Origin of the sequence: Streptomyces bicolor, from assembly GCF_000719285.1 — a bacterium.
Lineage (GTDB): Bacteria > Actinomycetota > Actinomycetes > Streptomycetales > Streptomycetaceae > Streptomyces > Streptomyces bicolor.
Map to the genome: position 1 here is coordinate 285,357 of NZ_JOFS01000002.1, position 57,060 is coordinate 342,416.

Genomic DNA, 57,060 nt, shown 5'->3' on the forward strand with positions numbered 1-57,060 from the left:
GGGTGGGGGGAACGGCGGGTTCCGGCATGGGATGTTTCCTCCACTGGTGCAACCACGGATGGATGAAACGTACACTTCGCAGTCGCTTTCCGGCCACCTACTGTCGTTCCAGACCGGCAGCCGCGGGTACGGGCGGATGTCCCCGCGAGCCGCTGCCGACCGTCCCCACCCCCCATCTGCACGACACGCCACCGGGATGTTCGCGAAGGAGGCCCCTCCATGGCCGTCGACTACACAGTCATCGTCGTCTATCTGGCCGGCATGCTGGCCATGGGCTGGTGGGGCATGCGCCGCGCCAAGTCCAAGAGCGAGTTCCTGGTCGCCGGCCGCCGGCTCGGGCCGACCATGTACTCCGGCACCATGGCGGCGATCGTCCTCGGCGGCGCGTCCACCATCGGCGGCGTCGGGCTCGGCTATCAGTACGGGCTCTCCGGCGCCTGGATGGTGTTCACCATCGGCCTCGGGCTCCTCGCCCTCTCGGTCTTCTTCTCCGCCCGCATCGCCCGCCTCAAGGTCTACACCGTCTCCGAGATGCTCGACCTGCGCTACGGCGGCCGGGCCGGCGTCATCTCCGGTGTCGTCATGTGGGCGTACACCCTCATGCTCGCGGTCACCTCGACCATCGCGTACGCCACGATCTTCGACGTCCTCTTCGACATGAACCGCACCGTCGCGATCGTCCTCGGCGGCTCGATCGTCGTCGCCTACTCGACGCTGGGCGGCATGTGGTCGATCACCCTCACCGACATGGTGCAGTTCGTGGTGAAGACCGTCGGCGTGCTCCTGCTGCTCCTGCCCATCGCAGTCGTCAAGGCGGGCGGGTTCAGCGAGATGAAGGCGCAGCTGCCGACCGAGTACTTCGACCCGCTGGGCATCGGCGGCGAGACGATCTTCACCTACGTCCTGATCTACACCTTCGGCATGCTCATCGGGCAGGACATCTGGCAGCGCGTCTTCACCGCGCGCAGCGACCGGACCGCCAAGTGGGGCGGCACCGTCGCCGGCACCTACTGCCTCGCCTACGCCCTCGCCGGTGCCGTCATCGGCACGGCCGCCAAGGTGCTCTACCCCAAGCTCGGCAGCGCGGACGACGCCTTCGCGACGATCGTGAAGGACGAACTCCCGGTCGGCGTGCGGGGACTGGTGCTCGCCGCCGCCCTCGCGGCCGTGATGTCCACCTCCTCCGGCGCGCTGATCGCCTGCGCGACCGTCGCCAACAACGACATCTGGTCGCGGCTGCGGGGTGCGGTCCGCCGCACCGAGGACCCCAAGAGCGCGCACGACCCGCGAGACTCGTACGACTCACACGACCCGCACGACGAGGTGAAGGGCAACCGCGCCTTCATCCTCCTCATGGGCATCGCCGTCATCGTCACGGCCATCGCGCTCAACAACGTCGTCGAAGCGCTGACCGTCGCCTACAACCTGCTGGTCGGCGGACTGCTCGTGCCGATCCTCGGCGGGCTGCTGTGGCGGCGCGGGACCGTGCAGGGCGCGCTCGCCTCGGTCGTCGTCGGCGGCGTCGCGGTGATCACCCTGATGGCGACCCACGGCATCCTCGCCAACGAGCCCGTCTACTACGGCCTGCTGTCCTCCCTCGCCGCGTACATCGCGGTCTCGCTGATGACGAGGCCGACCGACGCGGCCGTACTCGCCGCCTGGCGTGAGCGCCTCGCCGGGCGGAGTCCCGAACTCGTGTCCGAACCGGTGCCGGCTCGCCAGTAGAGTCGTAGGCAGATAACCCCGCATACGCGATGAAGCGTATGAGACGTAGGAAAGAAGGCATTTCCACATGAGCAGCAACGAGACGCCCCGCGGCCCCGTCGACTCCTCCCGCATCCCGCGGTACGCCGGACCCGCGACGTTCGCCCGGCTCCCGCGCCTCGACGAGGTCGGCCGTGCCGATGTCGCCGTGGTCGGCGTGCCGTTCGACTCGGGTGTCTCGTACCGGCCGGGCGCCCGGTTCGGCGGCAACGCGATCCGCGAGGCGTCCCGGCTGCTGCGCCCGTACAACCCGGCGCAGGACGCGTCCCCGTTCGCCCTCGCGCAGGTCGCGGACGGCGGCGACATCGCGGTGAACCCCTTCAACATCAACGAGGCCGTGGAGACGGTCGAGGCCGCCGCCGACGAGCTGCTCGGCACCGGCGCCCGCCTGATGACCCTGGGCGGCGACCACACCATCGCGCTGCCGCTGCTGCGCTCGGTCGCCAAGAAGCACGGCCCGGTCGCCCTCCTCCACTTCGACGCCCACCTCGACACCTGGGACACGTACTTCGGCGCCGAGTACACCCACGGCACCCCGTTCCGCCGGGCCGTGGAGGAGGGCATCCTCGACACGGAGGCGCTCTCCCACGTCGGCACCCGTGGCCCGCTGTACGGCAAGCAGGACCTCACCGACGACGAGAAGATGGGCTTCGGCATCGTCACGTCCGCCGACATCTACCGGCGCGGCGCCGACGAGGTCGCCGACCAGCTGCGACAGCGCATCGGCGACCGCCCGCTGTACATCTCCATCGACATCGACTGCCTCGACCCGGCGCACGCGCCCGGCACCGGCACCCCCGAGGCGGGCGGCATGACCTCCCGCGAGCTGCTGGAGATCCTGCGCGGCCTGGCGTCCTGCAACCTGGTATCGGCCGACGTCGTCGAGGTGGCGCCCGCGTACGATCACGCCGAGATCACGTCGGTGGCCGCGTCCCACACGGCGTACGAACTGACCACGATCATGTCCCGCCAGATCGCGGCGGCCCGGAAGGACTCGGAAGCGCAGTGACTCACGACCACGACCTGGTACTCCGCCCGACCGAAGCACAGATTGCCGCCGCACTGAACCCTCCCGCCGGCCGCAACGGCGGGGACCTGGTCGTGGAGACGCTGGCCGCGCTCGGCACGACGACGGTGTTCGGCCTGCCCGGCCAGCACGCCCTCGGCATGTTCGACGCCCTGCGCCGCTCGGACCTGCGGTACATCGGCCTGCGCGTGGAGAACAACGCGGGGTTCGCGGCGGACGCGTACGGCCGGATGACGGGTGAGGCGGCGCCGCTGCTGCTGTCGACGGGCCCGGGCGCGCTGACCTCGCTGGCCGCGCTCCAGGAGGCGGCCGCGGCGAGCGCCCCCGTGCTGGCGATCAGCAGCCAGGTCCCGACGGCGGGCCTGGGCGGCGGCAGGCACGGCTACCTGCACGAACTGCCCGACCAGGCGGCCTCGTTCCGGGGCGTGGTGAAGTCGGTCCACACGGTCCGCACCCAGTCGCAGATCCCGTCCGCGATCGAGGCGGCCTGGAAGTCGGCGCTGACGGCCCCGCACGGCCCGGTGTGGGTGGAGATCCCGCAGGACGTGCTGCTCGCCGAGACGTCGATCCCGGTGGTGACGGGCGGCGACGCCTTCCCCGAGGAACTGCCGCCGCGCCCCGAACTGACCGCGGTGGCGGCCGACCTGCTCTCGAAGGCGGCCCGCCCGGCGATCATCGCGGGCGGGGGAGTGGTACGGGCGGACGCGTCGGGCAAGCTGAAGCAGCTCGCGGAGCGGCTGCAGGCACCGGTGGTCACGACTCCGGGCGGCAAGGGGGCGTTCCCGTGGAAGCACCCGCTGTCGCTCCAGTCGTGGATCGAGGACCGGTACACGACCGACTTCCTGGAGGACGCCGACGTACTCCTCGTCGTCGGCTCGGGCCTCGGTGAACTCTCCTCGAACTACCACACGTTCAAGCCCCGGGGCCGGGTCGTCCAGATCGAGGCGGACCTCGGCAAGCTGGAGTCCAACCACCCGGCACTCGGCATCCACGCGGACGCGCGGCTCGCGTTGCAGGCGCTGCTGGAGACGGTGGAGGAGCGGACGGATCCGTCCGCCCCGGAGCGCGTCCGCGAGGTCCTCGCCAAGGTCACCGAGCGGATCGCCGCCCAGGAACTCACCCTGGAGCAGCAGGTGCTGGAGTCCGTGCGCCGTGCCCTGCCCGCCGACTCCCCGTCCTTCTGGGACATGACCATCCTGGCGTACTGGGCCTGGTCGGCCTTCGACGCCAAGGGCCCCAACCACCTGCACTCCGCCCAGGGCGCCGGCGGGCTCGGCTACGGCTTCCCGGCGGCGCTGGGCGCGGCGGTCGCGGATCCGACGCGTCCGGTGCTGGCGGTGTCCGGCGACGGAGGCGCGCTGTACTCGATCGCCGAGCTCGCGACGGCCCGCCAGTACGACCTGAACGTCACCTGGCTCATCGTCGACGACGGCGGCTACGGCATCCTGCGCGAGTACATGACGGACGCGTTCGGCCAGGCCACGGCGACCGAGCTGACGCGGCCGGACTATGTGGCGCTGGCCGAGTCGTTCGGCGTCCCCGGGGTCCGTACGACCCCGGAGACGCTGGAGGCGGACCTGGCGAAGGCGCTGTCCGAGCCCGGGCCTTCGGTGGTCGTCCTCCCGGCGGTGCTGCGGATGTTCGCGCCGACGCATCTCGACCGGGCGTGAGGCAGCGGCGAATCTCAGCAGGTCAGCAGGACTTGGACAAGGTCAGGCTGGACGAGTTCCCGCTCAGAAAGCCGCTGTCGAAGGACTTGGAGCTGCCTGTGGTGTAGGTCTTCTTGTGCTTCTCCACGTCATCCAGGAAGACCTTGAACGTCGCGGTGACGTTGCAGCCGTCGGTCTTCGTGTCGCGCACGGTGCCGTAGACCCTCTTGTAGTGGGTGGCCGCCGAAGTCGACTTCGTGCACGGGGTGTACGTCACCTGCCCCCAGCCCGTCGAGATCGTCTTGGCCCTGCTGCACGAGATGACGGTGTCGGCAGCGGCGGGCGTGGCGCCCAGGGCGGTCAGGCCCGTCGCCGCCAGAGCAGCGCTCGCGGTGAGTGCTGCCAGGTGCTGTGCGGTCTTCATCCGTGGTTCCCCGTTTCGTGTGTCCGACATCGTGGCCGCGCCCGTCATAGGCGCGGCCACCATGGTGTACGACCATCGGCGCGGAGCGAACCTGGAACCTTGTAGGGCGGCGCCTACCAGATCGCCTCGACCCACTCCGGGTGGTCGATGAACGGGTTGCGGTTGCCCTGGTAGGTGACGTAGATGATCTCGTTTGATCTCGCTGCGGCACTCCTCGACGCAACCCAGCTGACGCACCTCACGACGTGAAGCCTCAGCGTGCTGCCCCGGCGGCCTGGTCGCGCGAGTCGTGGACGTGTTCGCGGTTGTTGCAGGCGTCGTCCACCGCGGTGCCGGTACCCGGTGTGACCACGGGGATGAGCGCGAGTGCCTCCCTGCAGAGGTTGGCGGTGGTCAAGGGGTAGCCGGCGACGGTGATCCGGCCCCGGTCGCCGTCATCGGCGTGGGTGTAGGCGTCGGCGTGGGCCGGGGTGGCCAGTGCGAGGGCTGCCATGGTGAACGCGGCGAGCGCGCTGATCTTCTTCATAGCCGGGTCAACGGCATCGGATCAGCGCAGGTTATTCCGCTGCACAGGTGGTGACCGGGCGCGCCAGGGCCGGCGAGGGCCCTGGCGCGTCTGCGGCTCTACCTGTCCACGGTTCTACGGCGGCTGAAAGGGCCCCGTCGCCTACCAGATCGACTCGACCCACTCCGGGTGGTCGATGAACGGGTTGCGGTTGCCCTGGTAGGAGTCGTAGATGACCTCGTTGCGGCGCTCCTCGAAGGCGTCCGGCGGGTCCTCGTCGTTCCAGGCCTTCAGGACCGAGAGGCGGCCGTGGTAGGGGACGCTGCCGTTGATGGAGTCGTTGGCCTCCAGGTCGGGCCAGCTGTCGTCGCCCTCGTAGCGGACGGCCATGTAGAGGATCATGCGGGCCACGTCGCCCTTGACGGCGTCGCGCGGCTCGAAGGAGTTCGAGTCGGTCAGGCTGCCACCGGAGTTGGTGAAGCTGCTGCCGCCGTTGTCGAAGTCCTTGTTGCCGCGAATGCTGTTGACCTGGACGTCCTCGGGGCGCAGGTGGTGCAGGTCGGTGCCCGGGCCGGCGGAGGTGCCGAAGTCGCCGTGCGACTGGGCCCACACGTGCTCGCGGTTCCAGTTGCCGGTGCTGCCGCCGTTGAGGGACTTGCTGCGGGAGATGCCCGAGTACAGCAGCTTCACGTTGTTGCTGTTGTTCGGGTCCTGGTCGGTGACCTTCAGGGCGTTCCAGACCGCCGAGTACGAGATCGCCGTCTGGTCGCTGATGATCGTGTGCAGCGAGTCCTTCAGCGCCGTGCCGGTCTTGCCGATCGCGTCGGCGTAGTACGTGTCGTCGTACGCCGTCGTCGTCGCGGCGGCCGGGGAAGCGGTGAGCGCCGGGGCGGTGAGGCCGACCAGGACGGCGGCCGTCGTCAGCGCCACTGACTTCCAGCGGCGGTGGCGTATGCGTGTCGCCAGCATGTGGGGTGTCCCATCTACGCGGGTTGAATGGAGGCGGCAAACGGGAGAGTGACATGGACATGGAGTCGTGTCGAGGGCTTGCACGTGTCCATTGGGTGACGCGAAGCGGCAAATCGGGGCAGGAGGGGGCCAGTTGGCGCCGGCTGGTCTGGGAGGAGCTGGTGCTTGAGCTCGAGTTGGCGCCCGACGCGGAGCCGTGGGTGGGGGCTGTGCCGAAGCTTGCGGTTCGCTGTGGATTCTCAAAGGAGACCGCAAAGGACAACGGCGACCATGGCGACGCGGTGCACAACCTTCAGCACGAGGTAGCGGTCACACGGGCGCCACATGTCACATGCACAGCCCGGTGATTCCGCCCTATTCCGCCACCGTAGAGGCCACACATGAAATTCCGCGTGAACTTCAGCCGTACCGCAGCGGTCGCCGCCCTGATCCCGGTGGTGCTGCTGTCCGGCGCGACGGCGCACGCCGCCGAGTCCCCGACCGCCAAGCCGAGCGCTCGCCGTTGCGTGGCCCCCTTCTTCGAAGACAAGTGCGTGCTGTTCGAGATCACCGGGTTGCCCCGACGGGTGGCCGCGGGCGACGGATGGCACGAGTTCACGATCACGGCCTACAACGCACGACTGCCGACGACGATGGACGACGTCGACGTTGTACTCATCAAACAGGTGAACGACCTCACGCCCGTAATGCCCGGTGGGGACCAGAACTCCGTCGATCTGCAGGCCAGGGACCGCAGTTCCGGGGCATGGCGGGACGTGGTTTTCCCGGAACCCAACAGCAAAGCCAGCGACTACGTCACAACTGACCTGGTGCCCAGCAAACCCCTGACGATCCGGCTCCGCGTCCGCGTCGCCGAGGACTTCCCGTTCACCGTGACGGCCGGCAATCAAATCGGCGACGTCATTATCGGCATCGAGACGCTCAGAGTGGAACCCGGCCGGCCGGACATACGCTGGAAGGGCCAGCTCTGGTCGGGCTTCACGGTCTTCAAACCCGGTACGCACACCGGTGAGCCGACGAGTTCCCCGACACCGACAGCGGACGCCCTCTCCGAGAACGGTTCTTCCTCGGACCTCGTCCTGCTGGCCGGTGCCGGCGGCGCAGTTCTCGCTGTCGCTGCCGGCGCGGTGTACGCCTCACGGCGTCACCGCGATTCGCCGCGTGAGCGAACGTAACGCCACCCGAAGTAGAGCACCCCGAGTGCTCCGACAACCGAACCGGCGCCGCACAATGCAGTCGCCCACTGAGCCATGTCCTGTGTGATCCACAGCAGGCTCACGACGACCAGCGCTATGGAGAGCAGGAATCGCTCTCCATAGGCCGGGCCGCGGTGACCTGTCAGTCCCCGGTGGCTGTGCACGAGTACGTCACACCCTTCATTTTGAGGTCCCGCCAGCCTGCCCTCACATTCACGGGATTCACATTCGTGCTCACGTCAGTGGGGGCCGCGTCGGTGCCGCCGCCACCGCCGGTGTCCTTTTTCCGGCAGTAGTAACCGAGCGCATCAAGCTTCTTGAGGTCGCTCATTGCCTGGTACTTCTGGTACGACTTGATCATGGCAGCGCGCTTTTCCGCGGGCGTGGCGTTCTTCGCCTGTGAGTACAGATAGCACCCGATGCTGGCGCCGATACCCACCCACGACGCGCCCTTGGCCAGTGCCTTGGACAGGCCTGCCGCGCCACTGCCGATTCCCAGGACTGTGCAAATCTCATCGGCGCCGACGCGTACTTGCCCGGTTTCAGGGGTGGCCGCGGACGCCGTCTGTGTGTTGATGCCGTACATCGTGCCGGTCATGGCGAGGGCGATTACGGCAGAAATTCCCTTGCTTCGCATGCTCACGAAGTTGATCCCCCATATTCCCAGTTGCTGGTCAGACAACTGCTTGATCATTTCTATTGGGACGCTACCGGCGCGGGCATGCGCGTGCAATGGTGCAGTTACTCGGGGGAGGGTTTCCTTAACGAATCCTTACCGCTCACCCGGCCGCATACCTGGCGGCGAAGCTGACAGCGGTGGTCGGTCAAGTGTCAGAAGTGCGTGGCGATCCCGAACTCCCGCCGCAGCTGAGCCATATCGTGCCGATCGTGGTCGGTCGGCTCGTAACCCTGGTGGAAGTAGACCTGCTGCTGGGCGGACAGGCACGGGACCGACGTGCCGCCGATGGTGCCCGTCACGAAGCAGGAGGTGGGGTAGATGAAAGGGCGCGACGGTTCGAGCGACGCCTGCTGCGCCGAGCCGTCCTCGGCGAAGACCAAGGGGTGGAGGTCGATTTGCTGTCCGTCCGGGGCCGTGAGCACGAAGCGGACGGGACGCCAGTCCAGGGTCTCCACGAAACCCGCGGCTGCGAGGGCCGCTACCACCGCGGGCTCCTGGTCCCGGCGGTGCATCAGGTCCAGGTCGCGGTGGTCGCGGGTCTGTTCGCCGAGGAGGGCGTCGATGCCCCAGCCGCCGCCGATCCAGACGTCGGCGCGCGCCTCGTGCAGCAGGGACAGAACGGACAGTACGTCGCCGGCGGTCATCGTGCGTACGGCCTTTGACACGCGTACAACCTTTCATCCGGCCTCGTGAGTCATCAGGGCATGAGTCACGGGACATCCAGCGAGAAGTCAAGAGGCGTATCCAGACGTGCCAGAGCGCTCGTCGCGGTCGGCGTGGGCGCGGGCGTCCTCATACCGTCCGTCGCCGCCGCGTCTCCCGCCGCCGCGGCCGGCACTCCCACCGTCAGTTGTACGTCCGCCAAGGCCGGTCTCGCCGACAAACTGAAGAAGGACATCACCGCGGCCCTCGCCAACCGCAGGGGCACCATCGCGGTCGGTCTCCACGACCGGTCCACGAACACCACCTGCAGCCTGCGCGCCTCCACCGCCTACGACTCCGCCAGCGTCGTCAAGGTCACCGTGCTGGCCGCGCTGCTGTGGGACGCGAAGAAGCACAACCGGTATCTGACCGACCGTGAGACGTCCCTCGCCAAAGCCATGATCACCAAGTCGGACAACGCCGCGACCAGCACGCTGTGGAAGCAGCTCGGCATGACGAAGATCAAGGGCTTCCTGGCCGCCGCCGGCATGACCCAGACCAAGCCGGGCGCGAACGGCTACTGGGGGCTGACCCAGATCACCGTCACCGACGAGCAGAAGCTGCTCAAGCTCATCACCGCCAGGAACCCGGTGCTCAGCGACAACGCCCGCGCCTACATCCTGAAGCTGATGAGTCAGGTGATCTCGTCGCAGCGCTGGGGCACGCCGTACGGAGCGCCGTCCGGTGTCTCCGTGGCCGTCAAGAACGGCTGGCTGCAGCGGGCCACGAACGGCTGGCGGGTGCACAGTGTCGGTGCGTTCAAGGGCGGCGGCCACGACTATGTGGTCACGGTGCTCACCCATGGCAACGGCACCATGAACTACGGCATCACGACCATTCAGGGCGTCGCCAAGGTCATCCACCGGGACCTGGCGGCAAGCTGACGTTTCATGTCGCAGCCTCCCGTCCGTCACCGTGCCGTCCTACGGTGACGCCCATGCGCCTGAGAACCGTACTCGCGACCGTCACCGCGTCCCTGGCGGCGGCCACCTGTCTGTCCGCCGCAGGGCCCGCCAACGCCGGGCAGAGCAACGCCTGTTCGCCCTCCGTCTCCATCGACCGCTTCTCCGACGCGCTCGACAAGACGACGTACGACGGCACCTTCGTCGGCAACTTCTCCGCCCTCGCCGTGGACCGCGACGGTTCGCTCGCGGCCGTCTCCGACCGTTCCGCCCTGTTCCGCCTCGACCGGCAGACGCTCGCGCCGCGGGCCGTCGTCCCGCTCGCCGACGAGAGCGGCGCCGCCCTCGACTCCGAGGGCCTCGTCGTCGACCGGGACGGGACTCGGTTGATCTCGTCCGAGACCGAGCCGTCCGTGCGCCGCTACTCACGCGACGGCAAGATCCTCGACCGGCTCCCCGTCCCGGACGCCCTCCGCGTCGCCCCGGCCGGCCGCGCCGTCTCCAATGGGACCTTCGAGGGGCTGACCCTGCTCCCCGGCGGCCGCACCCTGCTCGCGTCCATGGAGTACGCGCTGAACGGCGACAGCGCCGGCATCGTCCGCTTCCAGACCTGGCAGCGGAGCAAGGGCGGCCCCTTCGAGCCGGCCCGCCAGTACGCCTACCGCGCCGACACCGGCCTCGGCGTCCCGGAGGTCCAGGCGACCCCCGACGGCCGCCTCCTCGTCCTGGAACGCGGCTTCACCGCCGGGGTCGGCAACACGGTCCGGCTCTACCTGGCCGACCCGCGCCGCGCCACGGACACGAGCGGCATCGAGAAGCTGACGGGTCAGGACGACGTACGTCTGATCAAGAAGACCCTCCTCGCGGACATCGCCGCGTGCCCGTCCCTGGGCGCCACGGCCAAGCAGCCCCAGCCGAACCCGCTCCTCGACAACATCGAGGGCATGGCGATCACGGGGTACTCGCCGGGGCGCCTGAAGGTGCTGCTGGTCAGCGACGACAACCAGAACGCCGTACAGACGACCCGGTTCTATTACCTGCGAGTACGCATCTGAGTCCACGGCGCCCGTTTGTTGCGGCGGGATGAAATCCGAGCCGATCCGCGTTGGTGCCTTCCGGTAGATCAGGACGAACGGAGGGCACCGGCGTGGAACCGCAACGGGGATGGGCACGGCGACTGTGGGGCTACGCCTGGCGCTACCCCAAGGACGTGATCCTCGCCCTCGGCTCCTCACTCGCCGGCATGGCCGTCATGGCGATCGTCCCGCTGATCACCAAGGTGATCATCGACGACGTGATCGGTGACCACACACGGGGCATGGCCCTGTGGGCGGGCCTGCTCATAGCCGCCGCCCTCGCCGTCTACGTCCTCACCTACATACGCCGCTACTACGGCGGCCGCCTCGCGCTCGACGTCCAGCACGATCTGCGGACCGACATGTTCGGGACGATCACCCGGCTCGACGGGCGGCGCCAGGACGAGCTGTCCACCGGGCAGGTCGTCGGGCGGGCCACCAGCGACCTCCAGCTGATCCAGGGCCTGCTCTTCATGCTGCCGATGACCATCGGCAACTTCGCGCTCTTCCTGATCTCCCTGGTCGTGATGGCCTGGCTGTCCATCCCGCTCACCCTGGTCGCCCTCGCCGTGGCGCCCGCCCTGTGGTGGATCGCCAAGCGCAGCCGGACCAAGCTGCACCCCGCCACCTGGTACGCCCAGGCCCAGGCCGCGGCCGTCGCGGGCGTGGTCGACGGGGCCGTCAGCGGCGTACGCGTGGTGAAGGGGTTCGGGCAGGAGGAGCAGGAGACCGGGAAGCTGAGGGACGTCAGCCGGCGGCTCTTCGCGGGGCGGCTGCGCACCATCCGGTTCAATTCCCGGTACACCCCGGCCCTGCAGGCCGTCCCGGCCCTCGGCCAGGTCGCCATGCTCGCGCTCGGCGGCTGGCTGGCCGTGCGCGGGCACATCACCCTCGGTACGTTCGTCGCCTTCTCCACCTACCTCGCCCAGCTCGTCGGCCCGGTCCGGATGCTCGCCATGGTCCTCACGGTCGGCCAGCAGGCCCGCGCGGGCACCGAGCGCGTCCTGGAGCTGATCGACACCGAGCCGTCGATCAAGGACGGCACCAAGACGCTGCCCGCCGACGCACCCGCGACCGTCGAGTTCGACGATGTGTCCTTCGGCTACGACGACTCCACCGGCCCCGTGCTCAACGGGCTCAGCTTCGAGATCCGCCCCGGCGAGACCCTCGCCGTCGTCGGCTCCTCCGGCTCCGGCAAGTCCACGGTCTCCCTCCTCCTCCCGCGCTTCTACGACGTCACGGGCGGCGCCGTCCTCATCGGCGGCCACGACGTCCGCGAGCTGACCTTCGACTCGCTGCGGGCCGCGATCGGGCTGGTCCCCGAGGACTCCTTCCTCTTCTCGGACACGGTCCGCAACAACATCGCGTACGGCCGCCCCGACGCGACCGAGGAGGAGATCCGCAAAGCCGCCCGCGCCGCCCAGGCGGACCGTTTCATCGCCGAGCTGCCCGACGGCTACGACACCAAGGTCGGCGAGCACGGGCTCACCCTCTCCGGCGGCCAGCGCCAGCGCGTCGCGCTCGCCCGCGCGATCCTCACCGACCCCCGCCTCCTCGTCCTCGACGACGCGACCTCGGCGGTGGACGCCCGCGTCGAGCACGAGATCCACGAGGCGCTCAAGCACGTCATGCAGGGCCGGACCACTCTGCTGATCGCCCACCGGCGGTCCACCCTCAACCTCGCCGACCGTATCGCCGTCCTGGACGCCGGCCGCCTCGCCGACATCGGCACCCACGAGGAGCTCCAGGAACGCTCCGCCCTCTACCGCCGCCTCCTCACCGACCCCGACGAACTCGGCGGTGTCTCACCCGGCCACGCCCAGCCGGCCTGCCCCCGCGAGGACACCTCCGTGCGGGACGAGCTGGACGCCGAGTTCGACGCCGAGCGCGGGGTGACTCCGCGGCTGTGGACCGGTGACCGCGAGCCCAGGGACCCGGCGCTCGAGGAGTCCCCGGCCACGCCCGAGCTGCTCGCCCAGGTCGAGGCGCTGCCTCCGGCGACCGACACCCCCGAGGTCGACGAGGCACGTGCGGTGCGCCCCGAGGAGTCGTACGGCCTGAAACGGCTGCTGCGCGGCTTCGGGCTTCCCCTCCTCATCAGCCTCGGCCTGGTCGCGGTCGACGCCGGCATGGGGCTGCTGCTGCCCGTCCTGATCCGGCACGGCATCGACTCGGGCGTCACGCAGGCCGCCCTCGGCGCGGTCTGGGCGGCCTCCCTGCTGGGCCTGGTCGTCGTGACCGTCCAGTGGGCGGCACAGGTCGGCGAGACGCGGATGACCGGACGCACCGGCGAACGCGTCCTCTACTCCCTCCGGCTGAAGATCTTCGCCCAGCTCCAGCGGCTCGGACTCGACTACTACGAGCGGGAGTTGACCGGCCGGATCATGACGCGGATGACGACGGACGTCGACGCGCTGTCGACCTTCCTGCAGACGGGCCTGGTCACCGCGTTCGTCTCGGTCGTCACGTTCTTCGGCATCATGGTCGCCCTGGTGGTGATCGACCTCCAGCTCGCGCTCGTCGTCTTCGCGACGCTGCCGCCGCTGATCGTCGCGACCTACTTCTTCCGCCGGGCGAGTGTGAAGGCGTACGAACTCGCCCGCGAGCGCGTGTCGTTCGTGAACGCCGACCTCCAGGAGTCGGTGTCCGGGCTGCGGATCGTGCAGGCCTTCCGGCGCGAGCGGGACGGCGGCGCGCGGTTCGCCGAGCGCAGCGACAGCTACCGCAAGGCCCGCGTCCACGGGCAGTGGCTGATATCGGTCTACTTCCCCTTCGTGCAGTTCCTGTCGTCGGCGGCCGCGGTTGCGGTGCTGATCGTGGGCGGGGCCCGGATCGACGACGCGACGCTGACGACCGGCGCGCTGGTGGCGTATCTGCTCTACATCGACCTGTTCTTCGCCCCGGTCCAGCAGCTCTCCCAGGTCTTCGACGGCTACCAGCAGGCCACGGTCTCCCTCGGCCGCATCCAGGAGCTCCTGCGGGAGCCGACGTCGACGAAGGCGGCCGAAGAGCCGCTGGAGGTGCTGTCGCTGCGGGGCGAGGTCGCCTTCGAGGACGTGCACTTCAAGTACGGCGGTGCCGACGGGGAGGAAGCGGCGTTGAGCGGGATCGATCTCCGCATTCCCGCCGGGCAGACGGTCGCCTTCGTCGGCGAGACCGGCGCGGGCAAGTCGACGCTCGTGAAGCTGGTGGCGCGGTTCTACGACCCAACCGGCGGCCGGGTCACGGTCGACGGCACGGACCTGCGCTCGCTGGACCTCACGTCGTACCGCCACCGGCTCGGCGTCGTCCCGCAGGAGGCGTACCTGTTCCAGGGCACCGTCCGCGACGCCATCGCCTACGGCCGCCCGGACGCGACGGACGCCGAAGTGGAGGCGGCCGCCCGCGCGGTCGGCGCCCACGAGATGATCGCCACCCTCGACGGCGGCTACCTCCACGAGGTCGCCGAGCGCGGCCGCAACCTCTCCGCCGGGCAACGCCAGCTGATCGCACTGGCCCGCGCCGAGCTGGTCGACCCCGACGTCCTGCTCCTCGACGAGGCGACGGCCGCCCTGGATCTGGCCACGGAGGCCCAGGTCAACCAGGCGACCGACCGCCTCGCCGGGCGCCGTACGACGCTCGTCGTGGCCCACCGCCTGACCACGGCGGCGCGGGCGGACCGGGTCGTGGTCATGGCCGACGGGCGGGTCGCGGAGGACGGCACCCACGAGGAACTGCTGGCGCGCGGCGGGCGGTACGCCGAGCTGTGGCGGACGTTCATAGGGGAGGCCGAGGCCGCCGCCGCGTGACTCCGGAGGCGCCGGACGTGTCGTGGTGACGGTCGTGCAACCACCCGGCATACGTCGTGCGTCCGTACATCAGTACGCTCAATGCCGGTGTACGGGGAGGACAAGACTGTGGACAGTGGTGCGATACGCCGACGACTGGCGATCGGCCTGGCGTTGCTGACCGCGTCCGGACTGCTCGCGGTCGCGGCTCCGGCTCAGGCACAGGCGGCGCCCACGCGCTGCGAGGGGCGCAAGGTCAGGACGTACCCCTTCTCCACCGGCACCCTGTACGTCTACAAGAAGCGCGGCTACGTCTGCGCCATCACCGTGCCCAAGGACCCCGGGCGCCGGCAGAAGATGATGGTCAGCGTCCAGGCGTACCGGGCCAATCCGGTCAAGGACGAGGGTGTGTACAGCTACCGCGCCGGCCCGGTCACCGTCCATGCCGGGCACCGCTGTGTGTGGGTGAAGGGCAAGGTGGGGCGGGGGTCGGTGAGCAAGGGGTGGATTCTGTGCTGACTTCATCTCCCCTGTTGCGCCGGTGAGTTGACCGATAGCTTGCGCGCACATCCGCTTCTCAGGGAGGGTGCATGGCGCGCAAGACCCTCAGATGGCTGCTGGCGCTCGCGCTGTTCATGGGCGCGCTCGGCACGGCCACCACGGCAGGTGCGGCCACCGCCGCCGAGCCGGACATCAAGGAACGTCTGCTGTCCATACCGGGCATGAACCTCATCGAGGAGAAGCCGTACCCCGGCTACCGCTTCTTCGTCCTCGACTACACCCAGCCGGTCGACCACCGCAGCCCGTCCGCGGGCACCTTCCGGCAACGCCTCACCGTGCTGCACAAGGACGTCTCCCGCCCGACGGTCTTCTACACCAGCGGCTACGAGGTCTCCACGTCACCGAGCCGGCGCGAGCCGACGCAGATCGTGGACGGCAACCAGATCTCCATGGAGTACCGCTTCTTCACACCGTCCCGGCCCGAACCGGCCGACTGGACCAAACTGGACATCTGGCAGGCGGCGACCGACCAGCACCGCATCTTCACGGCCCTGGAGTCCGTCTACGACCAGAAGTGGATCTCCACGGGCATCTCGAAGGGCGGCATGACCGCCACGTACTACGAGCGTTTCTACCCCCGTGACATGGACGGCGTCGTCGCCTACGTCGCCCCCAACGACGTCGTCGACGCGGAGGACTCGGCGTACGACCGCTTCTTCGCGCGGGTCGGCACCAAGGAGTGCCGGGACCGGCTGAACGCGGTGCAGCGGGAGGCGCTGGTGCGCCGGGAGCCGCTGAAGAAGCGGTACGCGGCGTACGCGGCGCAGAACGGCCACACCTTCGACACGGTCGGCAGCCTGGACAAGGCGTACGAGGCGGTCGTCCTGGACTACGTCTGGGGCTTCTGGCAGTACGGCCTGCTCTCCGACTGCGCCTCGATCCCGGCGGACCCGGCGCACGCCACCGACGAGGCGATCTGGGCGTCCGTCGACAAGGTCGTGGGCTTCTCCTACGCCACGGACCAGGGCCTTGAGCACTACACGCCGTACTACTACCAGGCGGGCACACAATTGGGCGCGGCGACCATCCGGTTCCCGCACATCGAACGGGAGTTGATCCGGTACGGCTACCTCACGCCGAGGGACTTCGTCCCGCGTGACATCCCGATGCGCTTCCAGCCGTGGGCCATGCGCGACGTGGACACCTGGGTCCGCCACAACGCCCGGCACATGATGTTCGTCTACGGCCAGAACGACCCCTGGGGGGCGGAGCGCTTCCGGGTGGGCAAGGGGGCGCGTGACTCCTACGTCTTCACGGCGCCGGGGGCCAACCACGGGGCCCGGGTCGCGGGCCTGGTGGACGCGGAGAGGACCCTGGCGACGGCCCGGATCCTGGACTGGGCGGGCGTCGCCTCCCCGGCCGTGCGGGCCGACGCGTCGGTGGCCGAGCCGCTCGCCGGGTTCGACGCGAAGCTGGACGTGCGGGGTGTGGAGCGGGAGCAGGCCTTGCGTCCGTGACGTCCGCCGTCACACCGGTCGCGCGCATCCCACCGGCTTCTCGCCGCCCAGCTGGACATACAGGGCCGTCGACAACGGGCACTTGGCTCGCTTGTCGACGGCCTTGGCCACCTTGTACTGCGGCTGCTGCTTCCCCTTGCCGTCGCACGACGTCTCGCGGACCTGGCCGTCGCCCGAGCTGTAGACGCAGTCGCCGACGATGGTGCGGGGGCCGCCCCCGCCGCCGGGGTCGCCGGGGTGGGGCGGGGCGAGGTTGCGCATGCAGGCGTAGCCCTGCGGGATCGCGCCGTCGCCGTCCTCGTCGGAGCTGTGGCTCTGTTCGCTGATGTGGAGGACGAAGTCCGTGGTCCCGGGGCACAGCGGCCCGTCGCCCACCTTGCCGTCGTGCCGCGCCACGACCCGCGCCGCCGCCCGCTCACTGGTGCACGACACCTCGGTGAAGTTCGTCGTACCGAAGGAACTGCACTCGTCGACGCCGAGGAACAGCTCGCCGTAGCCGACGGGCCGGGTCGGCGCCGCCGACTGTTCGTTCGCGGTCTCGTCGAGCCGCCCGTCCTCCTCCGCCCCCGCCGAGCTCTGGCATCCCGTCAACAACGCGGCGAGCAGCGCCAGCAACGCACAGGCCACCCCCGCAGCACATCTCCCACCCATCGCACTCCCCCCCCGGATACCCCCGTCCAGCGTGACCCGCCCCAGCGGGTACACGCCAGACGAGTGGGGTCCTTTGCGTCGGTTGGTGGTGAGTACGCCCGTTGTGTGGCGTACGGGCGCTACGCCCAAAGGGTCATGGGGCGCTACCTGCTCCCGTACGACAGCCCGTGCCCCACCGGGTAGAGCACCCGCGCCGGATCGTCCGCCCGCTGCACCGGCACCGGCAGCCTCCCGCGCGGGGCCACCCGTCCGGCGATCACCCGTGCGGCCGCCCGCAGTTCGACGTCGGTCCAGGAGTAGGACGCCAGGTAGGCCGGGACGGCGGGCAGCTGGGCCACGTCGTACGGGTTGCGGACGGCGACCGCCACGACCGGCCTGCCGGTGGTCAGGAGCTGCTCGACCAGCGTCCTTTGCGCACTGCTCGCCGTGACGTTGTACGTCCCGACCACCACCGCGTCCACCTCCCGCGCCGCCGCGACGGCCCGGGCGATGGTGGCGGCGGAGGGCGCCGTACCGGTCGACAGGGCGGTCGCCGTGAAGCCCAGCTCGGTGAGGGCGGCGGCGAGCACGCCGGTCGGGGGTCCCGTCGTGCCGGACGGGGAGGCGGGGTCGGCGCCGACGACGAGGACCCTGGGGTGGGTACGGCGGGAGAGGGGGAGCAGCGGCCCCTCGTTGACCAGCAGGGTCGTCGTGCGCTCGGCGATGCGGTCGGCGGCCCTGAGGTGGGACGGGGTGCCGACGTTGCGGTCGACGCCGTCCTGGCTGACGTACGGCTCGTCGAACAGCCCCAGCTTCGCCTTCAGTCGCAGGATGCGGAGGATCGACTCGTCGAGCCGCGCCTCGGTGAGTTCCCCGTCCTGTACGGCCTTCAGCACGGCGTTCCACGCGATGGCCAGGGACGGTGGGTTGAGGAGCTGGTCCACACCCGCCTTGAGCGCGAGGACGGGGACGCGGTCGTCGCCGTACTTCGTCCGTACGCCCTCCATGCCGAGGGAGTCGGTCACCACCACCCCGTCGTAGCCCAGTTCCTCGCGCAGGATGCCGGTGAGGATCGGGCGGGAGAGGGTGGCCGGGTCGCCGGAGTTGTCGAGGGCCGGGACCATGATGTGCGCGGTCATGATCGAGTCGATGCCGGCGCGGACGGCGGCCCGGAAGGGCGGGGCGTCCAGCCGGTCCCACTGCTCGCGGGTGTGCGTGATGACCGGGAAGCCGTAGTGGCTGTCGACGGCCGTGTCGCCGTGGCCCGGGAAGTGCTTGGCGGTGGCCGCGACCTGCCGCGCATGCTGGTATCCGGCCACCTCGGCGGCGACCATGCCGGCCACGGCGGCCGGTTCGGAGCCGAAGGAGCGCACGCCGATGACCGGGTTGGCCGGGTTGACGTTCACGTCGGCGACGGGGGAGTAGTTCTGCCGGATGCCGAGCGCCCTGAGTTCCCGCCCGGCGATCCGGCCGAGCGTGCGGGCGTCGGTACGGGAGCCGCCGGCGCCGATGGCCATGGCGCCCGGGAAGAGGGTGGCGGGCTCGCCGACGCGGCAGACGATGCCGTGCTCCTGGTCGGTGGAGATGAGCACGGGAAGGCCGCGGGGCTGGGTGAGGGACGCCCGCTGGATGCCGTTCGAGAGGTCGGCGATCTGGTGCGGGTCGCGGGTGTTGTGCGCCCAGGTGAAGTAGATGATGCCGCCCACGCGGTACCCGGCGACCAGCTCGGCCGCCGTGCGCACGCCGAGTTCCTTGAGGTTGGCGTCGATGTCGGCCTGGTCGGGGGCGGTCGCGGAGTGGCCGTAGACCCGCGTGACGAAGAGCTGGCCGACCTTCTCCGGCAGGGTCATCCGGGCGATGAGGGCGCGCAGTTTCCGGTCGTCCGGGGCGGCGGCGTGGGCCTGTCCGCCGAGGGCCAGAGTGGTGGTGACGCCGGCGGTGGCCGCGAGGACCGCACGTCTGGAATGTGTCGCGGTGTGTCTGGAATGTGTCGCGGTGCTTCCCGTGCTTCCCGTGCTGGTGTCGGGCACGTGCGCTCCTTCCGGAGGTGGTGCGCTGAAGGAAACTTCCGAGAAGTCACCAATAACCGGGAAGTTTCTGCCAGTCAAGGGAACGAACCGTAACCAACAAGGGGCCGCCATCGGCGCTGTTGGAGGGGGGCGCGCCGATGACGGCGTGCTGCCGGCCGTGGTGCGGCGGAGAGGGTGGTCAGCGATCGCAGCCAGCAGCGAGGGCCGACACCGCACCACGGTGACTCTCCGGCAGCTCGCGGATTGGACGGGCGGAGGTGGGGCCGGGTTCCCGGGGATGGCCGCAATCCGCGAAGTTGGTAAGCCCGGGTTCGGCGTGTTCCACGTGACGTGTGGGCAACGGACGAGGGTCCGGAGCGGGGCCGGTACGGGTCCATCCCGTGGACGTCCCGGCGCCGGCTCCGGGGCCGGGCGATCATGAGGGCATGCCCGTAGTCGACATCCCCGGTTCCAAGTCCATCACCGCCCGCGCCCTCTTCCTGGCGGCGGCGGCCGACGGTGTCACGACCCTCGTACGGCCGCTGCGCTCCGACGACACGGAGGGCTTCGCCGAGGGGCTGGCCCGGCTCGGCTACCGGGTCGGCCGGACCCCGGACAGCTGGCAGATCGACGGCCGCCCGCAGGGCCCGGCGGTTGTGGAGGCCGACGTCTACTGCCGCGACGGCGCGACCACGGCCCGCTTCCTGCCGACGCTGGCCGCGGCCGGCCACGGCACCTACCGCTTCGACGCCTCGCCCCAGATGCGCCGACGTCCCCTGGCGCCGTTGAGTTCGGCCCTGCGTGACCTGGGCGTGGACCTGCGGCACGAGGAGCGGGAGGGCCACCATCCCCTGACGGTCGCCGCGGCCGGCGTCGAGGGCGGCGAGGTGACGCTGGACGCGGGCCAGTCGTCGCAGTACCTGACCGCGCTGCTGCTGCTCGGGCCGTTGACCCGCAAGGGCCTGCGGATCACGGTGACCGACCTGGTCTCGGTGCCGTACGTCGAGATCACGATCGCGATGATGCGGGCGTTCGGCGTGGAGGTGGCGAGGGAGGGCGACGCCTTCGTCGTCCCGCCGGGCGGCTACCGGGCGACCACGTACGCCGTGGAGCCGGACGCCTCGACCGCGAGCTACTTCTTCGCGGCCGCCGCCGTCACCGGTGGCGAGGTGACCGTCCCGGGCCTCGGTCAGGGGGCGCTCCAGGGCGACCTGGGCTTCGTCGACGTACTGCGGCGGATGGGCGCGGAGGTGTCGGTGGGCGCGGAGGCGACGACCGTGCGCGGCACGGGCGAACTGCGCGGCGTCACCGTCAACATGCGGGACATCTCCGACACCATGCCGACCCTCGCCGCCATCGCGCCGTTCGCCTCCGGGCCGGTGCGCATCGAGGACGTGGCGAACACACGCGTGAAGGAGTGCGACCGGCTGGAGGCGTGCGCGGAGAATCTGCGGCGGCTGGGGGTGGAGGTGGCGACGGGCCCGGACTGGATCGAGATCCGGCCGGGTGCGCCGCTCGCGGGCGGTGCGGAGATCACGTCGTACGGCGACCACCGCATCGTGATGTCGTTCGCGGTGACCGGGCTGCGGGTGCCGGGTATTTCGTTCGACGACCCCGGGTGCGTACGGAAGACTTTCCCGGGCTTCCACGAGGAGTTCGGGGCGTTGCGGGCCCGGTTGTGACGGTAGTGGCGGTTGTTGCGGTGACGGGAGTCGACGGGTGAGCTTCAAGCTGGAGGGGCCGGTTCTCGAGGGCGCGCTGGTGCGGCTGGAGCCGCTGGAGCACCGGCACGCGGCGGATCTGGCGGTGGCCGCGGAGGAGGACCGCGGGACCTACGCGTTCACCTGGGTGCCGAGGGCCCATGAGGTCGGCGACTACATCGACGCACAGCTCGACCGAGCGGCGACGGGGCGGCTGGCGCCGTACGCGCAGATCTCCGTCGCCTCGGGCCGGGCGGTCGGCGCCACCTCGTACTGGGAGCCGCGCTGTTGGCGCTCCGACGACCGACTCGACGCCGTCGAGGTCGGCTTCACCTGGCTCGCCCCCTCGGCCCAGGGCACGGGCATGAACGCCGAGGCCAAGCTGCTGCTCTTCCGGCATGCCTTCGAGGAGTGGGGCGTGTCCCGGGTGGACCTGAAGACGGACGCCCGCAACGAGCGCTCGCGTGCGGCCATCGTCAGTGTGGGCGCTCGTTTCGAGGGCGTGCTGCGGAACTGGTCCCGTTCCTGGGCGCCGGGGGAGGACGGGCGGCTGCGCGACTCCGCGATCTTCTCCGTCACGGCGGAGGAGTGGCCGCAGTGCCGGGGGAGGTTGGAGAGCCGGGTGGCCGGGTTCCTGGCGCGGACCTCTCCGGCTCCCACTGGACCGGTACTGCAGTGATCGGAAACCATCACCCCATGACCGCGTACCTCATCCTCCACGGCTGGCAGAACCACCGCCCCGAGGACCACTGGCAGCACTGGCTCGCCGACCGTCTCACCGAGCTCGGCCACCAGGTCACCTATCCGCAGCTGCCCGACCCGGACGACCCCGAACTGGAGGTATGGCTGAGCGAGTTGGCCCGGCATCTGGACGCCCTCGACGCCGACTCGGAGCGGGTCGTGGTCGCGCACAGCCTGTCCGCCGTGCTGTGGCTGCACGCCGCGGCGCGTGGGCTGCCGGGGCTTGCCGCCGTGGACCGGGTGCTGCTCGTCGCCCCGCCGTCCGGCGCCGTGCTCGCCCGGTACCCGGAGGTCGCCGAATTCGCCCTGCCCGCCCTGGAGTTCACGCTCCCGGGGCCGACCCGCCTGGTCGCCGGCGACGACGACCCGTACTGCGAGGAAGGCGCCGGCACCGCCTACGGCGACCCCCTCGCCCTCCCGACCGACATCCTCCCCGGCGCCGCCCACCTCGACCTGGACGCCGGATACGGATCCTGGCCGGCCGTACTGCACTGGTGCCTGGACCCCACCGCGACGATCATTGCGCGTCCGGCGTAGCCTCGCCGTTCCGCAGCTCCGGCGTGCTCGACCCGACGTAGGCCACCGCCAGTACGCACAGCAGCCCGCCCGTGACCAGGGCGGTCGCGCCGGACGACCAGCCGGCGACCACGCCGCCGCGCAGATTGCCGAGGTGCGGGCCACCCTGGCCGACGATCTGCTCGGCGGCCGTGACCCGGCCCAGCAGGGCGTCGGGGGTACGGGTCTGGACGATCGTGCTGCGCGAGACGACCGCCAGGGCGTCGGCGGCACCCGCCACCACCAGCAGCCCGAGCCCCACCCACGGGTCGGTCATCAGGCCGAACAGCGCCAGCGCCACGCCCCAGGTCGCCGACCCGCACAGCATCACCAGGCCTGGGCGGCCCAGCCGGGTGACCGCACCCGACAGGGCCGTCGCCGTGACGCCGCCCACCGCGAGGGCGGAGAGGAACAGGCCCAGGGTGCGCGGGTTGCCGCCGAAGCGTTCGGCGTTGACCAGCGGGAAGAGACTGACCGGCATGGAGAGGATCGTGGCGGCGAGGTCGGTGATGAGCGCGCCCCGCACCACGCGGTGACCGGCCAGGAAGCGCAGACCGTCCAGGACGCCGCGCAGCCCGGCCCGCGACGGCTCGCCCTCGGGCGGCAGCGCGGGCAGGCCGAAGGCGCCGTAGAAGGCGAGACCGAAGCTCAGGGCGTCCAGCAGATAGCAGACGCCGATGCCGAACCAGCCGAGGAACAGCCCGCCCAGCGCCGGGCCGAGCAGCATCATCGCCTGACCGGTGACCTGGTTGAGGGCCAGCCCCGCCGCCACCTGCTCCTTCGGCAGCAGCCGCGGCACGAACACACCCGCCGCCGGGCCGCCGACCGCACCGAAGCAGGCCCCGGCCGCCACGAGCGCGAGGATCCCGGCCACCGGCACGCCGCCGGTGAAGCCCTGCACCGCGAGCAGCAGCACGAACACCGCCTGCCCGACGGTGGCGACGAGGAAGATCCGCCGCCGGTCGCCCCGGTCCACCCACGACCCGGCGAGCAGACCCACGGCCACCATGGGCACCACCTGCGCCAGCCCGACCGCACCGCTCCAGACCGCGCTGTGCGTCATGTCCCAGACCTGGTACATGACCGTCACCATGGTCATGAAGCTGCCGAGCACGGACACGGTCCGCCCGATCAGCAGCCGCCGGAAGACGGGGGAGGTGCGCAGCGGCCGTACGTCGATCAGCGTACGGGCGAGGCTCATGAGGGCATGGCGGGGCGCGGAGTGGTTTTCGGCACGAGGGGGGACGCTATACGGCGGTCCGGCACCGGACCACCGAATTTCGCCTGGGCCGACTCGTTTCTCGTCTAGGCCGACTCGTTCAGCAGCCGCGCCAGGTGCTCCCGGCCCGCGCCGAGCAGCCCGTCGAGCGGGGCGGCGTCCTCGTACCACCGCTTCTCGTACTCCCAGCACAGCCAGCCGTCCCAGCCGTGCCGGGAGAGGACCTCCACGCACTCGGCGAGCGGCAGCACCCCGGCGCCCAGCGCGAGCGGGGTCGTGTCGTCGGCGGAGGCGATGTCCTTGACCTGGACGTAGCCGAGATACGGGGCGAGGGCGGCGTAGCTCTCCGAGGGCTGCTCGCCGCCCAGCCAGGTGTGCATGACGTCCCAGAGCGAGCCGACGTGGCGGTGGCCGACGAGGCCGAGCACGCGGATCGCGTCGGCGGCGGTGCGGTGCGAGTCGTGGGTCTCCAGCAGGATCCGTACGCCAAAGTCGGCGGCGTACTCCGCGGCCGTACCCAGCCGCCGCGCCGCGATCGCGTCCGCCGACCGCCGGCTCTGCTCGGGATCGGCGCCGGGGAAGACGCGGACGAAGGGCGCGCCGAGGTCGTGGGCGAGGTCGACGAGCCTGCGGGCCTCCTCGATCACGGGCCCGTCGTCACCGGGCGCCGCGACCCGGACGTACCCGGCCAGGCCCAGCAGCTCCACGCCGGCGGCCTTGAACTCGGCCGCGACGTCGGCCCGTTCGGCCGGGCCGAGGCCCAGGTGCACCGGCTCCTCGGGGTGGGTGCGCAGCTCCACGCCGTGATAGCCGTGCGCCGTCGCGAGGCGCAGCACGTCGGGGAGGGGGAGACCGGGGACGCCGAGGGTGGAGAACGCCAGTTTCATGCTTCTGGACCCTACTCGTCCTGGTCCAGGTCGGGCATGACCCGCGCGGGCACTTCCCGCACGACGTTCTGCGAACTCCTCCGTGGCTGATCGTTTGTGCCCGGCTCGCGTCATGTCCGTGCGCGGTATCTGCTCCACCGCGGACGGCTGCGATCGGATCGGGAACGGCTTCTCCAGAGTCGACGCCGGGTGCTCGCGGCGTCGCTATGCTGCCGGAAATCAGGGGTATGAGGCCGAAATACGGGGCCGAAATCGGCGGCGTGCGAGCGTGCGAGGGGGAAGCATGCGGCTCGGTATCACCGTGCTCGACGACGACGGGGGACATCTTCGCGCACTGCAGCGCTGGCTGCTGCGGGACCCCGACTCGGCAGGCGCGACCCTCACCCTGCGCGGCAGGAACGCGACACCGGGCGCCATGGGTCCCGGCCTGGATCTGATCGACGTCGTGCTCAGCAACGTGGTGGCCCTGGGCGGACTGCTGGTGGCCGTGGCGACCTGGCGCCAGTCGCGGGCGAACGCACCGCGCGTCCTGGTGGAACGCGAGGGCGTCACCGTGACCGTGAGCGGCACCGACGCCGAGCAGATCGAACGGCTGGTGCGCCAGCTGACCGCGCCGCAGACCACCGAACCGGGTGACGGCACCCCGGCGGCGACCGCCGCCACGCTCGACCAGCCGCGGTCATGAGCGAACTCTCCCAACCGGCACTCAGCAGAGCCCTGTTGATCGGCGCCCACTCCTACGCCGACCCCGGCCTCGAACCGCTGCCCGCCGTGTCCCAGAACCTCACCCGGCTCGCGGAGCTCCTGCACGACGAGAGCGTGTGGGGCCTGGCGTCCGACCACATCCGCGTGCTCCCCGAACCCGACCGCGACCAGGCGCTGGAAGAGGTCGCCCGGCTCGCCGACGAGGCCGAGGACACCCTCCTCGTCTACTACGCGGGGCACGGTTTCGTGCACGAGCTGTCCAACGAGCTCTATCTGGCCCTGCCCCGCACCAACCCCCGACGTCTCTACAGCGCCCTGCGCTACCAGGACATCCGCGAGCTCCTGCTGAGCCCGCAGACCCGGGCACGGCGCAAGGTGGTGATCCTGGACTGCTGCTGGAGCGGTCTCGCCCTGCACGGCGCGATGTCGTCCTCGGGGCTCGGCGGGATGTCCGACATCAGCGGTACGTTCGTGCTGACCGCGACGTCGGAGACCAGGACGGCACTGGCCCCGCCGGGGGAGACGTACACCGCGTTCACCGGGGAGCTGATCGGGGCTCTGGAACGCGGGATCCCGCAGGCGCCGCCACTTCTCACCATGATGACGCTGTACAACCATCTGTACGGCTCCCTGGTGGCCAAGGGCCGGCCGGTGCCCCAGCAGCGGAACGGCAACACAGCGGGCGCGATCGCCCTGGCCCGCAACCGCTACCTGGCGGCGGAGCCGTCTGAGTCGTCCGAGCCGAAGGGCCTACCGGCGGGAGGCGAACCGGCTGAGGGCGAACTGGCCGAGGGCGCCCTGGGCGAGGCCCAACCGGTCCAGAGCGAACCAGCCGCCGACGAACCCGGCGCAGATGAACCAGCCGCCGATGAACCCGCCGCCGACGCACCGGCTGAGAAAGCCGCCGCCACGGCCGGCTCACCGGCGGCGAGAGGGCGTCGGTGGCGGCTCAGCCGCCGGACGGTCGTCGTGGTGTCCACCCTGCTGGTCGCCGCGCTCGGGACACTTCCCATGACGCTGGACTCACTCTTCCAGGACGGGAGGGGCGGCGGATCGTCGGACGGCGGCCCGTCCGAGAGCTCCGGGAACTCCGGGAACTCCGGGGACTCCGGGGACTCCAAGAACACCACGAGCAAGCTCACCGTCGCGATCGGCGTGAGCGTCCCCCTGAGCGGTGACCTCGAAGAGCTGGGCGAGGGAATCAAGAACTCGGCGGAGCTGGCCGTGAAGAAGGCGAACGAGGACGCCTTCGTCCCCGGTGTCACCTTCAAGATCCGCGCCCTGGACGACAAGGCCCAGCCCGCCACGGGGCAGGCGAACGCCACCACTTTCGTCGCCGACTCCGACGTGGTGGGAGTCGTCGGGCCGCTCAACGCGTCCGTCGCCGAGCCCATGCAGAAGGTGTTCGCCCAGGACGACCTGTCCCAGATCTCTCCTTCGAACTCCGACCCCCGGCTCACTCTCGGCCCTGACTGGCTGGGCGGCTCGCGCTCCAGGCCGTACGACACCTACTTCCGCACGGTGGCCAACGACATCGCACAGCCGCCCGCCGCGGCCGCGTACCTGTACGGAGAGGACGGTCGGCGCAAGGCTTTCGTCATCGACAACAAGCTCGGCTACGGCCGTTCGCTGGCGGAGATGTTCAAGAAGGCGTTCCGCGAGGAGGGCGGAACCATCGTGGGGCAGAGCCAAGTCGAGTACGAACAGCGTGACTTCACCGATGAGGTGCAGCGGGCTCGTGCTCTCGGTGCCGACGTCGTGTACTTCGGTGGCGAATATCCTGCCGCGGCTCCGCTGAGCAAGCAGTTGCACGCCGTCGATCCCGACATCCGGGTCGCGGGCGGTGACGGCCTCTTCGCCGGGGAGTACGCCACCTTGGCGGGCAGCGGCGCGGCGGGTGACATCTGTACCGCCGGCGGGGCTGCCACGGAGTCGCTCAACTCCGCCAAGTCGTTCACCGCGGACTATGCGAAGGCCGGTTATCCGACTCCCTACGGGCCGTACGGCGGGTACGCCTACGACGCCACCTGGGCGCTGATCCGTGCTTTCAAGGAGGGCGTGCGCATCACCGGCGACGAGCTGCCGTCGACGGCGCGCGAAGACGTCCGCGAAGCGGTGCAGGGGATCCGCTTCGAAGGAGCGATGGGACGGGTCGGCTTCGACCGCTACGGCGATGCCGTCACCCAGCGGGTACAGGTGTACCAACTGCGCGACGGCACTTGGGAAGCAGTGTGACCGAGCAGGTCACTCGAGTAGGTCACTCCGGTGTGGAGTGCAGCTCCAGCCGCCAGTCCTGCCCGAGCAGGTCCTTGCCGAAGGAGCGGTGCGGTTTCTCGGCCACCAGGGCGAAGCCGTGCCGCTGGTAGATGCGGCGGGCGTCGGCCAGGACGTCGTTGGTCCACAGGACGAGGTCGCGGTAGCCGACGCCGCGCGCGAAGTCGATGACCGAGGTGACCAGGCGGCCGCCGATGCCGAGGCCGCGGGCGTCGGGCTCGACCAGCAGCAGCCGCAGCCGGGCGGTCGCGGGGGCCTCGTCCCGTACGCACATCACGCAGCCCACCGGCCGCCCGTGGAGCTCGGCGATCCACACCCGCTCCAGATGCGGATCATGATCCTCCGCGAAGTCCGCGACGATCCTCGCGACCAGCCCCTCGTAGTCCGCGTTCCAGCCGTACTCGGCGGCGTACAGCGCGGCGTTGCGCTGCACGATCCAGCCGAGGTCGCCGGGGCCGGGCTCGCGCAGCACGACGTCCTCGCGGCGGGGCGGGCGGCCGTGGGACAGGATGGTGCGTACGGTCGTCATCGCCTCGGCGAGGCGCGGCCGTTCCGCCGCCGGCACGGTGGCCAGCAGCGAGCCCACCGCCTCGTTCGACCGCTCCTCCAGCAGCTTGCCGGTCTCCCGGCCGCGCGCGGTGAGCGTGACGCGCCGGCGGCGCGGGTCGTTTCGGGAGGTCGTGCGCTCGATGAGCCCGTCCTGCTCGAACTTGTTCAGGATCCGGCTCAGATAGCCCGCGTCCAGCGAGAGCTCGGCCCGCAGGTCCGCCGCGTCCGTACGCGGCGAGTGCGCGAGCTCGTACAGGACGCGGGACTCGGTGAGGGTGTACGGGGCATAGAGGTGGCGGCTGTAGTCGAGGGCGCCGATGACGTTCGTGTAGAAGCGGTTGAAGGCGCGGATGTCCTGGACGGTCATGATCGTCGACCCCCGATGTCCGACTGGGATATTTGACTGAGTCAGAGATACCGTCGAGTCGAGCCTAGAACGTCCGCGCCCGCGCGGCTACCCTTCGGCGGACGCCGGCCGGTAGACGCACACCTGCACGCCCGTCTTCCCGGCGACCGTGGACACGAGCTCGAACGGCCGCTTTCCGCCATCCGCCGGGAAGATCGACTTGCCGCCGCCCAGCAGCACCGGCATCACGACGAGCTGCAGCTCGTCGACCAGACCCTCCTGGATGAGGGTGCGGACGAGGGTGGGGCTGCCCATCATCGCCAGGTCGCCGCCCTCGCTCTCGCGCAGCTCACGGATCCGGGCGACGGCCTCGCCGCCGGGTATGCGGGTGGTGTTGTTCCAAGTCAGCTCGGAGTCGGTGAGCGTGTCGGTGACGACGTACTTCTTCAGCGAGTTCAGCCGGTCGGCGAACGGGTCACCGGCGCGCTCGGGCCAGGCGGCGGCCATCGTCAGATACGTACGACGCCCGTAGAGCAGCGCCTCGGCCTTCTCCAGCCCCTCGGTGAACGCCGGGCCGAGCACCTCCTCGTCGAAGTACGGGTGCGACCAGCCACCGTGCGCGAAGCCGCCGTCGGTGTCCTCTTCGGGGCCGCCGGGGGCCTGGACGACGCCGTCGAGGCTGATGAATTCCGTGATGACGAGGCGCATGGGAGGAGCTCCTGTTTCTCGCTTGTTCTCGCTCGGGTGAGGACGCAGGGAAGACCGGGGCCAGGTCCAAAACTCATCGCTTGGAAGGGGATACTTCAAACGGAGCGTGCCTGGTCATCAGCTGAGCCTGCGCGCCTGCGCCGCCGCAGTGGCGCCGTCAACCACATCGTCAGCCCGACAAGGGAGAGGATTGCCGCTCCTCCAACGACGACCGGGACAGCACCCATGAGAGCAAAGGTCAGTAGAAGCTCTGCCCATGTCGGCTCCTCGCCCATCGTGCTCCCACCCTGTGCCACAAACGACATGACGGCTGCGCCAACCGTTTAGTTCCGCAAGCCCGGGGTTCGGCGACGCGGGCGATCAACGGTCGTATGGGCGTTCAATGGCCCGCGAGCGGTTGGCCGTACGCCCGGGAGTTCCGATGGGCGCCCGAAGAATTCCGATGGTCGCCCGAACTGCCCTTGCGGCAGCCTTGAGCTCATGGACCCGACAGCCCCGCAGTCCGAGTTCCCGCCCGGTCGGCACCCCTGGCTCGGCCCCCCGATCGACGCCCGCCCTCTCTTCGCCGCCGAGCACAAGGCCCTGATCGCCACCCTGCGCGCACTCGCTCCGGCGGACTGGGCGCGGGAGGCGGTGCCCGGCTGGACCGTACGAGATGTCGTCGCGCACCTGCTGGGCGACTGCTACGGACGCCTCGCCCGGCACCGTGACGGGCACCGGGAGGGCCCCGCTTTCGCGCCCGGCGAGGACCTGGCGACGTACATCCATCGCATCAACCAGCAGTGGGTCGACGCCCACGCCAGGGTCAGCCCCGCCGCGCTCACCGACACCCTGGAGCTGGTCGGCGGCCAGGTCGCCCGCGTCTTCGAAGGGACCGACCCGGCGGCGCCCTCGCTCGGCGTCTCCTGGGCCGGTGTCGATCCGGCGCCGATGTGGCTGGACACCGCACGGGAGTTCACCGAGTACTGGACCCACCGACAGCAGATCCGCCACGCCACCGGGCAGGGCACCGACCCGGACCCGGGCCCCCTCGCCGTGGTCCTGGACACCTTCCTGCGCGCCCTGCCGCACACCCTGCGCGAGACGTCCGCCCCCGTCGGCACGCAGGTCCAGGTTCGGGTTGCCGGCCCGGCGGGCGGCACTTGGGCTGCGACCGCCACCGCCGAGGGCCGTTGGTCCCTGGCGGAAGGGCCGGTGCGGTGTCCCACCGCCCTCGTCCAGCTGGACCCCGAAACCGCCTGGCGCCTGTGCACGCGAGGGCTGCAACCGGCCGTCGCACTCACGCTGGCCGACATCGAGGGAGATCGCCGACTGGCCGGGGCCGCTTGCCGGATCGTGTCCATCGTGTACTGAGCGGCACTGCCCCCAGGCCCCCAGCCGGTCTGTCGGGGGCCCGACCGAGCCCGGTTCGAGGAGCACTTCGACTCGCCGTTAGCCTGCGTCAGCATGACGCGCCCCTGGACCCTGCCGATGCTGCTTGTGCTCTGCGGCTCAGTCGTCGCGGCCGGTCTGATCTTCACGGGAAGCCCCGGCGCGGCCTCGGCACTTCTGCTGGTGTTCGCGGTACTGGCAGGAGTGAACTCACCTCTGCTCTTCCCGAGGTCGGTCGGTGCACTGGAGGCGCAACGCCGCAGCGCGGTCGACGGCCGACCGGTCGTCTTCTGGCGGCCGGGCTGCAAGTACTGCATACGCCTGCGCATTCGGCTGGGCCGTGACGCCCGCCAGATGCACTGGGTCGACATCTGGCGTGACCCGGCTGGAGCGGCAGCGGTGAGGGCGGCCAACGACGGCGATGAGACCGTGCCGACCGTGTTCGTGGCGGGCCGGCCGCACGTCAACCCGGATCCTGAATGGGTGCGCGAGCGGCTCTCCCCTTCCGGCTGATCGGGAGCGCTGCCCTGTCGGAGAGGCTGTCCCGCGCCATCGAAGGTTGGTTTCACCGTGGTGCAGCGCCGAGGAGCGGCAGCAGGCGAACACCGGACCGCGCCCCAAGCTTCAGGAAACCCGAGGCCCCCCGGATGACCCCCGAACCATCAACTCCCCCCGAATCGTCGCGATCCCCCCAGGCGGCGCATCCTCCCGCCCCATCGCGATCCGCCCGGCCCGCGCCCCCGCCTCCGCCAGCGGCAGCCTCACCGTCGTAAGGGAAGGCACCGCGTCGATGCTGAACGGAAGGTCGTCGAAGCCGGCCACGGACACGTCGTCCGGAATCCGCAGCCCGGAGTCCCGCAGCGCCGCGCACGCCCCCAACGCGACGGAGTCGTTCGCGGCCACCACGGCTGTCAGAGACGGATCCCGGCGCAGCAGCTCCAGCGTCGCCTCGTAGCCGGACTGCCGGTCGTAGCGGCCGTACACGGTCCACCCCGGGTCCTCCGCGATGCCGTGCGCCTCCAGCGCCGCCCGGTGGCCCTCCAGCCGGTGCCGGGTCGTGGTCCGCTCCTCCGGGCCCGCGATGTAGCCGAGCCGCCGATGCCCGAGGCCGATGAGGTGCTCGGTCAGCTCACGTCCGCCGCCGCGGTTGTCGAAGGTCAGCGCGATCGCACCGGTGTCAGGCGCCGGCGGCCGCCCGCACAGCACCACGCGCGTCCCGGCGTCCGCCAGCTTCCGCAGCTTCGCCGCGACTGCCGCCGCGTGGGGCGCGTCCTCCACGGCGCCGCCGGTCAGTACGACCGCCGCGGCCCGCTGCCGCTGCAGCAGGGTCAGGTAGGTCAGCTCCCGCTCCGGCGAGCCGCCCGTGTTGCAGACCACCGCCAGCCGTTCGCCGCCCGCGCGGCCGCCCGGACCGCCGATCTCCGACTGGATCGCGCTCGCCATGATCCCGAAGAAGGGGTCGGCGATGTCGTTGACGAGAATCCCGACCAGATCGGAAGTCGCCGCGGCCAGCGCGCTCGCCGGACCGTTCAGCACGTAGTCCAGCTCGTCCACCGCCCGCAGCACCCGCTCGCGGGTGGTGGCGGCCACGGGGTAGTTCCCGTTCAGCACGCGCGACACCGTCGCGGGGGAGACCTGGGCGCGGGCCGCCACGTCCGCCAGGGTCACCGTCATCTCGTCGTCCTCCGGTCGTGCATCTCGTCGTACACCTCGTACGTGCTCACAGGCAGGCTTACGCCCACGTAGACAGGCCGCCCACGTTCACGGTTCCGTGTGTGCCGAGCAGACCATACGGCCAACAGGGCCCGTTGTTCGTCCCCTCGAACAACTCAGGCTGGTCACGGTCTTGTCCGGACCGCTGCTCAGAGGCTAGCTTCTTATGACATAGAAAGCGCTTGCTGTGACGCTCGCCAGTTGAAAGACAGGGCGTACGCGGCGCAGACCCCGCGTACGAAAGGAACGACGTGACACGCAAGACGGTGCGTATCGCCATGAACGGTGTGACGGGGCGCATGGGCTACCGCCAGCACCTGGTCCGCTCCCTCCTGGCCATCCGCGAGCAGGGCGGACTCGACCTCGGCGACGGCACCGTGCTGTGGCCGGAGCCGATCCTGGTCGGCCGCCGTGAGCACGCGCTGAAGGCGCTCGCCGAGCAGCACGGCCTGGACCCGGAGAACATCTCGACCGACGTCGACGCGGTCCTCGCCGACCCGACCGTCGACATCTACTTCGACGCCCAGGTCACCTCCGCCCGCGAGGAGGCGATCAAGAAGGCGATCGCCGCCGGCAAGCACATCTACACCGAGAAGCCGACCGCGACCGGGCTGGAGGGTGCCCTGGAGCTCGCCCGCCTGGCGGGCGAGGCCGGCATCAAGCACGGCGTCGTCCAGGACAAGCTCTTCCTCCCGGGGCTCCTCAAGCTCAAGCGGCTCATCGACGGGGGCTTCTTCGGGCGGATCCTGTCGATCCGCGGCGAGTTCGGCTACTGGGTCTTCGAGGGCGACTGGCAGACCGCCCAGCGCCCGTCCTGGAACTACCGTGCCGAGGACGGTGGGGGCATCGTCGTCGACATGTTCCCGCACTGGGAGTACGTGCTCCACGAGCTCTTCGGGCGGGTCAAGTCCGTCCAGGCCATCGCCACCACCCACATCCCGCAGCGCTGGGACGAGAACGACAAGCCCTACGACGCCACCGCCGACGACGCCGCCTACGGCATCTTCGAGCTGGAGGGCGGCGCCATCGCCCAGATCAACTCTTCCTGGGCCGTCCGCGTCAACCGCGACGAGCTGGTGGAGTTCCAGGTCGACGGCACCGAGGGGTCCGCCGTCGCCGGTCTGCGCAACTGCCGCGTCCAGCACCGCTCCCTCACCCCCAAGCCGGTCTGGAACCCGGACATCCCGGCCACCTACTCCTTCCGCGACCAGTGGCAGGAGGTCCCGGACAACGCCGACTTCGACAACGGCTTCAAGGCCCAGTGGGAGCTGTTCCTCAAGCACGTCTACGCCGACGCCCCCTACCACTGGGACCTCCTCGCCGGCGCCCGCGGCGTCCAGCTCGCCGAGCTGGGCCTGAAGTCCTCGGCCGAGGGCCGCCGTCTCGACGTACCGGAGATCCAGCTGTGACCATCCAACTCCCCGATCTCAAGGGCGGGGTGAGGGCGTACGAGCCCCGCCAGGAGCCCCTCGCCCTCACCCCGGGCGCGCCCTTCAGTTCCCGTACGGTCTTCTCCGCGGCGCACGTCGTCGCCGACCCGTACGCCGACACCACCCCCGACTCGCCCGCCGCCGTCGACTGGGACGCCACCCTCGCCTTCCGCCGCCACCTGTGGTCGCACGGGCTCGGTGTCGCCGAGGCGATGGACACGGCCCAGCGCGGGATGGGGCTGGACTGGGCGGGCGCGGCCGAGCTGATCCGCCGCAGCGCCGCCGAAGCCAAGGCAGTCGGCGGGCGGATCGCCTGCGGTGTCGGCACCGACCAGATCGCCGCCGGTTCACTGGAGGAAGTGCGCGCGGCCTACGAGGAGCAGCTCGCCGTCGTCGAGGAGAGCGGGGCGCAGGCGATCCTCATGGCCTCGCGTGCGCTGGCCGCGGCGGCCTCCGGTCCCGAGGACTACCTCGAGGTCTACGGCCACCTGCTCCGCCAGTCGGCCGAGCCGGTGGTCCTGCACTGGCTGGGCCCGATGTTCGACCCGGCCCTGGAGGGCTACTGGGGGTCGAGCGACCTGGACGCCGCCACCGACACCTTCCTGGAGGTCATCGCGGCGCACCCCGACAAGGTCGACGGCATCAAGGTGTCGCTGCTCGACGCGGGCCGGGAGATCGACATCCGCCGCCGCCTCCCGCAGGGCGTGCGGTGCTACACGGGTGACGACTTCAACTACCCCGAGCTGATCGCGGGCGACGAGAAGGGTTTCAGCCACGCCCTGCTCGGCATCTTCGACCCGCTGGGCCCGTTGGCGGCGGAGGCGGTGCGCGTCCTCGACACCGGGAACGTGGCCGGCTTCCGGGAGCTCCTCGACCCGACGGTCGAACTCTCCCGCCATCTCTTCCAGGCGCCCACCCGCTTCTACAAGACGGGCGTGGTCTTCCTTGCCTGGCTGGCCGGTCACCAGTCGCACTTCACCATGGTGGGCGGCCTGCAGTCGGCCCGCTCCCTCCCGCACTTCGCCCGTGCCTACGAACTCGCCGACGCACTGGGCCTCTTCCCGGACCCGAAGCTGGCCGAGGAGCGGATGAAGAACCTTCTGTCGCTGCACGGGGTGGCCCAGTGAGCAACCAGGACCTGTCCCGCTTCTCCATCAACCAGATGACGGTGAAGCAGCTGAGCATGCCCGAACTGGTCGAGGAATGCGGCCGGTTGGGCATCGGCAACGTCGGCCTGTGGCGCGAGCCCGTCCAGTCGTACGGCCTGGAGGCAACGGCCAAGCTGGTCCGCGACGCCGGCCTGACCGTCACCACCCTGTGCCGCGGCGGTTTCTTCACGGCGATCGACCCGCAGGAGCGGGCCAAGGCGCTGGACGACAACCGCCGGGCCGTCGACGAGGCGGCGACGCTGGGCACGGACGTCCTGGTGCTGGTGTCCGGCGGGCTGCCCGCCGGTTCGAAGGACCTGCACGGCGCGCGGGAGCGGATCGCGGACGCGCTGGCGGTGCTCGGGCCGTACGCGGAGGAGCACGGCGTGAAGCTGGCCATCGAGCCGCTGCACCCGATGTACGCCGCCGACCGGTGCGTGGTGTCGACGCTGGCCCAGGCGCTGGACCTCGCGGAACGCTTCCCGGCCCACCAGGTCGGCGTCACGGTGGACACCTACCACATCTGGTGGGACGACACGGCGCCGCAGCAGATCGCCCGGGCGGGGGCGGGTGGCCGTATCCACACCTTCCAGCTCGCCGACTGGACGACCCCGTTGCCCGAGGGCGTGCTCACCGGGCGCGGTCAGATCGGGGACGGGGCGATCGACATGCGGGAGTGGCTCGGGTACGTGGAGGCGGCGGGCTATTCCGGCGCCATCGAGGTCGAGCTGTTCAACGACGGGTTGTGGGCGCGGGACGGGCGGGAGGTGCTCGCTCAGACGGCGTCCCGGTTCGTGGAGCACGTCATCCGGTAACCGGCCCGCGGGACCGGGGGCCATACGATCTGCCCCGCATCGGCGATCTCGTCCGGGCGGGGCAGTTCCGTGGCCGGATCAGTTGCGTGATCCGTTCTCGCCCTACTTCCTCGCCGCCCGTTTCGTGAGCACCGCCAGCTCCACCGGAATCACCATCTCCACGACCTGCGACACCGCATCCGGCGGCAGTCCCGTCCTGCGGGCCACCGCGGCGGCGACCGGCTCGGCCTCCTCGGCCAGCAGCCCGGCCATGAGGCCACCCGTCGCGAACCCGCCCAGCGTGGCCACGCCCGTGAGCGGGGCGTCGTGCGGCGTCGCCACGGTCTCCACCTCGTCGGACAGCGCCGACACCGTCGTACAGACCATCTGCCGGGCACCCGACTCGTCCGTACCCAGCAGCCCCGCGATGTCCCCGATCCGGTCGTCGCCGAGCTCGTGGAGCACGTCGTCCTGGAGGGACAGGAGGGGGTTTTCGTCTACCTCGGACATGACTAAACGCTACGTCTGCCCCGAATCGTCGGCACGCCGAGGCGGTGCCTACGGGTGCGCGGGAGAGAAATTTCGTGACGGCCGTACAACCCTTGCCCCACCTCGCGGGTCGTACTTGGCATCAGGACTTCTGGAGGGGGATCTGGGGGGATCGCGGGGTCCTGATGGGAGGGGAAAACCCGAGGGGCTCGGTCGACGGACCGGGCCCCTCGAAACGTTCGTACTTCCCGCTGCTCAGAAGAAGACGCCGCAGCGCAACAGCACATTCGCGTACGGCCGTGCCTCCCCGGTCCGTACGACCAGCCGCGCCCCGGCCGACAGCTCCTTCAGCCGCTCGTGGGTGACCAGCTCCAGCTCGGGAAATTCCCCCTCCAGCAGCGCGGCCGCCGCCGGGTTGGCATCCCGTGTCTCCTTCGCCGCCGTCGCGCCCTCCACGACCAGCTCGGCCAGCAGGCCGTCCAGCACCACGGCGAACGACGGCACCCCGGCCCGGAAGGCCAGGTCCACGACGCGGGGGCCGTCGGGTATGGGCATGCCCACGTCGCACACGAGCACACCGTCGCCGTGGCCCAGCTCGGCGAGGGCGCCGGAGAGGTGACGGTTCAGGATTCCGGCCTTCTTCACGGGGCCTCGATCTCCGCAGCGGTCGGGAAGGACTCCTGCGCGCCCTCCTTCGTGACCGCCGCCGCCCCGACCCGGGCCGCGTACGCCGCCGCCTCGGCCAGGGATGCACCCGCGCCGAGCTTCCAGGCCAGCGCGGCCGTGAACGCGTCGCCCGCGCCCGTCGTGTCCACCGCGTCCACCTTCACGGGCGCCACCCGCGTCAGCCCTTCCGCGGAGGCCACCAGCGCGCCCTCCGCGCCCAGGGTCACCACCACCGAGCGGGGACCCTTGGCGAGCAGGATCCGCGCCCAGTCCTCCGGCGTCTCGCCCACCGCGGAGTCGCCGAGGATCACCTTCGCCTCGTGCTCGTTCACGATCAGCGGGTCGCAGGCCGCCAGCACCTCGCCCGGCAGCGGTCGGGGCGGGGACGGGTTGAGGACGAAACGGCCGCCGTCCGCCAGACTGCGGACCACCTCCACGACCGTCTCCAGCGGGATCTCCAGCTGGGCGGACACCACCCGCGACGCCTGGAAGAGGCTCGCGGCGGCCCGTACGTCCTGCGGGGTGAGCCGTCCGTTCGCCCCCGGCGAGACCACGATGCTGTTGTCCCCGGACGGGTCCACCGTGATCAGCGCGACGCCGGTCGGCGCGCCGCCGACCAGGACGCCCACCGTGTCGACGCCGGCCGCCCGCTGCGAGTCGAGCAGCAGCCGGCCGTGGGCGTCGTCGCCGACCCGGGCCAGCAGCGCCGTACGGGCCCCGAGCCGGGCGGCCGCGACCGCCTGGTTGGCGCCCTTGCCGCCCGGGTGGACGGCCAGGTCGGAGCCGAGCACGGTCTCGCCGGCGCCCGGCCGGCGCTCGACACCGATCACCAGGTCGGCGTTGGCCGACCCTACGACCAGGAGGTCGTAGTCATACATGAGGTTGCTCCCCTGATTGGTCCCCGTAAGTCACCTGGCGCGGGCGGATCCCGCGAAGGACCCGCCCGCCGTCCGGCCTCAGCCCGTGAAGCCGGCCACGTTCTCCTTCGTGACCACCTTCACCGGCACCATCACCGACTTCTCGACCTTGTCGCCGCTCGCGGCCTTCACCGCGTTCTGCACGGCGATCCTGCCGAGCTCCGTCGGCTGCTGTGCCACCGACGCGAACAGGGTGCCCCCTTCGACGGCCTTCAGGCCGTCCGCGGTGCCGTCGAAGCCGATGACCTGGACGGACTTTCCGGCCTTGGCGCCGAGTGCCTTGATCGCGCCGAGCGCCATCTCGTCGTTCTCCGCGAAGACACCGTTGATGTCCGGGTTGGCCTGCAGCAGGTTGGTCATGACGTCCAGGCCCTTGGTGCGGTCCCAGTCGGCGGGCTGCTTGGCGACGACCTCGATGCCCGGGTGGGCCTTCAGTCCCTCGGCGAAGCCGGCGCCGCGCTCACGGCTGGCGGAGGTGCCCGCCTGGCCCTGCAGGATCACGATCCGGCCCTTGCCGCCCAGCTTCTCGGCGAGCGCCTCGGCGGCGAGCTTGCCGCCGGTGACGTTGTCGGAGGCGACGAGCGCGGCGGTGGTGGCGTTGTTGACCGCGCGGTCGACGGCGACGAGCGGGATATCCGACTTGTTCACGGCCTTCGCCGCCGGGGTCACCGCGTCGGAGTCCACCGGGTTGACGATGATCGTGCCGAGGCCCTCACTGGTGAAGTTCTGCAGCTGGTTGGCCTGCTGCGAGGCGTCGTTCTGCGCGTCCGTGACCGTCAGGTCGACGCCCAGCTTCTTCGCCTCCTCCTGCGCCCCGGTGCGGATCGACACGAAGAACGGGTTGTTGAGGGTCGACAGCGACAGGCCGATCTTCTGGCTCTTCGCCTCGGACGAACCGCTGTGCAGGAGGGACGTGGCGCCCACGACCGCCGCCGCGACGACGGCCGCGAGGAGGTACGTCGCCGCCTGCTTGCCCTTGTTGCCGTTGCCGTTGCCGCCGGTCGTCACCGGAGTGGCCCCGGCCTTGCGGCGCACCGTGTCCAGCAGCACCGCAAGCGCGATCACGACACCGATCACGACCTGCTGCCAGAAGGCGGACACGGACAGGAGGTTGAGGCCGTTCCTGAGCACCGCCAGGATCAGCGCGCCGATCAGCGTGCCGGAGGCCTTGCCGGTGCCGCCCGCGAGCGAGGCGCCGCCGATGACGACCGCCGCGATGGCGTCGAGCTCGTAGCCCTGCGCGGCCTGCGGCTGCGCGGAGGACAGCCGGGCGGCGAGGACGATGCCCGCGGCGGCGGCGAACAGACCGGAGAACGCGTAGATGGCGAGCTTCTGCTTCTTCACCCGCAGGCCGGAGAGGCGGGCCGCCTCCTCGTTGCCGCCGATCGCGTACATCGAGCGGCCGATGTACGTCCGTCCCAGCACGAACGCAGTGATCAGCCCCATGCCGACCATCACGAGCACGGGCACCGGCAGCCAGCCGCCGAGCGTGTCGCCGAGGTGCGAGACCGAGTCGGGGAAGGCGATCGGGGAGCCCTGCGAGATCACCAGGGACAGGCCGCGGGCCACCGACAGCATGGCCAGCGTCGCGATGAACGGCGGGAGTTTGCCGTACGACACCAGGAAGCCGTTGACCAGGCCGCAGGCTATGCCGGTCGCGATGGCCAGGAGTACGGCGAGGAAGACCGGCACGCCTTCCGACGTCGCGCTCCAGGCGAGGACGGTGGCCGACAGGGCGGCGACCGAGCCGACCGACAGGTCGATGCCCGCCGAGACGATCACGAAGGTGACGCCGAAGGCGAGGATGGCGGTCACGGCCGCCTGGACGCCGACGTTGAGGAGGTTTTCGGCCGTCAGGAAGTCGCCGGACAGCGCCGACATCGCGATGACGAGGACGATCAGCGCGGTGAGCGCGCCGTTGTCGAGGAGGAGCCGGCGAAGCCCCGAGGCGCCACTCGCGCCCGGCGTGCTCTTGAGCGTGTCAGTGGCCACGGGGGGCCTCCGTTCCGATCGTGGTGGGGGTGGAGACGGCGAGCGCCATCACGGCGTCCTGGGTGGCCTCGTCGGCCGGGAGTTCGCCCGCGATCCGGCCCTGGGCCATGACCAGGACCCGGTCGCTCATGCCGAGGACCTCGGGCAGATCGCTGGAGATCATCAGTACGGCCGCACCGGCGGCGGTGAGTTCGTTGATCAGCTGGTAGATCTCGACCTTGGCGCCGACGTCGATCCCGCGCGTGGGCTCGTCGAGGATCAGCACCTTGGTGTCGGCGAGCAGCCACTTGCCGATGACGACCTTCTGCTGGTTGCCGCCGGACAGGGTGCGGACCTGCTGCCCGAGGCCCGCCATCCGCACGCCGAGCTGCCGCGCGATCCGCCCCGCGGCCTCGCGCCGGCCCTTGAGGTCGACGAGCCCCGCGCGCGTGGCCGCACGCAGCGTCACGAGGCCCAGGTTCTCCTCGACGGACGCGTCCAGCACCAGGCCCTGGCCCTTGCGGTCCTCGGGGATGAGTCCGATGCCGGCTTCCATGGCCGCGTTGACGTCGTGGCGCCTCAGGGACGCCCCGGAGACCTTCACGGCGCCCTTGTCGTACGGATCGGCCCCGAAGACCGCGCGCACGACCTCGGTGCGCCCGGCGCCGACGAGCCCCGCGATGCCGACCACCTCACCGGCGTGCACCTCGAAGCTGACGTCGTGGAAGACGCCGTCCTTGGTCAGCCCCTCGACGGTGAGCAACGCGGCGCCCTTGTCGGCCCGTTCGCGCGGGTACTGCTGCTCGATCGAGCGCCCCACCATGAGCCGTACGAGCTCGTCCTGCGGCGTGGCGGCCGGGACCTGCCCGACGCTCCGGCCGTCCCGGATGACCGTCACCCGGTCGCCCAGGGCGGCGATCTCCTCCAGGTGATGCGTGATGAAGACGATCCCGACGCCGTCCTCGCGCAGCCTGCGCACGATCGAGAACAGCTTGTCGACCTCCTCGGAGGTCAGCACGGCGGTCGGCTCGTCCATGATGAGCACGCGCGCGTTGAGGCTCAGCGCCTTGGCGATCTCGACCATCTGCAGGCGTGCGATGCCGAGTTCGCGGACACGCGCGCGTGGGGAGACGCTGACGCCGACCCGTTCCAGCAGAACGGCGGCGTCGGCCTCCATCCGCCTGCGGTCGATCATCCCGAAGCGGCGCGGCTGGCGCCCCAGGAAGATGTTCTCGGCGACCGTGAGGTCGGGAACGAGGTTGAACTCCTGGTAGATGGTGGCGATCCCGAGGCGCTCGGAGTCCTGCGCACCATGGATGCGCGTCTCCTCGCCGCCGACCAGGATCCGTCCGGCGTCGGGGGTGTAGGCGCCGGAGAGCATCTTGATGAGGGTGCTCTTGCCCGCGCCGTTCTCACCGAGCAGCACATGCACCTCGCCCCGGCGCAGATCGAAGTCGACGCCGTCCAGCGCGACCACGCCCGGGAAGGTCTTCCGTATGCCCTCGATGCGCAGCAACTCGTCCGGGTTGCTCACGACGTGCTCCTTTGCACTGGGGTGGGGGACTGTGGGGGGTTGGGGGGCTCGCCGCACGAGCGGCGTACGACGAGACGGGCGGGGAGGGTGACGGACTCGCCGGGCCGTCCCTCGATGCGGTCGACCAGGGCCCGTACGGCGGCCCGGCCCAGCTCGCCCGTCGGCTGGGCGACGGCGGTGACCGGCGGATCGGTGTGCACGAACCACGGGATGTCGTCGAACGCGGCCAGCGCGATGTCGTCCGGTACGCGCAGCCCACGCGCGCGTACGGCGTCCAGCGCGCCGAGCGCCATCAGGTTGTCGGCTGCGAACACGACCTCGGGCGGCTCGGGCAGATCGAGGAACCCCTCGGTGACGCGCCGCCCGCTCTCGGCCTGGAAGTCGCCCTGGCCTATGTAGGCGTCGGGGAGCTCGAGGCCGTACACGCCGAGCGCCTCCCGGAAGGCCTCGACGCGCTCCCGTCCGGTCGTGGTCGCCGCCGGTCCCGCGATGATCGCGAGCCGCCGGTGCCCGAGCGAATGCAGATGGGCGACGAGGTCGCGCACGGCGGCCCGACCGTCGGCCCTGACCACGGGCACGTCCACACCGGGGATCCACCGGTCCACGAACACCATCGGCGTCCCCGCGCGCGCGGCGTCCAGCATCAGCGGCGAGCCGCCGTCGGTGGGGGAGACGAGGAGCCCGTCGATGCGCCGGTCCAGCAGGTTGCGCACATGGTGGTCCTGCAGATCCGGCCGCTCGTCGGCGTTGCCGATGATGACGCTGTAGCCGAGCGCGCGGGCCTCCTCCTCGACGGAGCGGGCCAGTTCGGTGAAGTAGGGGTTCATCACGTCGCTGATGACCAGGCCGAGGGTGTGGGTCTGGTCGGTGCGCAGGGAGCGGGCGACGGCGTTCGGGCGGTAGCCCAGGGTCTCGACGGCGGCCAGCACGCGCGTGCGTGCCTCGGCGCTGACCGACGGATGGTCGTTCAGGACGCGCGAGACCGTGGCGACGGAGACGCCCGCCTCGGCAGCGACGTCCTTGATGCTCGCCATCGCCGCTCCACCTCCTCGTGGTTCGTACGCGCACGCCGTGGAATCGATTACATCGACGTGTACGGAGGATTGGAATCGATTACACAGGGGTTGATCAAGCCCTCAACGACATCCCGAGACCGGATCGTGATGTCGCGAGGAACTCCATGGCGGTTCAGCCTGGAAGGGGGCGTTCTCTGAGGAACCCCTTCTGGGCCGGAGTGGAGGAGTCATGACGGCAGCGACACGCGAAGACGTACCCGTCGCCCTCGGCGGCGACGGTGTGGAGGTACGCACCGAGCCGATCGGTGGCGGTATGTCCGTCGGCTACATCAGCCTGCCGGAGGGCACGGACATGGGCCCTGCCCTCAAGGGCCTGGAAGGCGACGCCTGCCCCTGCCCGCACTGGGGCTACCTGCTGAAGGGGCGGCTTCGGATGCTGACGCCCGAGGGCGAGGAGCACTACGAGGCGGGTCAGGCGTACTACTGGGCGCCCGGCCATGTCCCGGTGGCTCTGGAGGACTGCGAGTTCGTCGAGTTCTCGCCGACCGAGGACTTCCAGGCGGTCATCGACCACGTGAAGTCCCAGGCCGGGTGAGAGCCGGCGGCCGCTTCGGCCACGGGCTTCCCACGTTGTCGGACCCGGGCGGTAGCGTCGGATCATGTCCAATCAGCCGGGGGCTTCCACAGGCGAACGACGACTGGCCGTACTCGAAGGCGTCCTCGAGCGGATCACGTACGCCAACGAGGAGAACGGCTACACGGTCGCGCGTGTCGACACGGGCAGAGGCGGCGGCGACCTCCTGACCGTCGTCGGCGCGCTGCTCGGCGCCCAGGTCGGCGAGTCGCTGCGGATGGAGGGCCGTTGGGGCTCCCACCCCCAGTACGGCAAGCAGTTCACCGTCGAGAACTACACGACCGTCCTGCCGGCCACCGTCCAGGGCATCCGCCGCTACCTCGGCTCCGGGCTGGTCAAGGGCATCGGCCCGGTCTTCGCCGACCGCATCACCCAGCACTTCGGGCTGGACACCCTCAAGATCATCGAGGAGGAGCCGAAGCGACTCATCGAGGTCCCCGGCCTGGGCCCCAAGCGCACGAAGAAGATCGCCGACGCCTGGGAGGAACAGAAGGCGATCAAGGAGGTCATGCTCTTCCTCCAGACCGTCGAGGTGTCGACGTCGATCGCGGTGCGCATCTACAAGAAATACGGCGACGCCTCCATCTCCGTGGTGAAGAACCAGCCCTACCGCCTTGCCGCCGACGTCTGGGGCATCGGCTTCCTCACCGCCGACAAGATCGCCCAGTCCGTCGGCATCCCGCACGACAGCCCGGAGCGCGTCAAGGCGGGCCTGCAGTACGCCCTGTCGCAGGCCACCGACCAAGGCAACTGCTACCTCCCCGAGGAGCGGCTGATCGCCGACGCGGTCAAGCTCCTCCAGGTGGACACCGGGCTCGTCATCGAGTGCCTCGCGGAGCTGGCCCAGGTGCCCGAGGACGGCGGTGACCCCGGTGTCGTACGGGAGAAGGTCCCCGGCCCGGACGGTGGCTCCGAACCCGTCACCGCCGTCTACCTCGTCCCCTTCCACCGGGCCGAACTCTCCCTCGCCGCCCAGCTGTTGCGCCTGCTGCGCACCGAGGAGGACCGCATGCCGGGCTTCCGTGACGTGGCCTGGGACAAGGCACTGGGGTGGCTGAAGGGCCGTACGGGCACGGACCTCGCACCGGAGCAGGAGGCCGCCGTCAAGCTGGCGCTGACGAAGAAGGTCGCCGTGCTGACCGGCGGCCCCGGCTGTGGCAAGTCGTTCACGGTGCGCTCGATCGTGGAGCTGGCCCGCGCCAAGAAGGCCCGGGTCGTGCTCGCCGCCCCCACCGGCCGCGCCGCCAAGCGCCTCGCCGAGCTCACCGGAGCCGAGGCCTCCACCGTCCACCGCCTCCTGGAGCTCAAGCCCGGCGGCGACGCGGCCTACGACAAGGACCGCCCGCTCCAGGCCGACCTGGTGGTGGTCGACGAGGCGTCCATGCTGGACCTGCTGCTGGCCAACAAGCTGGTCAAGGCCGTACCGCCGGGTGCCCATCTGCTCTTCGTGGGGGATGTCGACCAGCTGCCCAGCGTCGGGGCGGGAGAGGTCCTCAGGGATCTGCTCGCCGACGACAGCCCCATCCCGGCCGTCCGCCTCACGCGCGTGTTCCGTCAGGCCCAGCAGTCGGGCGTGGTGACCAACGCACACCGGATCAACGCCGGGCAGCACCCCGTCACCGACGGCATGAAGGACTTCTTCCTCTTCGTCGAGGACGACACGGAGGAGGCCGGACGGCTCACGGTGGACGTCGCGGCCCGTCGGATTCCGGCCAAATTCGGGCTCGATCCGCGCCGGGACGTCCAGGTCCTGGCTCCCATGCACCGGGGACCGGCCGGCGCGGGCACGCTGAACGGACTGCTCCAGCAGGCCATCACGCCAGGGCGGCCCGACCTCGCGGAGAAGCGGTTCGGCGGCCGGGTTCTCCGTGTCGGCGACAAGGTCACCCAGATTCGCAACAATTACGAGAAAGGGAAGAACGGTGTCTTCAACGGCACCGTGGGCGTGGTCACCTCGCTCGACCCGGTCGACCAGCGCCTCACGGTGCTGACGGACGAGGACGAGGAGGTGCCGTACGAATTCGACGAACTGGACGAACTGGCGCACGCGTACGCGGTGACCATTCACCGTTCACAGGGAAGTGAATATCCCGCCGTGGTGATCCCCGTCACCACCGGAGCATGGATGATGCTCCAGCGGAACCTGCTGTACACGGCCGTGACCCGGGCCAGGCAACTGGTCGTCCTCGTCGGATCACGCAAGGCGATCGGGCAGGCCGTGCGCACCGTGTCGGCGGGGCGGCGCTGCACGGCGCTCGACCACCGGCTCGCGGGCTCCTGACCCGCTTTCGGCCCGCTGGCGGACCCCCTTCTGACCTGGCGATTCGTGAGGCAGCGAAAAAAATGATCGATCAAACGAGTCGTGAAGGTCACAGACCACTTCCAGATGGGGAAAACACGGGGCAGGATGACAGGTTGGCGGCACTGAGTGCCGCCGATAGGCCCAATGGTCGACCCCGAGTGCACTCTCCTGAGCCAAATGGGGGAGGGTAGAGACAGTCAGGGCAACCTCGAAGATGAGGCACAACGTCGGTGAGGGAAGACGTGAGCGACAACTCTGTAGTACTGCGGTACGGCGACGGCGAGTACACCTACCCGGTGATTGACAGCACCGTCGGCGACAAGGGCTTCGACATCGGCAAACTCCGCGCCCAGACCGGTCTGGTGACGCTGGACAGCGGTTACGGCAACACCGCCGCGTACAAATCGGCCGTCACCTACCTCGACGGCGAGGCGGGCATCCTCCGCTACCGCGGCTACCCGATCGAGCAGCTGGCCGAGCGCTCCACCTTCCTGGAGGTGGCCTACCTGCTGATCAACGGTGAGCTGCCGACCGTCGACGAGCTCTCGACGTTCAAGAACGACATCACCCAGCACACCCTGCTGCACGAGGACGTCAAGAACTTCTACAAGGGCTTCCCGCGCGACGCCCACCCGATGGCCATGCTGTCGTCGGTCGTCTCCGCGCTGTCCACGTTCTACCAGGACAGCCACAACCCGTTCGACGAGACGCAGCGCAACCTCTCGACGATCCGTCTGCTCGCCAAGCTTCCGACGATCGCCGCGTACGCGTACAAGAAGTCGATCGGCCACCCGTTCGTCTACCCGCGCAACGACCTCGGTTACGTCGAGAACTTCCTGCGCATGACCTTCTCGGTGCCGGCGCAGGAGTACGAGCTCGACCCGATCGTCGTCTCCGCCCTCGACAAGCTGCTGATCCTGCACGCGGACCACGAGCAGAACTGTTCGACCTCGACGGTCCGCCTCGTCGGCTCGTCGCAGGCCAACATGTTCGCGTCGATCTCGGCCGGCATCAACGCGCTGTGGGGCCCGCTGCACGGTGGCGCCAACCAGTCGGTGCTGGAGATGCTCGAGGGCATCCGTGACGCGGGCGGCGACGTCGACTCCTTCATCCGCAAGGTGAAGAACAAGGAGGACGGCGTCCGCCTGATGGGCTTCGGCCACCGGGTCTACAAGAACTTCGACCCGCGCGCCAAGATCATCAAGGCCGCCGCGCACGACGTCCTCTCGGCTCTCGGCAAGTCCGACGAGCTGCTGGACATCGCGCTGAAGCTGGAGGAGCACGCGCTTTCCGACGACTACTTCGTCTCGCGCAGCCTCTACCCGAACGTCGACTTCTACACCGGCCTGATCTACCGGGCCATGGGCTTCCCGACCGAGATGTTCACGGTCCTGTTCGCCCTCGGCCGTCTGCCGGGCTGGATCGCCCAGTGGCACGAGATGATCAAGGAGCCGGGTTCGCGCATCGGCCGTCCGCGTCAGATCTACACGGGCGTGGTGGAGCGGGACTTCATTCCGGTCGAGCAGCGCTGACACACGCCGGTGGCTGGGCCGACCTGCTTTTAGAGGCGCGGGGCCGCATCAATATGCGGCTCCGCCGCGCGGGCGCGATCGGCCCCCACCGGCCAGCAGCCGGGAAACAACCTGAAGGCACCGAACCCCCCGGTTCAATCCGCGAAGCGAAAGGCGCCCTGGCGCCGGTCCCCCCACGGGCCGACGTCCAGGGCGCCTTCCCATGTCCCGGTGCGGATTCCCCCCACGGGATCCGGCCGGGCGTCTGAGAGACGAGCGCCTGAATCGCTGTCTTTCGGTGTTGCCGATTGAGCAGAACGAGCAGAACTCGTCGTACTCATGTATGCGGTTGTTCATGCGGTCTGCCGGGACAGCGCACGGTCGGGAGGGCCGCTCAAAGCTTCCCGATGTACGTGCCCCGGCAACGCAACTCTGAGGAAGTCCCCCAAGACATCCTCAGATGCCAGTAAGCGCCCCCCAAGACGCTGCCTGACATCGTCAACTTAGACCTTCGAACCCCTTCGATGGTTACGTTCACATCACTGTGATCTGCGTCTCTTGCATATGTCCGTTAGATACGCAAGAGCCCCGATATGGCGATCGGGACCCAAGCGTAAGGATGATGCGTGAGCCTTGTGAAGAGCTTATGTGAGCTGGGCTTCGGACTCCAGAGGGGCCTGGCGGGGTTCTTACTACGAATTCACCGGAAGGTTCGCAGTCTCAGGCTGTTCGTCACGACGAACACCGACGAGAAGGCCATCGCGGCCCCCGCGATCATCGGGTTCAGCAACCCCGCCGCGGCCAGCGGCAACGCGGCGACGTTGTACCCGAAGGCCCACCCGAGGTTGCCCTTGATCGTGGCCAGCGTCCTGCGGGACAGCCGGATCGCGTCCGCGGCCACCCGCAGATCCCCGCGCACCAGCGTCAGATCGCCCGCCTCGATCGCCGCGTCCGTCCCCGTCCCCATGGCGAGACCCAGATCGGCGGTGGCAAGCGCGGCCGCGTCGTTGACGCCGTCACCGACCATGGCCACACAGCGCCCCTCGCGCCGCAGCCGCCGTACGGCCTCGACCTTGTCCTCGGGCAGGACCTCCGCGATCACCTGATCGATACCGACCGAGCGCGCGACCGCTTCGGCGACCGTCCGGTTGTCGCCGGTCAGCAGTACCGGCGTGAGCCCGAGCGCGCGCAGTGAGCGCACCGCCTCGGCGCTGGTCTCCTTCACCGCGTCCGCGACGGCGACGACGCCGCGTGCCACGCCGTCCCACCCGACCACGACGGCCGTACGACCCTCTCTCTCGGTCTCTTCCCGGGCGCGGGCGAGCTCGGGTGGCAGCTCCTCGAAAAGGCGGCCCACGGCCACGTCATGGCCCTGCACGCGCGCGCGTACGCCGCGCCCGGGGACGTTCTCGAACCCCTCGACCTCCGGGAGCCGTCCGACCCGCTCCTGAGCACCCGCGGCCACGGCCCGGGCGACGGGATGCTCGGAGGCGTGCTCGACGGCGCCCGCGAACCGCAGCACCTGCTCCTCGTCGGCGCCTTCGGCGACGTACACCTTCTGGAAGGTCATGCGACCGGTGGTGACCGTGCCGGTCTTGTCCAGGACGACGGTGTCGACGCGGCGCGTGGACTCCAGCACCTCCGGGCCCTTGATGAGGATCCCGAGCTGCGCGCCGCGTCCGGTGCCCACCATCAGGGCCGTGGGCGTGGCCAGGCCCAGCGCGCACGGGCAGGCGATGATCAGCACCGCGACGGCCGCGGTGAACGCGGCGACCGTGTCGTCGGTGATGCCGAGCCAGGCGCCGAAGGTGGCGACCGCCAGAACGATGACCGCGGGTACGAACACCGCGGAGATCCGGTCGGCGAGCCGCTGCACCTCGGCCTTGCCGTTCTGCGCGTCCTCCACCAGCTTCGCCATCCGCGCGAGTTGCGTGTCGGCGCCGATCCGGGTCGCCTCGACGACGAGCCGCCCGCCCGCGTTGACCGTGGCGCCGGTGACCGCGTCCCCGACCGTCACATCGACCGGCACCGACTCGCCGGTCAGCATGGCGGCGTCCACGGCGGACGAGCCCTCGACGACGGTGCCGTCGGTGGCGATCTTCTCGCCGGGCCGTACGACGAACCGGTCACCGACGGCCAGCCGGTCGACCGGGACGCGGACCTCGCGTCCGTCGCGGAGTACGGCGACGTCCTTCGCGCCGAGTTCCATCAGGGCCCGTAGTGCCGCACCGGCGCGGCGCCTGGCGCGGGCCTCCAGATAGCGGCCGAGGAGGAGGAAGGTGACGACTCCGGAGGCCACTTCGAGGTAGATCTGCGAGGCGCCGTCCACGCGCGCGACGGTGAACTCGAAGTCGTCGCGCATACCGGCCATGCCCGCGTCACCGAGGAACAGTGCCCACAACGACCAGCCGAACGCCGCCAGCGTGCCCATCGAGATCAGCGTGTCCATGGTCGCCGCACCGTGCCGGGCGTTCGTGAACGCGGCGCGGTGGAAGGGCAGCCCACCCCAGACGACGACCGGCGAGGCGAGGGTGAGCGCGAGCCACTGCCAGTTGTCGAACTGCAGGGCCGGGATCATCGACAGCAGGGCGACTGGGACCGCGAGCAGGGCGGAGACGGTGAGGCGCTGTCGGTAGGAGGCCAGTTCCGGGTCCTCCGGCGCCTGCTCGGGGTTTCCCGGGGCCTGCTGTGGCTCGGGCTGCGGGGGAGCGGGCTCCTCGGCGGTGTACCCGGTCTTCTCCACTACGGCGATCAGGTCGGCGACCTCGATGCCCGTGCGGTAGCTGACCCTCGCCTTCTCCGTCGCGTAGTTCACCGTGGCGGTGACGCCGTCCATGCGGTTGAGCTTCTTCTCGACGCGGGCGGCGCAGGAGGCGCAGGTCATTCCGCCGATGAGCAGCTCGACTTCGGAGGTGTGGGCGGGAGTGGGGGTGGTGGCGGGGGCACCCGAGGCGCCAGTGGGCGTACCAGTGGGCGTACCAGTGGACGTACCAGCGGTCGGGCCGGTCGGGTCGGCTGTGCCGGTGGTCCCCGGTATCCGCGGCTGGTCGGTGGTGCGGGGCATGGCCGGCTCAGATCTTGGCGACCAGCTCGAAGCCCGCTTCGTCAATCGCGGAGCGCACCGCCTCCTCGTCCAGCGGGGCCGCGGAGACGACGGTGACCTCGCCGGTCGAGGCGACGGCCTTCACCGAGCTGACGCCGGGGAGTTCGGAGACCTCGCCGGATACGGCACCCTCGCAGTGCCCGCAGCTCATGCCGCTCACCTTGTAGACGGCGGTGACGGAACCCGGGGTGTCGGTCTGGGCGGTCATGTCGTTCTCCTCGTCGAGGCATGTGGGGCCGGCGGGACCCAAGGGGGCCCTCCGTAATCCACGCTATACCCCTCCGGGGTACTTCTCCAACAGGGGTCGGGGGTGTGCCGGGACCGTCGCCCCGGGGCTGCCGGGCCGCTTCAGGAGGGCTCGGGGTGCCCGAGTCTGGCGCCGACCAGCGGGCCGAGGTAGCGGATCAGGGCGTTCTTCAGCTCCTGGATGTACGCGTCACGCTCGGCGCCCTCGTGGGCGAGGACCAGCTCCAGGCCCGCCTTGTACAGGCCCAGGCACATGTGTGCGGTCCGGCTGAGGTCGGCGGGCGGGATGTCCGGCAGGAGGGAGGAGAGCAGGCCCTGGATCCGGCCGAGCAGGGTCGCGTGCAGGGCGTCGTGCTCCTCGGTGATGCGGCCCGGGATGTCGGGGCCGTGCATCAGCGCGAAGAACACCGGGTGCTCGCAGTTGAAGGCGATGAACCGGTCGACGGCGGAGCCGACCGCCTGCTCCAGGGGTGTCGCGGGGTCGACCGGCGCGAGCGCCTCGCCGTACGCCTCGCGCATCTCATGCATGAGCCGGTCGCCCAGCTCGATCGCGATCGCCTCCTTGTTCGGGAAGAACTGGTACAGCGTGCCCGGCGAGACGCCCGCCTCGCGGGCGATGGCGTTGGTGCTGGCGGCCGTGTAGCCGGTGGTGGTGAAGACGGTGGCGGCGGCTTCCAGCAGTTGGGCGATACGGCGCTCGCCGCGGGCCTGGCGGCGGCGCGGCTGGTCCTTCTCCTGGTTGACGGACACGCGTTATCCCCAGCTTCTCCGAACGCGATTGACAAACGCGAGTGTGCGCTCGCATTCTGGAGAAACGCGAGCGATGTCTCGTGTTTGCCAGTCTATGGCAGTGACGGCTCCATGCTGCCTTGCCGCACACAGCACGGATCAGGGTGAAGGGGACACCGCACAATGACCGAAGTCAACAGGCCACCCCGCCTCGGAGGCTGGACCCGCTTCGTAACGGCCCGCCCCCGCTTGTCACTGCTCGTGGCCCTGGTGCTCACCGCGCTCGCGGTGGTGGCCGGCAGCGGCGTCGCCGACCGGCTGGGCAGCGGCGGCTGGGAGGACCCGAACGCCGGATCGACGTACGCGACCAAGGCGCTGGAGCGCGAGTTCCCCGCCTCCCAGCCCAACCTCCTGCTCCTGGTGGACGCGGGCAGTGCCTCTGTGGACGACCCCGCGGTCGCCGCCGAGGCCAAGAGGCTCACGGAGCGCCTGGCCGCCGAGAAGGGCGTCACAGGGGTCGGCTCCTACTGGCAGGCGGACCCCTCGTCGGCCCCCGCCCTGCGCGCCGAGGACGGCCATGAGGCGCTGATCGCCGCCCGGATCACGGGCGAGGAGAAGGACATGGGGGAGACCCTGGACCGCCTCGCGCCCGAGTTCCGGGGTGCGCACGGGCCGGTGGAGGTCAGCGTCGGCGGCCCGGTCGCCGTGCGGCACGAGATGCAGACGATCATCCAGGAGGACCTGCTCCGTGCCGAGATGATCGCCCTGCCGGTCACCCTGGTACTGCTGGTCATGGTCTTCGGCAGCGCGGTCGCGGCCCTGCTGCCGCTCGGCATCGGCATCGTCGCGATCCTCGGCACGAACGCGGTGCTGCGCGGCCTGACGGAGTTCACGGACGTGTCGGTCTTCGCGATGAACCTCACCACGGCCATGGGCCTCGGCCTCGCCATCGACTACGCCCTGTTCATCGTGCGCCGCTTCCGCGAGGAACTCACCGCCGGCGCCGAGCCCTTGGCGGCGGTCGGCACGACCCTGCGCACGGCCGGCCGCACGGTCCTCTTCTCGGCCCTCACGGTCGCGGTCTCCCTCGCGGCGATGCTGCTCTTCCCGCAGTACTTCCTGCGCTCCTTCGCCTACGCCGGGATAGCGGTGGTGCTGCTGGCCGCGGCTGCCGCGCTGATCCTGCTCCCGGCGGCACTGGTCCTGCTCGGCCACCGCGTCAACTCCCTGGACCTGCGCCGCCTGTTCCGGCGCGGACGGCGGAACGGGTCCGGAGAGGCACTCGATCAGGCATCCGGTGCCACGGAGAGCAGGGCCTGGACCCGCACGGCGAACCTCGTCATGCGCCGCGCTCCCTTCTTCGCCCTGGGCACCACCGCCGTCCTGGTACTGCTCGGACTGCCCTTCCTGGGCGTGAAGTTCGGCACCGCCGACGACCGCCAGCTGCCGTCGAGCGCCGAGTCCCATGTGGTGCAGCAGCACATCCGTGACGGCTTCCCGGGCAGCCCCGGCGGCGGCCTGGAGGTGTTCGCCGAGGGACCCGCGACTCAGGCGCAGTACGCCGACTACAAGGAACGGATCGCGGCCCTCCCGGAGGTGCTCCGCGTCGACGGCCCGCTGGTGAAGGGCGACTCCGCGTACTTCACGGTGCAGCCGAAGGGCGAGGCGGTGGACGACCCGGCCCAGCGCCTGGTGGGCGAACTGCGCGCCACGCAGGCGCCCTTCGACACCGAGGTGACCGGCGCGGCGGCCGTGCTGGTCGACTCCAAGGACGCGATAGCCGAACGCCTGCCCCTGGCGGCCGCCTTCATCGCCGTCGTCACCCTGCTGCTGGTGTTCCTGCTGACCGGCAGTGTGCTGATCCCGATCCAGGCGGTCGTGCTCAACGCGCTGAGCCTGACGGCGATGTTCGGCGCCGTGGTCTGGGTCTTCCAGGACGGCCATCTGTCCGGACTGCTCGGCTTCACCAGCCCCGGCTCGATCGAGACGACCCTTCCGGTGCTGATGTTCTGCGTCGCCTTCGGCCTGTCGATGGACTACGGCGTGTTCCTGCTCTCCCGCATCAAGGAGGAGTACGACGCGACCGGCGACCACGACCAGGCGGTCCGCCACGGCCTGCAACGCACCGGCGGCCTGATAACCGCCGCCGCCGTGATCCTCGCGGTCGTGATGGTCGCGATAGGCACCTCCCGGGTGACCAACACCAAGATGCTCGGTCTCGGCATCGCCCTGGCGGTGCTGATGGACGCGATGATCGTCCGCAGTCTCCTGGTCCCGGCGGTCATGCGCCTCACCGGGCGGGCGACCTGGTGGGCGCCGGGGTCGCTGCGCCGGTTCCATGACCGGTTCGGGATGAGCGAGTCGGGGGGTGAACTCGAGCCCGCCGCTGTGGAGGATCGACACAAGGAGCGGGACCAGGAACGGGACAAGGTGGCCGCGCGCGGCTGACCTCGCGCGGCTGACCTCCTTGGAAGCGCGCGCAGGTGCCGTACCGCAACCCCACCGGAGCGTCTAGCGTTCGCGATGATCTCCGTGCAAGGGGTGCGGCCGAAAGGAGACCGGGATGCGGGCTGTCGTGTTCGAGCAGTACGGGGAACGGGCCGAGGTGCGCGAGGTGCCCGACCCGCACCCCGCCCCCCACGGGGTGACCGTGCGGGTCGAGGCGACGGGGCTGTGCCGCAGCGACTGGCACGGCTGGCAGGGGCACGACCCGGACATCACGCTGCCGCATGTGCCCGGCCATGAACTCGCCGGTGTCATCGAGGCGGTGGGCGACCGGGTGACCGGCTGGCGGCCCGGCGACCGGGTCACCGTGCCGTTCGTGTGCGCCTGCGGCAGCTGCCGGGCGTGTGCGGCGGGCGACCAGCAGGTGTGCGAGCGCCAGACCCAGCCCGGCTTCACCCACTGGGGCTCCTTCGCGCAGTACGTGGCGCTGGACCACGCCGACGTCAACCTCGTCGCCGTGCCCGCCGGGATGTCCTTCGCGACGGCGGCCTCGCTCGGCTGCCGGTTCGCCACGGCGTTCCGCGCGGTCGTGCAGCAGGGCCGGGTGGCGGCGGGGGAGTGGGTCGCGGTGCACGGCTGCGGCGGGGTCGGCCTGTCGGCGGTGATGATCGCGGCGGCGTCGGGCGCACGGGTCGTCGCGGTGGACGTCTCACCGCAGGCCCTGGACCTGGCGCGGAAGTTCGGGGCGGCGGAGTGCGTGGACGCGTCGGGCACACCGGACACGGCGGCCACGATCCACGCCCTCACCGACGGCGGCGCCCATCTCTCCCTGGACGCCCTCGGCTCCCCCGTCACCTGCGCCGCGTCCGTCAGCTGCCTGCGCCGCCGGGGCCGGCACATCCAGGTGGGTCTGCTGCCGTCGACGTCCGGCACGACACCCGTACCCATGGCCCGCGCGATCGCCCTGGAACTGGAGATCCTGGGCAGCCACGGCATGGCGGCGCACACCTACCCGCCGATGCTGGAGCTGGTGCGGGCGGGCGTGCTGCGGCCGGATCTGCTGGTGACATCGACGATCTCGCTGGACTCGGTGCCGACAGCGTTGGAGGCGGTGGGGACGGCGCCGGGGGCGGGGGTGACCGTTATCGAGCCGTGGAGTTGAGAGCGGTGAGGTCGGGGCGGCCGCGATGGGATGCCCACTCGCCCTCGAGGATGGCCATGACCACCCAGTCGACCCACTGGCCGTCCCTCAGGTCGGCCTCCCGTCGGACGCCCTCCACCACGAACCCGACCTTCTCGTACACGCGCAGGGCACGGTGGTTGTGGCCGTAGGCCTCCAACTGGATGCGATGCAGCCCGAGTTGCTCGAAGCCATGGCCGACTATGAGACGGGTGGCCTCGGTGCCGAGCCCTCGATTGCGCCCACGAGGCCCGATGAGGGTGCGGAAGACGCAACTGCGTGCCGCGGCATCCCACTCGTACAGCACGACCTCGCCGACGAGTTCGCCGGAGGAGCGGTCGGTGACGGCCAGATCGAGACGGTCGTGCTGGTCGGACCGGCTGCCGTACCAGGAGCGCAGCCGCTCGAGGGTGAACTCCTCGGAGGACTCGTCGGTGAAGCGCAGGACCTCGGGGTCCTCGATGATGTCCGCCATGACCTCGGCGTCGGCCTCGGTGAACGGCCGTAGCACGGTTCGCTCGCCAGTGAGGACGGGCTTGTTGGAGAAGTCGCTCATGGCACGGACTGTGCCCCACGCGCGAGGTGGGGCACATGTCATTTTCGGGGAGGTCAGTCCGCCCTCCGCCCCCGGTTGCCCGGCCGGGACTCCACCCAGGCCCGGACCGTGTCGGGATACCAGAACGGCTTGCCGCCCTCCACGTGGTCGGGCGGTGGCAGCAGCCCGTGCTTGCGGTACGACCGCACGGTGTCCGGCTGCACCTTGATGTGTGCCGCGATCTCCTTGTAGGACCAGAGCGTTCGGTCGGTCATCGGTTGCACCTCCCTGCGCGCGCAGCGGCGGCGACCGGGGGCGGTCGTCGTGGGGACCGTGCGCTGCGCTGGCGATCACAAAACCTGCGCCCGGTCAACGGCGGAGAGTGAGGCGCGGACAGGGCCTGTGCGCCAGGTGTGACGCAAGGCCTGCGGACATGCGACATGCGTGACAGGAAAGATGCGCTTGTGACACAGGTGCCGCAAAGGCGCACGCAGGTGCCGGGGCGCGGCGCGTTGACAGCCGTCGCCTCGGTCGCCGACCAACGCCGACCCTCAACGCAACGGTGGGTCGGACCCGCTGCGCCGGGCCCGACCCACCAGCTCCCCCGCCTCCTGCGGCTCGCCGAGGATCAAAGCCTGTACTCAGCCAAGGTCACGAGTCTTGGAAAAATGCGCACCGCGACCGGATGCGAGGACGAGACTCGTCGCCTCGCCCGCCAGCCGGTCCGGCAGGGGCGTCCCGGCCGGCACGCCTCGCGCCGCCGTGAACTCGCGCGGCGTGCACCCCGTCATCGCCTTGAACTCCCCGCTCAGATGCGCCTGGTCATAGAACCCGCAGGCCGCCGCCGTCTCCGCCTGCCCGCGCCCCGCCGCCAGCAGCCGGCGTGCCCGCTGCAGCCGCAGCACGCGTGCCGCCGCCTTCGGCCCCAGTCCGATCTGCTCCCGGAAGCGGTTCTCCAGATGCCGTACGCTCCACCCAACCTCCTCGGCGAGCCGCCCCACCGGCACCGACCCACCCGTGCGCACCAGCTCCGCCCAGGCCCGCACCACCCGGGCCGAACACGGCGTACCGGCGTCCGACCAGCGCGCGAACACGTCGTCGAGCAGCCCGAACCGATCCGCCCAGGTCGGCAACGCGGCCAGCGCGGCGGCGAGTTCGCCGATGCGGGTGGGCAGGGCGTGCGGCAGCTCGTCGGGGTCGACGGTGCGATTGGCGAGCTCGTACTGCGGCGTACCGAACAACGTGAACGCCGCCCACGGCATCAATTGCACCTCGATACCGCCCAGTCGACCGCTGTGCTCACCGACGGCCGGGGTGGTCGTGGGCCCGCAGTAGACGGAGACGAGGGTGTCGGTTGGCCGGCCGGCACGCGCGATCCGTACGGGTTCGCCGAAGCCGAGCAGCAGTGTCGCAGCGCCGATGGGCGCTTCCAGCCGCCGCCGAGGCCGATCCAGACAGAGCCGGATCCCGCGATAACTGATCACTCCGGGCCGGAGACGGGGATGGGGCAGCGTGAGGGCGATCTCCCAAGAGCCCCAGGGCCCACGCCCCGACCGCACACGCACGGCACTTGTCATCCACCCATGCTGCAACGCCCCCAGGGGCGCGGGGCTGTTATCGATGTGCGGCTCCGCCGCGTGGGCGCGACCAGCCCCGGACAAGCCGCACTCGCCCCATCACAGAACCCGGCCACCCCACTAGGCGCCCCTACGCCCCGCACGACCTCAAGAACGCCCGAGTCCGCTGAGCAATGGGCAACGGCTTGTCCGGTGAACACGGATACATGTCCTGCTCGACAATCGCGAACAGATCCACATCCAGCTTCTGCGCAGCCTCCAGCACCGGCCCCAACGCAGGCACGCCACCCGGCGGTTCACACATCACACCCTGCGCCACGGCCGGCCCGAACGGCGTCCCCTTCGCCCGCACATCGGCGAGGATCTCGGGGTCGACCTGCTTGAGGTGCAGGTACCCGATCCGCGACCCGTACGTCTCGATCAGCTTGACGCTGTCCCCGCCGCAGTACGCGTAGTGCCCGGTGTCCAGGCACAGCGACACGAGGTCGGAGTCCGTCCCGTCCAGGAACCGGACGACGTTCTCCTCGCTGTCGATGTGTGTGTCGGCATGCGGATGGACGACGATCTGCAACCCGTACCGCTCACGCACCTCCCGCCCCAGCCGCTCGGTCAGCGAGGTCAGATTCCGCCACTGCTCGGGCGTCAGCGTGTCCGGCTCCAGCACCTCACCGGTCTTGTCGTCCCGCCAGAAGGACGGGATGACCACCAAATGGGACGCCCCCATGGCCTGCGCGAGCACCGCGTTGTC

General features: G+C 70.4%; 50 protein-coding genes and 1 pseudogene (2 of these 51 running past the window's edge). 24 read left to right on the plus strand and 27 right to left on the minus strand.

Translation table 11 applies throughout. The features are described 5' to 3' along the window. On the minus strand, positions 1–28 hold the start of the coding sequence (locus tag IF78_RS0103470) for a helix-turn-helix domain-containing protein (protein WP_031478572.1). Its footprint begins 1,475 nt before the window's first position; only the first 28 of its 1,503 coding nucleotides appear in the window; the start codon lies at positions 26–28; the stop codon falls past the left edge of the window. Positions 29–219: 191 nt separating this feature from the next. On the opposite strand from IF78_RS0103470, the gene IF78_RS0103475 reads away from it, so the two are divergent. The 3 genes from IF78_RS0103475 to IF78_RS0103485 all read left to right on the plus strand — a co-directional run bounded on the left by IF78_RS0103475 (position 220) and on the right by IF78_RS0103485 (position 4,461). Then, on the plus strand, positions 220–1,725 hold the full coding sequence (locus IF78_RS0103475) for a sodium:solute symporter family protein (RefSeq protein WP_031478573.1): 1,506 nt from the start codon (positions 220–222) through the stop codon (positions 1,723–1,725). Between the two features lie 67 nt (positions 1,726–1,792). Beyond that, the gene (speB, locus tag IF78_RS0103480; protein ID WP_031478575.1) at positions 1,793–2,773 is read left to right on the plus strand and encodes an agmatinase; all 981 of its coding nucleotides are present in this window, start codon (positions 1,793–1,795) and stop codon (positions 2,771–2,773) included. Continuing rightward, positions 2,770–4,461, plus strand: a complete 1,692-nt coding sequence (locus IF78_RS0103485) for a thiamine pyrophosphate-binding protein (RefSeq protein ID WP_031478577.1) — start codon at positions 2,770–2,772, stop codon at positions 4,459–4,461. Before speB ends, IF78_RS0103485 begins: the two co-directional genes overlap by 4 nt. A gap of 22 nt (positions 4,462–4,483) precedes the next feature. Here IF78_RS0103485 and IF78_RS0103490 read toward each other — a convergent pair whose 3' ends face one another. From IF78_RS0103490 to IF78_RS0103505, 4 genes and pseudogenes are all read right to left on the minus strand, one after another. Further along, the gene (locus IF78_RS0103490; RefSeq protein ID WP_031478578.1) at positions 4,484–4,864 is read right to left on the minus strand and encodes a hypothetical protein; all 381 of its coding nucleotides are present in this window, start codon (positions 4,862–4,864) and stop codon (positions 4,484–4,486) included. A gap of 113 nt (positions 4,865–4,977) precedes the next feature. Further along, positions 4,978–5,064: pseudogene (locus IF78_RS47430) on the minus strand (ribonuclease); the annotation flags it as partial. Between the two features lie 53 nt (positions 5,065–5,117). Next, complete coding sequence (locus tag IF78_RS0103500; protein ID WP_031478580.1) at positions 5,118–5,390, minus strand: hypothetical protein; 273 nt, start codon at positions 5,388–5,390, stop codon at positions 5,118–5,120. Between the two features lie 141 nt (positions 5,391–5,531). Next, entirely contained in the window at positions 5,532–6,338 is an 807-nt protein-coding gene (locus IF78_RS0103505; protein ID WP_031478582.1) for an endonuclease I family protein, read from the minus strand. 434 nt (positions 6,339–6,772) lie between these two features. Here IF78_RS0103505 and IF78_RS0103510 point away from each other — a divergent pair, with 434 nt between their 5' ends. Then, positions 6,773–7,513: a hypothetical protein gene (locus IF78_RS0103510; RefSeq protein WP_158751256.1), complete on the plus strand. Its 741-nt coding sequence runs from the start codon at positions 6,773–6,775 to the stop codon at positions 7,511–7,513. A 163-nt stretch (positions 7,514–7,676) separates the two neighbouring features. Here IF78_RS0103510 and IF78_RS0103515 read toward each other — a convergent pair whose 3' ends face one another. Both IF78_RS0103515 and IF78_RS0103520 read right to left on the minus strand, forming a co-directional pair. Beyond that, a complete protein-coding gene (locus tag IF78_RS0103515; protein WP_051827479.1) occupies positions 7,677–8,228 on the minus strand; it encodes a hypothetical protein in 552 nt (183 codons plus the stop codon). 137 nt (positions 8,229–8,365) lie between these two features. Beyond that, positions 8,366–8,857, minus strand: a complete 492-nt coding sequence (locus IF78_RS0103520; RefSeq protein WP_031478586.1) for a nucleotidyltransferase domain-containing protein — start codon at positions 8,855–8,857, stop codon at positions 8,366–8,368. A 60-nt stretch (positions 8,858–8,917) separates the two neighbouring features. On the opposite strand from IF78_RS0103520, the gene IF78_RS0103525 reads away from it, so the two are divergent. The 5 genes from IF78_RS0103525 to IF78_RS0103545 all read left to right on the plus strand — a co-directional run bounded on the left by IF78_RS0103525 (position 8,918) and on the right by IF78_RS0103545 (position 16,678). Beyond that, entirely contained in the window at positions 8,918–9,799 is an 882-nt protein-coding gene (locus IF78_RS0103525; RefSeq protein WP_031478588.1) for a serine hydrolase, read from the plus strand. 53 nt (positions 9,800–9,852) lie between these two features. After that, on the plus strand, positions 9,853–10,872 hold the full coding sequence (locus IF78_RS0103530; protein WP_031478589.1) for an esterase-like activity of phytase family protein: 1,020 nt from the start codon (positions 9,853–9,855) through the stop codon (positions 10,870–10,872). Between the two features lie 92 nt (positions 10,873–10,964). Continuing rightward, a complete protein-coding gene (locus IF78_RS0103535; RefSeq protein WP_031478590.1) occupies positions 10,965–14,681 on the plus strand; it encodes an ABC transporter ATP-binding protein in 3,717 nt (1,238 codons plus the stop codon). 108 nt (positions 14,682–14,789) lie between these two features. After that, a complete protein-coding gene (locus tag IF78_RS0103540; protein WP_031478591.1) occupies positions 14,790–15,179 on the plus strand; it encodes a hypothetical protein in 390 nt (129 codons plus the stop codon). A gap of 71 nt (positions 15,180–15,250) precedes the next feature. Continuing rightward, the gene (locus IF78_RS0103545) at positions 15,251–16,678 is read left to right on the plus strand and encodes an alpha/beta hydrolase family protein (RefSeq protein WP_031478592.1); all 1,428 of its coding nucleotides are present in this window, start codon (positions 15,251–15,253) and stop codon (positions 16,676–16,678) included. A gap of 9 nt (positions 16,679–16,687) precedes the next feature. On the opposite strand, the gene IF78_RS0103550 is transcribed toward IF78_RS0103545, so the two are convergent. Together IF78_RS0103550 and IF78_RS0103555 are read right to left on the minus strand one after the other, a co-directional pair. Further along, positions 16,688–17,329, minus strand: a complete 642-nt coding sequence (locus IF78_RS0103550; RefSeq protein ID WP_031478593.1) for a hypothetical protein — start codon at positions 17,327–17,329, stop codon at positions 16,688–16,690. A gap of 143 nt (positions 17,330–17,472) precedes the next feature. Further along, positions 17,473–19,338 carry a glycoside hydrolase family 3 protein gene (locus IF78_RS0103555; protein WP_031478595.1) on the minus strand — a complete coding sequence of 622 codons (1,866 nt, stop codon included), beginning with the start codon at positions 19,336–19,338 and terminating at the stop codon, positions 17,473–17,475. Positions 19,339–19,763: 425 nt separating this feature from the next. On the opposite strand from IF78_RS0103555, the gene aroA reads away from it, so the two are divergent. Genes aroA through IF78_RS0103570 form a run of 3 tightly spaced genes read left to right on the plus strand, consistent with a single transcriptional unit; the run spans position 19,764 to position 22,295 of the window. Beyond that, positions 19,764–20,999, plus strand: a complete 1,236-nt coding sequence (gene aroA, locus IF78_RS0103560) for a 3-phosphoshikimate 1-carboxyvinyltransferase (protein ID WP_031478596.1) — start codon at positions 19,764–19,766, stop codon at positions 20,997–20,999. Positions 21,000–21,036: 37 nt separating this feature from the next. Then, on the plus strand, positions 21,037–21,696 hold the full coding sequence (locus IF78_RS0103565; RefSeq protein WP_031478598.1) for a GNAT family N-acetyltransferase: 660 nt from the start codon (positions 21,037–21,039) through the stop codon (positions 21,694–21,696). A gap of 17 nt (positions 21,697–21,713) precedes the next feature. Then, positions 21,714–22,295, plus strand: coding sequence for an RBBP9/YdeN family alpha/beta hydrolase (locus tag IF78_RS0103570; protein ID WP_031478600.1), 582 nt, complete (start codon positions 21,714–21,716; stop codon positions 22,293–22,295). Here the strand turns inward: IF78_RS0103570 and IF78_RS0103575 are convergent. Both IF78_RS0103575 and IF78_RS0103580 read right to left on the minus strand, forming a co-directional pair. Then, on the minus strand, positions 22,276–23,514 hold the full coding sequence (locus IF78_RS0103575; RefSeq protein WP_031478601.1) for an MFS transporter: 1,239 nt from the start codon (positions 23,512–23,514) through the stop codon (positions 22,276–22,278). The genes IF78_RS0103570 and IF78_RS0103575 overlap by 20 nt on opposite strands. 104 nt (positions 23,515–23,618) lie before the next feature. Beyond that, positions 23,619–24,419 (minus strand): sugar phosphate isomerase/epimerase family protein, encoded by an 801-nt coding sequence (locus tag IF78_RS0103580; protein WP_031478602.1) that lies wholly within the window; start codon positions 24,417–24,419, stop codon positions 23,619–23,621. 283 nt (positions 24,420–24,702) lie between these two features. On the opposite strand from IF78_RS0103580, the gene IF78_RS0103585 reads away from it, so the two are divergent. Both IF78_RS0103585 and IF78_RS45660 read left to right on the plus strand, forming a co-directional pair. Next, positions 24,703–25,104: an effector-associated constant component EACC1 gene (locus IF78_RS0103585; RefSeq protein WP_051827480.1), complete on the plus strand. Its 402-nt coding sequence runs from the start codon at positions 24,703–24,705 to the stop codon at positions 25,102–25,104. Next, the gene (locus IF78_RS45660; RefSeq protein WP_078662286.1) at positions 25,101–27,359 is read left to right on the plus strand and encodes a caspase, EACC1-associated type; all 2,259 of its coding nucleotides are present in this window, start codon (positions 25,101–25,103) and stop codon (positions 27,357–27,359) included. The genes IF78_RS0103585 and IF78_RS45660 overlap by 4 nt, the downstream gene beginning before the upstream one ends. Before the next feature lie 22 nt (positions 27,360–27,381). Here IF78_RS45660 and IF78_RS0103595 read toward each other — a convergent pair whose 3' ends face one another. Together IF78_RS0103595 and IF78_RS0103600 are read right to left on the minus strand one after the other, a co-directional pair. Further along, complete coding sequence (locus tag IF78_RS0103595) at positions 27,382–28,314, minus strand: bifunctional helix-turn-helix transcriptional regulator/GNAT family N-acetyltransferase (protein ID WP_031478605.1); 933 nt, start codon at positions 28,312–28,314, stop codon at positions 27,382–27,384. Between the two features lie 87 nt (positions 28,315–28,401). Further along, positions 28,402–29,001 carry a dihydrofolate reductase family protein gene (locus IF78_RS0103600; RefSeq protein ID WP_031478607.1) on the minus strand — a complete coding sequence of 200 codons (600 nt, stop codon included), beginning with the start codon at positions 28,999–29,001 and terminating at the stop codon, positions 28,402–28,404. Positions 29,002–29,481: 480 nt separating this feature from the next. Between IF78_RS0103600 and IF78_RS0103605 the strand changes: the two genes are divergently transcribed. Then, positions 29,482–30,354: a maleylpyruvate isomerase family mycothiol-dependent enzyme gene (locus IF78_RS0103605; protein ID WP_031478608.1), complete on the plus strand. Its 873-nt coding sequence runs from the start codon at positions 29,482–29,484 to the stop codon at positions 30,352–30,354. 93 nt (positions 30,355–30,447) lie between these two features. After that, positions 30,448–30,885 carry a glutaredoxin domain-containing protein gene (locus IF78_RS0103610; RefSeq protein ID WP_031478609.1) on the plus strand — a complete coding sequence of 146 codons (438 nt, stop codon included), beginning with the start codon at positions 30,448–30,450 and terminating at the stop codon, positions 30,883–30,885. A 111-nt stretch (positions 30,886–30,996) separates the two neighbouring features. Here IF78_RS0103610 and IF78_RS0103615 read toward each other — a convergent pair whose 3' ends face one another. Further along, positions 30,997–32,046 carry a LacI family DNA-binding transcriptional regulator gene (locus IF78_RS0103615; RefSeq protein ID WP_031478610.1) on the minus strand — a complete coding sequence of 350 codons (1,050 nt, stop codon included), beginning with the start codon at positions 32,044–32,046 and terminating at the stop codon, positions 30,997–30,999. 290 nt (positions 32,047–32,336) lie between these two features. Here IF78_RS0103615 and IF78_RS0103620 point away from each other — a divergent pair, with 290 nt between their 5' ends. The 3 genes from IF78_RS0103620 to IF78_RS0103630 are packed head-to-tail and all read left to right on the plus strand — an operon-like array spanning position 32,337 to position 35,478. Further along, positions 32,337–33,494, plus strand: a complete 1,158-nt coding sequence (locus IF78_RS0103620) for a Gfo/Idh/MocA family protein (protein WP_031478611.1) — start codon at positions 32,337–32,339, stop codon at positions 33,492–33,494. Continuing rightward, the gene (locus tag IF78_RS0103625) at positions 33,491–34,642 is read left to right on the plus strand and encodes a dihydrodipicolinate synthase family protein (RefSeq protein ID WP_031478613.1); all 1,152 of its coding nucleotides are present in this window, start codon (positions 33,491–33,493) and stop codon (positions 34,640–34,642) included. Before IF78_RS0103620 ends, IF78_RS0103625 begins: the two co-directional genes overlap by 4 nt. Before the next feature lie 35 nt (positions 34,643–34,677). After that, positions 34,678–35,478, plus strand: a complete 801-nt coding sequence (locus IF78_RS0103630) for a sugar phosphate isomerase/epimerase family protein (protein WP_425314596.1) — start codon at positions 34,678–34,680, stop codon at positions 35,476–35,478. Positions 35,479–35,580: 102 nt separating this feature from the next. Here the strand turns inward: IF78_RS0103630 and IF78_RS0103635 are convergent, their stop codons facing one another. The 6 genes from IF78_RS0103635 to IF78_RS0103660 form a co-directional block, all read right to left on the minus strand. After that, positions 35,581–35,967, minus strand: coding sequence for a DUF937 domain-containing protein (locus IF78_RS0103635; protein WP_031478616.1), 387 nt, complete (start codon positions 35,965–35,967; stop codon positions 35,581–35,583). A gap of 234 nt (positions 35,968–36,201) precedes the next feature. After that, positions 36,202–36,591 carry a D-ribose pyranase gene (gene rbsD / locus IF78_RS0103640; RefSeq protein WP_031478617.1) on the minus strand — a complete coding sequence of 130 codons (390 nt, stop codon included), beginning with the start codon at positions 36,589–36,591 and terminating at the stop codon, positions 36,202–36,204. Continuing rightward, positions 36,588–37,490 carry a ribokinase gene (locus IF78_RS0103645; RefSeq protein WP_031478618.1) on the minus strand — a complete coding sequence of 301 codons (903 nt, stop codon included), beginning with the start codon at positions 37,488–37,490 and terminating at the stop codon, positions 36,588–36,590. The genes rbsD and IF78_RS0103645 overlap by 4 nt, the downstream gene beginning before the upstream one ends. 78 nt (positions 37,491–37,568) lie before the next feature. Next, on the minus strand, positions 37,569–39,521 hold the full coding sequence (locus tag IF78_RS0103650; protein WP_031478619.1) for an ABC transporter permease/substrate-binding protein: 1,953 nt from the start codon (positions 39,519–39,521) through the stop codon (positions 37,569–37,571). Further along, positions 39,511–41,034 (minus strand): sugar ABC transporter ATP-binding protein, encoded by a 1,524-nt coding sequence (locus IF78_RS0103655; protein WP_031478621.1) that lies wholly within the window; start codon positions 41,032–41,034, stop codon positions 39,511–39,513. Before IF78_RS0103655 ends, IF78_RS0103650 begins: the two co-directional genes overlap by 11 nt. Continuing rightward, positions 41,031–42,068, minus strand: a complete 1,038-nt coding sequence (locus IF78_RS0103660; RefSeq protein WP_031478622.1) for a LacI family DNA-binding transcriptional regulator — start codon at positions 42,066–42,068, stop codon at positions 41,031–41,033. Before IF78_RS0103660 ends, IF78_RS0103655 begins: the two co-directional genes overlap by 4 nt. Before the next feature lie 211 nt (positions 42,069–42,279). On the opposite strand from IF78_RS0103660, the gene IF78_RS0103665 reads away from it, so the two are divergent. The 3 genes from IF78_RS0103665 (at position 42,280) to IF78_RS0103675 (ending at position 46,518) form a co-directional block, all read left to right on the plus strand. Further along, entirely contained in the window at positions 42,280–42,645 is a 366-nt protein-coding gene (locus IF78_RS0103665; RefSeq protein ID WP_031478623.1) for a cupin domain-containing protein, read from the plus strand. Positions 42,646–42,709: 64 nt separating this feature from the next. Then, entirely contained in the window at positions 42,710–44,965 is a 2,256-nt protein-coding gene (gene recD2, locus IF78_RS0103670; RefSeq protein WP_031478625.1) for an SF1B family DNA helicase RecD2, read from the plus strand. A gap of 263 nt (positions 44,966–45,228) precedes the next feature. Continuing rightward, a complete protein-coding gene (locus IF78_RS0103675; RefSeq protein ID WP_031478627.1) occupies positions 45,229–46,518 on the plus strand; it encodes a citrate synthase in 1,290 nt (429 codons plus the stop codon). A 679-nt stretch (positions 46,519–47,197) separates the two neighbouring features. On the opposite strand, the gene IF78_RS0103680 is transcribed toward IF78_RS0103675, so the two are convergent. The 3 genes from IF78_RS0103680 to IF78_RS0103690 form a co-directional block, all read right to left on the minus strand. Continuing rightward, positions 47,198–49,381 (minus strand): heavy metal translocating P-type ATPase, encoded by a 2,184-nt coding sequence (locus IF78_RS0103680; RefSeq protein ID WP_234439758.1) that lies wholly within the window; start codon positions 49,379–49,381, stop codon positions 47,198–47,200. A 187-nt stretch (positions 49,382–49,568) separates the two neighbouring features. Continuing rightward, entirely contained in the window at positions 49,569–49,808 is a 240-nt protein-coding gene (locus IF78_RS0103685) for a heavy-metal-associated domain-containing protein (protein ID WP_031478630.1), read from the minus strand. A 140-nt stretch (positions 49,809–49,948) separates the two neighbouring features. Continuing rightward, entirely contained in the window at positions 49,949–50,596 is a 648-nt protein-coding gene (locus IF78_RS0103690) for a TetR/AcrR family transcriptional regulator (protein WP_031478632.1), read from the minus strand. A gap of 162 nt (positions 50,597–50,758) precedes the next feature. On the opposite strand from IF78_RS0103690, the gene IF78_RS0103695 reads away from it, so the two are divergent. Both IF78_RS0103695 and IF78_RS0103700 read left to right on the plus strand, forming a co-directional pair. Continuing rightward, on the plus strand, positions 50,759–53,023 hold the full coding sequence (locus IF78_RS0103695; RefSeq protein ID WP_051827481.1) for an MMPL family transporter: 2,265 nt from the start codon (positions 50,759–50,761) through the stop codon (positions 53,021–53,023). 115 nt (positions 53,024–53,138) lie between these two features. Next, a complete protein-coding gene (locus IF78_RS0103700; RefSeq protein WP_031478635.1) occupies positions 53,139–54,182 on the plus strand; it encodes a zinc-dependent alcohol dehydrogenase family protein in 1,044 nt (347 codons plus the stop codon). Here the strand turns inward: IF78_RS0103700 and IF78_RS0103705 are convergent. The 4 genes from IF78_RS0103705 to IF78_RS0103720 all read right to left on the minus strand — a co-directional run. After that, the gene (locus IF78_RS0103705) at positions 54,163–54,756 is read right to left on the minus strand and encodes a GNAT family N-acetyltransferase (protein ID WP_031478636.1); all 594 of its coding nucleotides are present in this window, start codon (positions 54,754–54,756) and stop codon (positions 54,163–54,165) included. The two genes, IF78_RS0103700 and IF78_RS0103705, sit on opposite strands and share 20 nt — an antisense overlap. Before the next feature lie 53 nt (positions 54,757–54,809). After that, positions 54,810–55,010 (minus strand): helix-turn-helix transcriptional regulator, encoded by a 201-nt coding sequence (locus IF78_RS0103710; protein ID WP_031478637.1) that lies wholly within the window; start codon positions 55,008–55,010, stop codon positions 54,810–54,812. A gap of 366 nt (positions 55,011–55,376) precedes the next feature. Beyond that, positions 55,377–56,312 (minus strand): helix-turn-helix domain-containing protein, encoded by a 936-nt coding sequence (locus IF78_RS43300; RefSeq protein WP_078662288.1) that lies wholly within the window; start codon positions 56,310–56,312, stop codon positions 55,377–55,379. A 130-nt stretch (positions 56,313–56,442) separates the two neighbouring features. Further along, positions 56,443–57,060: the 3' portion of a sugar phosphate isomerase/epimerase family protein gene (locus tag IF78_RS0103720; protein WP_031478640.1), read on the minus strand. The gene runs 309 nt beyond the window's last position; only the last 618 of its 927 coding nucleotides appear in the window; the start codon falls outside the window, past its right edge; its stop codon occupies positions 56,443–56,445.

Bases quoted from the DNA above. Each gene is read 5' to 3' on its own strand.
- IF78_RS0103475 (WP_031478573.1), top strand. From the start codon at position 220: ATGGCCGTCGACTACACAGTCATCGTCGTCTATCTGGCCGGCATGCTG.
- speB (WP_031478575.1), top strand. From the start codon at position 1,793: ATGAGCAGCAACGAGACGCCCCGCGGCCCCGTCGACTCCTCCCGCATC.
- IF78_RS0103490 (WP_031478578.1), bottom strand. From the start codon at position 4,864: ATGAAGACCGCACAGCACCTGGCAGCACTCACCGCGAGCGCTGCTCTG.
- IF78_RS0103500 (WP_031478580.1), bottom strand. From the start codon at position 5,390: ATGAAGAAGATCAGCGCGCTCGCCGCGTTCACCATGGCAGCCCTCGCA.
- IF78_RS0103505 (WP_031478582.1), bottom strand. From the start codon at position 6,338: ATGCTGGCGACACGCATACGCCACCGCCGCTGGAAGTCAGTGGCGCTG.
- IF78_RS0103515 (WP_051827479.1), bottom strand. From the start codon at position 8,228: ATGATCAAGCAGTTGTCTGACCAGCAACTGGGAATATGGGGGATCAAC.
- IF78_RS0103520 (WP_031478586.1), bottom strand. From the start codon at position 8,857: ATGACCGCCGGCGACGTACTGTCCGTTCTGTCCCTGCTGCACGAGGCG.
- IF78_RS0103525 (WP_031478588.1), top strand. From the start codon at position 8,918: ATGAGTCACGGGACATCCAGCGAGAAGTCAAGAGGCGTATCCAGACGT.
- IF78_RS0103530 (WP_031478589.1), top strand. From the start codon at position 9,853: ATGCGCCTGAGAACCGTACTCGCGACCGTCACCGCGTCCCTGGCGGCG.
- IF78_RS0103545 (WP_031478592.1), top strand. From the start codon at position 15,251: ATGGCGCGCAAGACCCTCAGATGGCTGCTGGCGCTCGCGCTGTTCATG.
- IF78_RS0103550 (WP_031478593.1), bottom strand. From the start codon at position 17,329: ATGGGTGGGAGATGTGCTGCGGGGGTGGCCTGTGCGTTGCTGGCGCTG.
- aroA (WP_031478596.1), top strand. From the start codon at position 19,764: ATGCCCGTAGTCGACATCCCCGGTTCCAAGTCCATCACCGCCCGCGCC.
- IF78_RS0103570 (WP_031478600.1), top strand. From the start codon at position 21,714: ATGACCGCGTACCTCATCCTCCACGGCTGGCAGAACCACCGCCCCGAG.
- IF78_RS0103575 (WP_031478601.1), bottom strand. From the start codon at position 23,514: ATGAGCCTCGCCCGTACGCTGATCGACGTACGGCCGCTGCGCACCTCC.
- IF78_RS0103580 (WP_031478602.1), bottom strand. From the start codon at position 24,419: ATGAAACTGGCGTTCTCCACCCTCGGCGTCCCCGGTCTCCCCCTCCCC.
- IF78_RS0103585 (WP_051827480.1), top strand. From the start codon at position 24,703: ATGCGGCTCGGTATCACCGTGCTCGACGACGACGGGGGACATCTTCGC.
- IF78_RS45660 (WP_078662286.1), top strand. From the start codon at position 25,101: ATGAGCGAACTCTCCCAACCGGCACTCAGCAGAGCCCTGTTGATCGGC.
- IF78_RS0103595 (WP_031478605.1), bottom strand. From the start codon at position 28,314: ATGACCGTCCAGGACATCCGCGCCTTCAACCGCTTCTACACGAACGTC.
- IF78_RS0103600 (WP_031478607.1), bottom strand. From the start codon at position 29,001: ATGCGCCTCGTCATCACGGAATTCATCAGCCTCGACGGCGTCGTCCAG.
- IF78_RS0103605 (WP_031478608.1), top strand. From the start codon at position 29,482: ATGGACCCGACAGCCCCGCAGTCCGAGTTCCCGCCCGGTCGGCACCCC.
- IF78_RS0103610 (WP_031478609.1), top strand. From the start codon at position 30,448: ATGACGCGCCCCTGGACCCTGCCGATGCTGCTTGTGCTCTGCGGCTCA.
- IF78_RS0103615 (WP_031478610.1), bottom strand. From the start codon at position 32,046: ATGACGGTGACCCTGGCGGACGTGGCGGCCCGCGCCCAGGTCTCCCCC.
- IF78_RS0103630 (WP_425314596.1), top strand. From the start codon at position 34,678: ATGACGGTGAAGCAGCTGAGCATGCCCGAACTGGTCGAGGAATGCGGC.
- IF78_RS0103635 (WP_031478616.1), bottom strand. From the start codon at position 35,967: ATGTCCGAGGTAGACGAAAACCCCCTCCTGTCCCTCCAGGACGACGTG.
- IF78_RS0103645 (WP_031478618.1), bottom strand. From the start codon at position 37,490: ATGTATGACTACGACCTCCTGGTCGTAGGGTCGGCCAACGCCGACCTG.
- IF78_RS0103660 (WP_031478622.1), bottom strand. From the start codon at position 42,068: ATGGCGAGCATCAAGGACGTCGCTGCCGAGGCGGGCGTCTCCGTCGCC.
- IF78_RS0103665 (WP_031478623.1), top strand. From the start codon at position 42,280: ATGACGGCAGCGACACGCGAAGACGTACCCGTCGCCCTCGGCGGCGAC.
- recD2 (WP_031478625.1), top strand. From the start codon at position 42,710: ATGTCCAATCAGCCGGGGGCTTCCACAGGCGAACGACGACTGGCCGTA.
- IF78_RS0103680 (WP_234439758.1), bottom strand. From the start codon at position 49,381: ATGACCTGCGCCTCCTGCGCCGCCCGCGTCGAGAAGAAGCTCAACCGC.
- IF78_RS0103685 (WP_031478630.1), bottom strand. From the start codon at position 49,808: ATGACCGCCCAGACCGACACCCCGGGTTCCGTCACCGCCGTCTACAAG.
- IF78_RS0103695 (WP_051827481.1), top strand. From the start codon at position 50,759: ATGACCGAAGTCAACAGGCCACCCCGCCTCGGAGGCTGGACCCGCTTC.
- IF78_RS0103700 (WP_031478635.1), top strand. From the start codon at position 53,139: ATGCGGGCTGTCGTGTTCGAGCAGTACGGGGAACGGGCCGAGGTGCGC.
- IF78_RS0103705 (WP_031478636.1), bottom strand. From the start codon at position 54,756: ATGAGCGACTTCTCCAACAAGCCCGTCCTCACTGGCGAGCGAACCGTG.
- IF78_RS0103710 (WP_031478637.1), bottom strand. From the start codon at position 55,010: ATGACCGACCGAACGCTCTGGTCCTACAAGGAGATCGCGGCACACATC.
- IF78_RS43300 (WP_078662288.1), bottom strand. From the start codon at position 56,312: ATGACAAGTGCCGTGCGTGTGCGGTCGGGGCGTGGGCCCTGGGGCTCT.